Annotated in this window: 51 protein-coding genes, 1 tRNA gene and 1 pseudogene (2 of these 53 running past the window's edge); 27 read left to right on the top strand and 26 right to left on the bottom strand. The window is 62.2% G+C overall.

Annotation, left to right across the window (positions count from 1 at the left end; genetic code table 11):
- The 3 genes from DMX11_RS12015 to gloB all read right to left on the bottom strand — a co-directional run.
- Positions 1-75, bottom strand: the start of a protein-coding gene (locus DMX11_RS12015; protein ID WP_110744726.1) for an extracellular solute-binding protein. 1698 nt of this gene lie to the left of the window's left edge; the window shows 75 of its 1773 coding nt (coding positions 1-75); the start codon lies at positions 73-75; its stop codon lies beyond the left edge, outside the window.
- Positions 76-399: 324 nt separating this feature from the next.
- On the bottom strand, positions 400-1830 hold the full coding sequence (locus DMX11_RS12010) for a lytic transglycosylase domain-containing protein (protein WP_110744725.1): 1431 nt from the start codon (positions 1828-1830) through the stop codon (positions 400-402).
- 100 nt (positions 1831-1930) lie between these two features.
- Positions 1931-2710 carry a hydroxyacylglutathione hydrolase gene (gene gloB, locus DMX11_RS12005; protein ID WP_110744724.1) on the bottom strand — a complete coding sequence of 260 codons (780 nt, stop codon included), beginning with the start codon at positions 2708-2710 and terminating at the stop codon, positions 1931-1933.
- A gap of 85 nt (positions 2711-2795) precedes the next feature.
- Between gloB and DMX11_RS12000 the strand changes: the two genes are divergently transcribed.
- The 4 genes from DMX11_RS12000 to DMX11_RS11985 all read left to right on the top strand — a co-directional run bounded on the left by DMX11_RS12000 (position 2796) and on the right by DMX11_RS11985 (position 7429).
- The gene (locus tag DMX11_RS12000) at positions 2796-3569 is read left to right on the top strand and encodes a class I SAM-dependent methyltransferase (protein ID WP_110744723.1); all 774 of its coding nucleotides are present in this window, start codon (positions 2796-2798) and stop codon (positions 3567-3569) included.
- Positions 3570-3584: 15 nt separating this feature from the next.
- The gene (gene rnhA / locus DMX11_RS11995) at positions 3585-4031 is read left to right on the top strand and encodes a ribonuclease HI (protein ID WP_110744722.1); all 447 of its coding nucleotides are present in this window, start codon (positions 3585-3587) and stop codon (positions 4029-4031) included.
- A gap of 51 nt (positions 4032-4082) precedes the next feature.
- Positions 4083-4841, top strand: coding sequence for a DNA polymerase III subunit epsilon (dnaQ, locus tag DMX11_RS11990; RefSeq protein ID WP_110744721.1), 759 nt, complete (start codon positions 4083-4085; stop codon positions 4839-4841).
- Between the two features lie 338 nt (positions 4842-5179).
- Positions 5180-7429 carry an Orn/Lys/Arg decarboxylase N-terminal domain-containing protein gene (locus tag DMX11_RS11985; protein WP_110744720.1) on the top strand — a complete coding sequence of 750 codons (2250 nt, stop codon included), beginning with the start codon at positions 5180-5182 and terminating at the stop codon, positions 7427-7429.
- On the opposite strand, the gene DMX11_RS11980 is transcribed toward DMX11_RS11985, so the two are convergent.
- Positions 7413-7631: a hypothetical protein gene (locus DMX11_RS11980; protein ID WP_010954911.1), complete on the bottom strand. Its 219-nt coding sequence runs from the start codon at positions 7629-7631 to the stop codon at positions 7413-7415. The two genes, DMX11_RS11985 and DMX11_RS11980, sit on opposite strands and share 17 nt — an antisense overlap.
- A 157-nt stretch (positions 7632-7788) precedes the next feature.
- On the opposite strand from DMX11_RS11980, the gene chrR reads away from it, so the two are divergent.
- Positions 7789-8349 carry a class I chromate reductase ChrR gene (gene chrR, locus DMX11_RS11975; protein ID WP_110744719.1) on the top strand — a complete coding sequence of 187 codons (561 nt, stop codon included), beginning with the start codon at positions 7789-7791 and terminating at the stop codon, positions 8347-8349.
- A 41-nt stretch (positions 8350-8390) separates the two neighbouring features.
- Here the strand turns inward: chrR and DMX11_RS11970 are convergent, their stop codons facing one another.
- Positions 8391-10463 carry a TonB-dependent receptor domain-containing protein gene (locus DMX11_RS11970; protein ID WP_110744718.1) on the bottom strand — a complete coding sequence of 691 codons (2073 nt, stop codon included), beginning with the start codon at positions 10461-10463 and terminating at the stop codon, positions 8391-8393.
- Between the two features lie 220 nt (positions 10464-10683).
- On the opposite strand from DMX11_RS11970, the gene DMX11_RS11965 reads away from it, so the two are divergent.
- The 3 genes from DMX11_RS11965 to DMX11_RS11955 are packed head-to-tail and all read left to right on the top strand — an operon-like array spanning position 10684 to position 11646.
- Positions 10684-10932 (top strand): helix-turn-helix transcriptional regulator, encoded by a 249-nt coding sequence (locus DMX11_RS11965; RefSeq protein ID WP_110744717.1) that lies wholly within the window; start codon positions 10684-10686, stop codon positions 10930-10932.
- Positions 10933-10943: 11 nt separating this feature from the next.
- Positions 10944-11291, top strand: coding sequence for a head completion/stabilization protein (locus tag DMX11_RS11960; RefSeq protein ID WP_110744716.1), 348 nt, complete (start codon positions 10944-10946; stop codon positions 11289-11291).
- Complete coding sequence (locus DMX11_RS11955) at positions 11284-11646, top strand: hypothetical protein (protein ID WP_110744715.1); 363 nt, start codon at positions 11284-11286, stop codon at positions 11644-11646. The genes DMX11_RS11960 and DMX11_RS11955 overlap by 8 nt, the downstream gene beginning before the upstream one ends.
- On the opposite strand, the gene DMX11_RS11950 is transcribed toward DMX11_RS11955, so the two are convergent.
- A complete protein-coding gene (locus DMX11_RS11950) occupies positions 11643-12011 on the bottom strand; it encodes a helix-turn-helix domain-containing protein (protein ID WP_110744714.1) in 369 nt (122 codons plus the stop codon). The two genes, DMX11_RS11955 and DMX11_RS11950, sit on opposite strands and share 4 nt — an antisense overlap.
- A 200-nt stretch (positions 12012-12211) precedes the next feature.
- Between DMX11_RS11950 and DMX11_RS11945 the strand changes: the two genes are divergently transcribed.
- Entirely contained in the window at positions 12212-12475 is a 264-nt protein-coding gene (locus tag DMX11_RS11945) for an ogr/Delta-like zinc finger family protein (protein WP_110744713.1), read from the top strand.
- A gap of 63 nt (positions 12476-12538) precedes the next feature.
- On the opposite strand, the gene nuoN is transcribed toward DMX11_RS11945, so the two are convergent.
- From nuoN to DMX11_RS11870, 15 genes are all read right to left on the bottom strand, one after another.
- Positions 12539-14008, bottom strand: a complete 1470-nt coding sequence (gene nuoN, locus DMX11_RS11940; protein WP_110744712.1) for an NADH-quinone oxidoreductase subunit NuoN — start codon at positions 14006-14008, stop codon at positions 12539-12541.
- A 7-nt stretch (positions 14009-14015) separates the two neighbouring features.
- Positions 14016-15548 carry an NADH-quinone oxidoreductase subunit M gene (gene nuoM / locus DMX11_RS11935; RefSeq protein ID WP_110744711.1) on the bottom strand — a complete coding sequence of 511 codons (1533 nt, stop codon included), beginning with the start codon at positions 15546-15548 and terminating at the stop codon, positions 14016-14018.
- Between the two features lie 40 nt (positions 15549-15588).
- Positions 15589-17442, bottom strand: a complete 1854-nt coding sequence (gene nuoL / locus DMX11_RS11930; protein ID WP_110744710.1) for an NADH-quinone oxidoreductase subunit L — start codon at positions 17440-17442, stop codon at positions 15589-15591.
- Positions 17439-17747 (bottom strand): NADH-quinone oxidoreductase subunit NuoK, encoded by a 309-nt coding sequence (nuoK, locus tag DMX11_RS11925; RefSeq protein WP_003251446.1) that lies wholly within the window; start codon positions 17745-17747, stop codon positions 17439-17441. The genes nuoL and nuoK overlap by 4 nt, the downstream gene beginning before the upstream one ends.
- Positions 17748-17750: 3 nt before the next feature.
- Positions 17751-18251 carry an NADH-quinone oxidoreductase subunit J gene (nuoJ, locus tag DMX11_RS11920; protein WP_085625351.1) on the bottom strand — a complete coding sequence of 167 codons (501 nt, stop codon included), beginning with the start codon at positions 18249-18251 and terminating at the stop codon, positions 17751-17753.
- A gap of 10 nt (positions 18252-18261) precedes the next feature.
- The gene (gene nuoI, locus DMX11_RS11915) at positions 18262-18810 is read right to left on the bottom strand and encodes an NADH-quinone oxidoreductase subunit NuoI (RefSeq protein WP_003251442.1); all 549 of its coding nucleotides are present in this window, start codon (positions 18808-18810) and stop codon (positions 18262-18264) included.
- Positions 18811-18821: 11 nt separating this feature from the next.
- Positions 18822-19829, bottom strand: a complete 1008-nt coding sequence (nuoH, locus tag DMX11_RS11910) for an NADH-quinone oxidoreductase subunit NuoH (RefSeq protein ID WP_029886631.1) — start codon at positions 19827-19829, stop codon at positions 18822-18824.
- The gene (gene nuoG, locus DMX11_RS11905; RefSeq protein WP_110744709.1) at positions 19826-22540 is read right to left on the bottom strand and encodes an NADH-quinone oxidoreductase subunit NuoG; all 2715 of its coding nucleotides are present in this window, start codon (positions 22538-22540) and stop codon (positions 19826-19828) included. Before nuoG ends, nuoH begins: the two co-directional genes overlap by 4 nt.
- Positions 22541-22672: 132 nt before the next feature.
- Positions 22673-24034, bottom strand: a complete 1362-nt coding sequence (nuoF, locus tag DMX11_RS11900) for an NADH-quinone oxidoreductase subunit NuoF (RefSeq protein ID WP_110744708.1) — start codon at positions 24032-24034, stop codon at positions 22673-22675.
- Positions 24031-24528 carry an NADH-quinone oxidoreductase subunit NuoE gene (nuoE, locus tag DMX11_RS11895; RefSeq protein ID WP_003251433.1) on the bottom strand — a complete coding sequence of 166 codons (498 nt, stop codon included), beginning with the start codon at positions 24526-24528 and terminating at the stop codon, positions 24031-24033. Before nuoE ends, nuoF begins: the two co-directional genes overlap by 4 nt.
- A gap of 2 nt (positions 24529-24530) precedes the next feature.
- Positions 24531-26312 carry an NADH-quinone oxidoreductase subunit C/D gene (nuoC, locus tag DMX11_RS11890; protein ID WP_110744707.1) on the bottom strand — a complete coding sequence of 594 codons (1782 nt, stop codon included), beginning with the start codon at positions 26310-26312 and terminating at the stop codon, positions 24531-24533.
- Between the two features lie 79 nt (positions 26313-26391).
- Complete coding sequence (locus DMX11_RS11885) at positions 26392-27069, bottom strand: NADH-quinone oxidoreductase subunit B family protein (RefSeq protein ID WP_003251429.1); 678 nt, start codon at positions 27067-27069, stop codon at positions 26392-26394.
- Between the two features lie 9 nt (positions 27070-27078).
- Positions 27079-27492, bottom strand: a complete 414-nt coding sequence (locus DMX11_RS11880; protein WP_003251427.1) for an NADH-quinone oxidoreductase subunit A — start codon at positions 27490-27492, stop codon at positions 27079-27081.
- Positions 27493-28386: 894 nt separating this feature from the next.
- On the bottom strand, positions 28387-29712 hold the full coding sequence (aceA, locus tag DMX11_RS11875) for an isocitrate lyase (RefSeq protein WP_110744706.1): 1326 nt from the start codon (positions 29710-29712) through the stop codon (positions 28387-28389).
- 489 nt (positions 29713-30201) lie between these two features.
- Positions 30202-30966: a secretin N-terminal domain-containing protein gene (locus DMX11_RS11870; protein ID WP_177410739.1), complete on the bottom strand. Its 765-nt coding sequence runs from the start codon at positions 30964-30966 to the stop codon at positions 30202-30204.
- Positions 30967-31090: 124 nt separating this feature from the next.
- Between DMX11_RS11870 and DMX11_RS11865 the strand changes: the two genes are divergently transcribed.
- The 3 genes from DMX11_RS11865 (at position 31091) to DMX11_RS11855 (ending at position 35535) form a co-directional block, all read left to right on the top strand.
- Positions 31091-32245 carry a hypothetical protein gene (locus tag DMX11_RS11865; RefSeq protein WP_110744705.1) on the top strand — a complete coding sequence of 385 codons (1155 nt, stop codon included), beginning with the start codon at positions 31091-31093 and terminating at the stop codon, positions 32243-32245.
- A gap of 53 nt (positions 32246-32298) precedes the next feature.
- Entirely contained in the window at positions 32299-34008 is a 1710-nt protein-coding gene (locus DMX11_RS11860; RefSeq protein ID WP_110744704.1) for a S8/S53 family peptidase, read from the top strand.
- 84 nt (positions 34009-34092) lie between these two features.
- Positions 34093-35535, top strand: coding sequence for a SulP family inorganic anion transporter (locus DMX11_RS11855; protein WP_110744703.1), 1443 nt, complete (start codon positions 34093-34095; stop codon positions 35533-35535).
- A 111-nt stretch (positions 35536-35646) separates the two neighbouring features.
- Here the strand turns inward: DMX11_RS11855 and fusA are convergent, their stop codons facing one another.
- Together fusA and DMX11_RS11845 are read right to left on the bottom strand one after the other, a co-directional pair.
- A complete protein-coding gene (fusA, locus tag DMX11_RS11850) occupies positions 35647-37758 on the bottom strand; it encodes an elongation factor G (protein WP_110744702.1) in 2112 nt (703 codons plus the stop codon).
- A 73-nt stretch (positions 37759-37831) separates the two neighbouring features.
- A complete protein-coding gene (locus DMX11_RS11845) occupies positions 37832-38257 on the bottom strand; it encodes a hypothetical protein (protein ID WP_110744701.1) in 426 nt (141 codons plus the stop codon).
- Between the two features lie 163 nt (positions 38258-38420).
- Between DMX11_RS11845 and DMX11_RS11840 the strand changes: the two genes are divergently transcribed.
- On the top strand, positions 38421-38723 hold the full coding sequence (locus tag DMX11_RS11840; RefSeq protein WP_110744700.1) for a hypothetical protein: 303 nt from the start codon (positions 38421-38423) through the stop codon (positions 38721-38723).
- 3 nt (positions 38724-38726) lie between these two features.
- On the opposite strand, the gene DMX11_RS11835 is transcribed toward DMX11_RS11840, so the two are convergent.
- Both DMX11_RS11835 and gcvA read right to left on the bottom strand, forming a co-directional pair.
- Positions 38727-39977 carry an aspartate aminotransferase family protein gene (locus tag DMX11_RS11835; protein WP_110744699.1) on the bottom strand — a complete coding sequence of 417 codons (1251 nt, stop codon included), beginning with the start codon at positions 39975-39977 and terminating at the stop codon, positions 38727-38729.
- Between the two features lie 121 nt (positions 39978-40098).
- Positions 40099-40995, bottom strand: a complete 897-nt coding sequence (gcvA, locus tag DMX11_RS11830) for a transcriptional regulator GcvA (RefSeq protein ID WP_110744698.1) — start codon at positions 40993-40995, stop codon at positions 40099-40101.
- A gap of 255 nt (positions 40996-41250) precedes the next feature.
- On the opposite strand from gcvA, the gene DMX11_RS11825 reads away from it, so the two are divergent.
- The 3 genes from DMX11_RS11825 (at position 41251) to DMX11_RS11815 (ending at position 43971) form a co-directional block, all read left to right on the top strand.
- Positions 41251-42633: an amino acid permease gene (locus DMX11_RS11825; RefSeq protein WP_110744697.1), complete on the top strand. Its 1383-nt coding sequence runs from the start codon at positions 41251-41253 to the stop codon at positions 42631-42633.
- 57 nt (positions 42634-42690) lie between these two features.
- A complete protein-coding gene (locus DMX11_RS11820) occupies positions 42691-43188 on the top strand; it encodes a PaaI family thioesterase (protein ID WP_110744696.1) in 498 nt (165 codons plus the stop codon).
- Positions 43189-43275: 87 nt separating this feature from the next.
- A complete protein-coding gene (locus DMX11_RS11815; RefSeq protein ID WP_110744695.1) occupies positions 43276-43971 on the top strand; it encodes a glutathione S-transferase N-terminal domain-containing protein in 696 nt (231 codons plus the stop codon).
- An 18-nt stretch (positions 43972-43989) separates the two neighbouring features.
- Here the strand turns inward: DMX11_RS11815 and DMX11_RS11810 are convergent, their stop codons facing one another.
- On the bottom strand, positions 43990-45606 hold the full coding sequence (locus tag DMX11_RS11810; protein ID WP_110744694.1) for an inorganic phosphate transporter: 1617 nt from the start codon (positions 45604-45606) through the stop codon (positions 43990-43992).
- A 127-nt stretch (positions 45607-45733) separates the two neighbouring features.
- Between DMX11_RS11810 and DMX11_RS11805 the strand changes: the two are divergent.
- The 11 genes and pseudogenes from DMX11_RS11805 to DMX11_RS11750 all read left to right on the top strand — a co-directional run.
- Positions 45734-45877, top strand: a pseudogene (locus DMX11_RS11805) (DUF488 family protein); the annotation flags it as partial.
- A 26-nt stretch (positions 45878-45903) separates the two neighbouring features.
- Positions 45904-46341, top strand: a complete 438-nt coding sequence (locus tag DMX11_RS11800; RefSeq protein WP_110744693.1) for a GNAT family N-acetyltransferase — start codon at positions 45904-45906, stop codon at positions 46339-46341.
- Positions 46342-46452: 111 nt separating this feature from the next.
- A complete protein-coding gene (locus DMX11_RS11795) occupies positions 46453-46842 on the top strand; it encodes a helix-turn-helix domain-containing protein (protein ID WP_110744692.1) in 390 nt (129 codons plus the stop codon).
- A gap of 63 nt (positions 46843-46905) precedes the next feature.
- On the top strand, positions 46906-47544 hold the full coding sequence (uvrY, locus tag DMX11_RS11790) for a UvrY/SirA/GacA family response regulator transcription factor (RefSeq protein WP_003251380.1): 639 nt from the start codon (positions 46906-46908) through the stop codon (positions 47542-47544).
- Positions 47545-47550: 6 nt separating this feature from the next.
- The gene (gene uvrC / locus DMX11_RS11785) at positions 47551-49374 is read left to right on the top strand and encodes an excinuclease ABC subunit UvrC (protein ID WP_110744691.1); all 1824 of its coding nucleotides are present in this window, start codon (positions 47551-47553) and stop codon (positions 49372-49374) included.
- Positions 49375-49407: 33 nt separating this feature from the next.
- Positions 49408-49968, top strand: coding sequence for a CDP-diacylglycerol--glycerol-3-phosphate 3-phosphatidyltransferase (pgsA, locus tag DMX11_RS11780; protein WP_016488197.1), 561 nt, complete (start codon positions 49408-49410; stop codon positions 49966-49968).
- A gap of 63 nt (positions 49969-50031) precedes the next feature.
- A tRNA-Gly gene (locus tag DMX11_RS11775) sits at positions 50032-50107 on the top strand.
- Between the two features lie 228 nt (positions 50108-50335).
- A complete protein-coding gene (locus DMX11_RS11765; RefSeq protein ID WP_110744689.1) occupies positions 50336-50674 on the top strand; it encodes an Arm DNA-binding domain-containing protein in 339 nt (112 codons plus the stop codon).
- 383 nt (positions 50675-51057) lie between these two features.
- Positions 51058-53010, top strand: coding sequence for a type VI secretion system tip protein VgrG (locus DMX11_RS11760; protein ID WP_110744688.1), 1953 nt, complete (start codon positions 51058-51060; stop codon positions 53008-53010).
- A 35-nt stretch (positions 53011-53045) separates the two neighbouring features.
- Positions 53046-53495 carry a DcrB-related protein gene (locus DMX11_RS11755; protein WP_110744687.1) on the top strand — a complete coding sequence of 150 codons (450 nt, stop codon included), beginning with the start codon at positions 53046-53048 and terminating at the stop codon, positions 53493-53495.
- 47 nt (positions 53496-53542) lie between these two features.
- Positions 53543-56832: the 5' portion of an RHS repeat-associated core domain-containing protein gene (locus tag DMX11_RS11750; RefSeq protein WP_110744686.1), read on the top strand. It continues 904 nt past the right edge of the window; 3290 of the gene's 4194 nt are visible here — the first part of the coding sequence; its start codon is at positions 53543-53545; its stop codon lies off the right edge, out of view.

Raw genomic sequence — 56832 nt, 5'->3', positions numbered from 1 at the left:
CCAGTCGAAGTGGGTGAAGGTGGCTGGGTACTTGAGCGTGCCGAACTGCGCGTATCCGTGGCTTTCGCTCACCATCGCGGCTGCGGGGAAGCTCAAGGCCAGGCTGAGTGACAGCAGGAGGGGACGTATCAAGTCGGCATCCGATCCAGAGGCGTTGGGCTTTGATCGGCTACAGTAACAGCTTGGTGGGGTTGGAAAAAGAGAGGCTTTGAAGGTGCGGGCCCCAAGCCGGGGGCAACAGGTGCCACGGTACCTGTGGGAGCGGCCTTGTGTCGCGAAAGGGCTGCGCAGCAGCCCCGGCAGTTTATGCTGAAAAGTTGAAATACTGGGGCCGCTCCGCGCCCCTATCGCGACACTAGTCCGCTCCCACAAGGCCGCGTGAGGGCCCTGGTTGCGGGATCAATGCCCGAGGTAGACGGTCAGGGTCTGGCCTGGCTTCAGAGCATGGCCACTGCGTGGGTTCCAGCGCTTGAGGTGTTTCATTTCCACGTTGAAGCGCTTGGCCACCAGGTACAGCGAATCACCCTTGCGCACCTTGTACTGGGTGGAGCGCTGCGCCGATGCCGCTACCCGATTGCCGGCAGCACTCGAGGCGTTGCCGCCGCGCAGGGCCAGGACCTGGCCGGCGCGCAGGCTGTTGCCGGAAAGGCGGTTCCAGCGCTTGATGTCCTTGACCGACACCCGATTGGCCTTGGCGATGGCGCCCAGGTTGTCGCCACGCTTGACCCGGTAGCTGCGTGTGGCCACCGGGGCCTTGGCTTCGGCCACAGCGCGGGCGAACGCGGCCTTGGGCGGCTGCAGGCTGACCAGTTGCTCCGGGTTGAGGTTGGACAGGCTGGCACTGAGCAGCTGTGCCTTGGCGGTCGGTACCAGCAGTTGTTTAGGGCCGTCGACGGTCATGCGCTTCTTGAACGCCGGGTTAAGCTGGATCAGCTCGTCCTCGTCGATGTTGGCGAAGGCTGCAACGCGGGTCAGGTCCAGGCGTTCATTGATCGCCACCGCTTCGAAATACGGTTCGTTGGCGATCGGGGTCAGATTGACGCCATAGGCTTCTGGCGTGGAGACCACCTGCGACAGCGCCAGCAACTTGGGTACGTAGTCGCGGGTTTCCTGTGGCAGGGGCAGGTTCCAGTAGTCGGTCGGCAGGCCGAGCTTTTCGTTGCGCTCGATGGCCCGGCTGACGGTACCTTCGCCGGCATTGTAGGCCGCCAGGGCAAGCAGCCAGTCACCGTTGAACATGTCGTGCAGGCGGGTCAGGTAGTCCAGTGCCGCGTTGGTCGATGCGGTGACGTCGCGGCGGCCGTCATAGAAGTTGGTCTGGCGCAGGTTGAAGTGGCGACCGGTGGCCGGCATGAACTGCCACATGCCGGCGGCGCTTGCACGCGAGTAGGCCATCGGGTTGTAGGCGCTTTCGATGGCTGGCAGCAAGGCCAGTTCCAGCGGCATGTCACGTTCTTCAAGGCGTTCGACGATATAGTGCAGGTACAGGCTGCCACGCTCGCCAGCGCTTTCGATGAAGGTGGGATTGCTGGCGAACCACAGGCGCTGCTGCTCGATGCGCGGGTTGACGTCGATGCTGTCCTGCAGGGCGAAGCCCTGGCGCATGCGCTCCCATACATCCTGCGGCGCCTGCTCGGCCGGCTTGACCAGTAGCGGCGAAGGCTTGTGCTTGATCCGCGCCTGGTAGTTGTGCGCGCGAACGCTATCGGATTCGTCGAGCTGACGGGTGCTCTGGCAGCCCACCAAGGTGGCGGCCAGAGCCAGCGCACTGATTTGGGCCAGACGCGTCAGGGCGACGGAATGAGAGGTTCTGCGGCTACGGGAAGACATCGGCTGATACAGGTATCCGGGCGAAAAAGTTCGGCGATTCTAGAAACCGCTCCGGGCCTGGTCAACCTTTGACCATCACTTGCGATATATCTTGCGGTTATCAGAAGGTGTCCTTCCAAGACCTCAAGGCAGCAAAAACAGCGACATGCGAGGTGTTCGAATGTCCCTTCCATTCGTCTGCTTTTTGTTTAACTAATGTTTCAGAGGTACGCAAAAAGGGGTTGGTCAGGCGTTCCAGGCCAATCGTCGATGGCAAGCTGATGCGATTTTCCGCGCGCAACCGGCTAACGTCTTCGAACCGTTGCTGAACATGCGGATTGCTGGGCTCCACGGCCTTGGCGAAGCGCAGGTTGCTGAGGGTGTATTCGTGGGCGCAGTACACCTCGGTTCGCGCTGGCAGCGCCGCCAGGCGGGCGAGGGCAGGCTGCATCTGTTCGGGTGTACCCTCGAACATGCGCCCGCAGCCGGCGGCGAACAGGGTGTCGCCACTGAACAGGAGGGGCGTTGCCGGCTGGTCGCTGAAGAAAGCGATATGCCCCAGCGTGTGACCGGGCACTGCCAGCACCTGGAAACCCACGCCCAGCACCTCCAGCAGGTCGCCGTCGTTCAATGCCAGGTCGCGGCCGGGGATGCGCTCGTTGGCCGGGCCGCAGACCCGCGCCCCGCTCAACTGCTTGAGCCGTTCAACGCCGCCGACATGATCGTTGTGGTGGTGAGTGATCAGGATGTCGCTCAGCGTCCATCCGGGGTTTGCCGCCAGCCAGCGTTCCACCGGGCCGGCATCACCCGGGTCAACCACCGCGCAACGGCGTTTGGCAGTATCCTGTAACAACCAGATGTAGTTGTCGGAGAAAGCGGGGAGAGCATCGATCTGTATCATGGTGCGGATCCGATTCGCCTAGCGTGGCACATGAGGGCATCTTAGCCGCGATGGCGCGGTGGGAGAACCTTCGAAGGAGAGCGCAATGACCGACCAAGCCTTTGCCCAGGCCGACCCGGACTGGGTCGAGCTGATCAGCCTGGCCCGTGAGTGGTTCAACGGCCCACTCGGGCAACTGATGCTCAAGGAGGAGGACAAACTGCTGGAAGAAGAGCTAGGGCGCTTCTTCGGGGGTTACCTTGTGCATTATGGGCCATGCGCCGAGGCCCCCCCCAGCGCCCCGCAGGTGCAGCGCAACGTGCGCCTTGGTGCGCCATTGCCTGGGGTGGAGATCGTCTGCGAAGAGCAGGCGTGGCCGCTGAGCGAGCATGCCGCCGACGTGGTGGTGCTGCAGCACGGCCTGGACTTCTGCCTTTCACCGCATGGTCTGCTGCGCGAGGCGGCCAGTGCAGTGCGCCCGGGCGGTCATCTGCTGATCGTCGGCATCAACCCGTGGAGCAGTTGGGGCATGCGCCATTTCTTCAGCCATGGCGCCCTGCGCAAAGCGCGGTGCATCTCGCCTTCGCGGGTGGGGGACTGGCTCAACCTGCTGGGCTTCGCGCTGGAGAAACGCCGCTTCGGGTGCTATCGTCCGCCGCTTGCCTCACCTGCATGGCAGCAACGCCTGGAGGGCTGGGAACGACTGGCCGGCGGCTGGCAGGGCTCTGGGGGCGGGGTATACCTGCTGGTGGCGCGCAAGATGGTGGTAGGCCTGCGGCCTCTGCGGCCGGAACGCCGCGAGCCAATGGGCAAGCTGCTGCCGCTGCCACTGGCGAAGGTCAACCGCACCGCAGCCAATCCCGAAACTGACAAGCACTGAATTCAAGAGTGGTACATGAGCGATAGCGTCGAGATGTTTACTGATGGTGCCTGCAAGGGCAACCCTGGCCCGGGTGGCTGGGGCGTGCTGATGATCTACAAGGGCGTCGAAAAGGAACTGTGGGGCGGCGAACGTGAGACCACCAACAATCGCATGGAGCTGATGGCCGCGATCCAGGGCCTGATGTCGCTCAAGCGTGAATGCGAGGTGGTGCTGACCACCGACTCGCAGTACGTGATGAAGGGCATCAACGAATGGATGGTCAACTGGAAGAAGCGCGGCTGGAAGACCGCCGCCAAGGAGCCGGTGAAGAACGCCGACCTGTGGCAGCTGCTGGATGAGCAGGTCAACCGCCACAAGGTGATCTGGAAGTGGGTGCGCGGCCATATCGGCCACCCCGGCAACGAACGCGCCGACCAGCTGGCCAACCGTGGGGTCGATGAGGTGCGCGCCCAGCGTTGAGCTGGGTTACAATCGCCGCTTTTGTAACTGATGCAAGTTGGAGCGCCCCGCGTGGAGCAGCAGCAAGATAAACGGTTCGTCATTCTCGATACCGAAACCACGGGTATGCCGGTTGGCGAAGGCCACCGGATCATCGAGATCGGCTGCGTCGAGGTCATCGGCCGGCGCCTGACCGGGCGGCACTTCCACGTCTACCTGCAGCCCGACCGCGAGAGTGACGAGGGCGCCATCAACGTCCACGGCATCACCGATGCGTTCCTGGTCGGCAAGCCGCGTTTTGCAGATGTAGCCGAAGAGTTCTTCGCGTTCATCCAAGGTGCCACGCTGGTCATCCACAACGCCGCGTTCGACGTTGGTTTCATCAACAACGAATTCGCCTTGCTCGGCCAGCAGGATCGTGCGGACGCTGCGCAATATTGCACCATCCTCGATACCTTGCTGCTGGCACGCTCGCGTCACCCGGGGCAACGCAACAGCCTGGATGCGCTGTGCAAACGTTACGACATCGACAACTCGGGCCGTGAGCTGCACGGCGCACTGCTCGACTCGGAGCTCCTGGCAGACGTCTACCTGGCGATGACCGGTGGCCAGACCAGCCTGTCGCTGGCTGGCCATGGGGCAGACGCCGATGATGATGGGCAGGGCGCTGGCGGTAGCGAGATCCGCCGGATTGTCGGGCGTGGGCCTGGGCGGGTGATCGTGGCCAGTGCTGAAGAGCTGGAGGCGCATGCCGAGCGGCTGGCGGCCATCGCCAAGTCGGCGGGTGGGCCTTCGATGTGGCAGGCCCTGACCGAGACGCCGGCGGGCTGAGACGCTTGGCTTGCCGTGGGTTGTGCGGTGGTGTTGAGATCGAGCGCCGCCCGCGCGGCGCATCGCGAGCTGCGCTCGCTCCTACGTTTTTTTTGGCCAGTAACGCCTGTTACAGGCGCGCGCGATCGCCTGGTTTGTACTGCGCGACATCGAGCCATGCACCCAGGCGTTCGCGCGCGAACCCCACAGGAATAATTGGCCCGAAACAAACGTAGGAGCGAGCGCAGCTCGCGATGCGCCGCGCGGGCGGCGCTCGATTTACGCCCCACCCCAACCCTCAAGACAGGCACGTCAACTACCCTGAAATGGACCCCATGTCCTTCGGAGGTAGCCACCTGATGTACAAGGACCTCAAGTTTCCGATCCTCATCGTCCACCGCGCCATCAAGGCCGACAGCGTTGCCGGCGAACGGGTGCGCGGAATTGCCGATGAGCTGACCCAGGACGGTTTCACCGTCATCAAGGCCGCTGACCACGCCGAAGCACGCCTGGTCGCCGCCACCCACCACGGCCTGGCCTGCATGCTGATCGCGGCCGAAGGCGCCGGCGAGAACACCCACCTGCTGCAGAACATGGCCGAGCTGATCGGCCTGGCCCGCCTGCGTGCACCCAACCTGCCGATCTTCGCCCTGGGCGAGCAGGTCACCCTGGAAAACGCCCCCGCCGAGGCCATGAGCGAGCTCAACCAGCTGAGGGGCATCCTCTACCTCTTCGAAGACACCGTGCCATTCCTCGCCCGCCAGGTGGCGCGAGCTGCACACGCATACCTCGACGGCCTGCTGCCGCCTTTCTTCAAGGCGCTGGTGCAACACACCGCGCAGTCCAACTATTCCTGGCACACCCCGGGGCACGGCGGCGGCGTGGCTTATCACAAAAGCCCGGTTGGCCAGGCCTTTCACCAGTTCTTCGGGGAGAACACCCTGCGCTCGGACTTGTCCGTTTCGGTCCCTGAACTGGGCTCGCTGCTCGACCATACCGGCCCGCTGGCCGCAGCCGAGGCCAGAGCAGCACGCAACTTCGGCGCTGACCACACCTTCTTCGTCATCAATGGCACCTCGACAGCCAACAAGATCGTCTGGCACGCCATGGTCGGTCGTGACGACCTGGTATTGGTGGACCGCAACTGTCACAAGTCGGTGGTGCACGCGATCATCATGACCGGCGCCATCCCTCTGTACCTGTGCCCCGAGCGCAATGAATTGGGCATCATCGGGCCGATCCCGCTCAGCGAGTTCAGCGCCGAGGCAATTGCGGCGAAGATCCAGGCCAACCCCTTGGCTCGCGACCGTGGGCAGCGAATCAAGCTAGCGGTGGTGACCAACTCGACCTACGACGGGCTGTGTTATCACGCGGGCATGATCAAGCAAGCCTTGGGTAGCAGTGTCGAGGTCCTGCACTTTGACGAGGCCTGGTTTGCCTACGCGGCGTTCCATGACTTTTTTGCCGGGCGTTACGCCATGGGCACCACCTGCTTGGCAGAAAGCCCGCTGGTGTTCAGCACCCATTCCACCCACAAGCTGCTGGCCGCATTCAGCCAGGCTTCGATGATTCACGTGCAGGACGGCGCCAGGCGTCAGTTGGACCGGGACCGTTTCAACGAAGCGTTCATGATGCACATCTCGACTTCGCCACAGTACAGCATCCTCGCGTCGCTGGACGTGGCCTCGACCATGATGGAGGGGCCGGCCGGGCGCTCGCTGCTGCAGGAAATGTTCGACGAGGCGCTGAGCTTTCGGCGTGCCCTGGCCAACCTGCGCGAGCACATCGCGGCTGACGACTGGTGGTTCAGTATCTGGCAACCGCCGACTGCCGAAGGCATCCATCGGCTGGCGGCACAGGACTGGCTGCTGCAGCCCGGAGCTGACTGGCATGGTTTTGGTGAGGTGGCAGACGACTACGTGTTGCTCGACCCGCTGAAGGTCACCCTGGTGATGCCTGGCCTGAATGCCGGCGGGGCGCTGGGCGCGCATGGTATCCCGGCCGCCGTGGTCAGCAAGTTCCTCTGGGAGCGCGGATTGGTAGTGGAAAAAACCGGTCTGTACAGCTTTCTGGTGCTGTTTTCCATGGGGATCACCAAAGGCAAGTGGAGCACCTTGCTCACCGAGTTGCTGGACTTCAAGCGCCACTATGACGGCAACACTCCGCTTAGCAGCTGCCTGCCAAGCGTGATGGCTGCTGATACGTCACGCTACCAGGGCATGGGCCTGCGTGACCTGTGCGACCAACTGCATGACTGTTACCGCGGCAACGCCACGGCCAAGCAGCTGAAGCGCCTGTTCACGCGCTTGCCGGAAGTCGCCGTGAGCCCGGCCCGAGCATATGACCAGATGGTCCGCGGCGAAGTGGAGGCGGTGCCGATCGAGGCACTGCCAGGGCGTGTGGCGGCGGTGATGCTGGTACCGTACCCACCCGGCATTCCATTGATCATGCCGGGGGAGCGGTTTACCGAGGCAACCCGTTCGATCCTTGATTACCTGGCGTTCGCCCGGGCGTTCAACCAGGGCTTCCCCGGTTTTGTCGCCGACGTGCACGGCCTGCAGAATGAAAACGGCTGCTACACGGTAGATTGCATCACGGAATGCGGGTGATCTCGACGCCGCTGCGGGCCAGTTCGAAACGGTTTTCACCCAGGTGGTTGACCTTGTCGCCGATGGCCAGGCGGTAGGTGGTGATGGGGGCGCCCAGCGTGCTGCCGTCAAGTTGCAGGGTCGACTCCTGGAACTCGTGCACAGGGTAGATACGGCCTTCGGCGTCACGGGCGTGGAATTGGCCGACCATTACTGCTGCCATTTGGGTGGAAACCTCTGAAATACGTAGGAAATGTCTGCAGGCATAGACCGTGGAACAGCGCCGGAAGTTTTCGGTTTTGTGAAAAAAAACCAAAGCGGCGAGAAACGGTCATCTATAACTACAACGTCCTTTTACCCCGCAAAGGTTGGAAATTGCCATGAGCCAGGTGTATTCGGTAGCGGTTGTCGTCGGTAGCTTGCGCAAGGAGTCCTACAACCGCAAGGTAGCCCGCGCACTTTCGGAGCTGGCACCGTCCAGCCTTGCCCTGAAGATCGTCGAGATTGGCGATTTGCCGTTGTACAACGAAGATGTCGAAGCCGAAGGTGCGCCAGAAGCCTGGAAGCGCTTTCGCGAGGAGATCCGCCGCAGTGATGCGGTGCTTTTCGTCACCCCGGAATACAACCGTTCGGTGCCGGGCTGCCTGAAGAATGCCATTGATGTGGGCTCACGGCCTTATGGCCAGAGTGCCTGGGGCGGCAAGCCGACAGCGGTGGTGAGCGTGTCGCCGGGGGCTATTGGCGGGTTTGGAGCCAACCATGCCGTGCGTCAGTCGCTGGTGTTTCTGGACATGCCCTGCATGCAAATGCCCGAGGCCTACATAGGTGGCGCAGCGAGTCTGTTCGACGACGCCGGCAAGCTCAGCGACAAGACCCGGCCGTTCTTGCAGGCGTTTGTCGACAAGTTCGCTTCGTGGGTGAAGTTGAACCGGGCGGTTTGAGGCCTGTTCGTTTATGGGGGCCGCACAACGGCCCCGTCTGTTTAGCGGAAGCTGTAGGAAACCCCGGCATACACACCAAAGCCTTCGCCCGGTGTAGAGCGAGCGTTGTCGTTGCCGGCATCGTTGTAGGCCGGTGTCACCGTCGCTGCATAGCGCTTGTTGGTCAGGTTGCGCAGGTCCAGCCAGGTCTGCCAGTCCTGTTTCGGCGAATCCCAGCCAACGCGTGCCCCAAGCAAGGCATATTCGTCAGCGTGGTAGCTGTTGGCATAGTCCACCTGCACCTTCGAGGCCATCTGCGTATTCAACCCGGCATAAAAACCGCTCGGCCAGTCGTAGCGCAGTTCAGCCTGATAATAGTGCATGGGGATACCGGGCAGGCGGTTGTCGCCGAAGGTGTCGTCATCCCGGTAATGGAAGTCGCTGAAGGTGTAGGCCTGGCGCAAGCTCAGCTTGCCCGTGCCGGCGCGCTCCCACAGGGTGCTGTCGAGGCCAGCTTCGACGCCTTGGTGCACGGTGGCGCTGGCGTTGAACTCCGAGGTGAAGTTCGGCACCACCTCCACCGCCAGCAGCTCGTGGCGCACCTGCGAGTAGTACCAGGCCAGGTCCCAGCGGCCGATCGCCGAGTCGCCACGGGCGCCAAGTTCCAGGGTGGTGGCAGTCTGGTTCTGCATTTCGATCGGCTGAATCTGCTTGCCGCCAGTGCTTGGCGCGCTCCAGATCAGTGACCATGGGTGTGGCGGTTCGACCGAGCGGCTGAGGTTGCCGTACACCTGCAGATCCGGGCGGATGTCGTAGCGCAGCCCAACCCGTGGCGCGTAGTCCCAGTCATGCATGCTCACTTTGCCCCCTTCGGCGGGGTAGGTGACGTCACTTTCGCGGCGTGTGTAGATCATCGCCAGGCCGGTGGTCAGCCACAGGTTGGGCGCCAGCTCCAGGTCGTTGCCGGCATGCAGAACGGTATCTGAACCCTGGTAAGTGAAGTCGCGGGTACGTGCACCGAACACGTCGCCATTGCGCGCGAACTGCGAGGCGCCGCTGTTGGGCAGGTGCTTGGTGGTGCGCCAGCCGATGGTGGTCTTGCTTTCATGGCCGAACACCGTGTCGCGGCGGAAATAATTCAGCGTGCCGCTGACATCGGTGTAGGCCACTTTCAGGCGCATTGGGCCTTCGCGCAGGTCCATCGGGTAGTCGTGGTAGACCAGGCCAGCCTCAAGGCGTGCATCATCGTCGAGGTAGAAAGTGGTCTTGTTGCCGACCCAGGTGCTGCCAGGCTGTGGGCGGCTGTCGTCCCGGGCCAGATAGGCTGGGTTGGCCGCACGCGGGTGGTGCTTGATCTGGTCCTTGGTCAGGCGCCCGGCCAGTTCGTTTTCGGTCTCCCGGTAGCGCAGGTAAAAGCGCGTTTCCAGGTTCGGGTTGAAGCGGTAACCGACGTTGGCGGCAACGCCTTTGGCACTGCCGCTGCTGTGGTTCTGGTAGCCGTCATATTCCGAGTCGGTCAGGGCCACGTAATAGTCGAGGTTGCCCAGTACCTGGCCGGAGCTGATGTGGCGGTGCTGGTAGCCGCGGCTGCCGATTTCGTAGCGCACCTGCAGGGGGGCTGCGTCGTAGCCGGTGTGGGTGACATAGTTGATCGCGCCGCCCAAGGCCAGCGAGCCCTGGTCAAAGCCATTGGCGCCGCGCAGTATCTCTGCACGGCTCAGCCACAAGGGTTCGAACAGCTCGTAGGGGGTACCCCCAGGGCCGGTCAGCGGCAGGCCGTCGAACATCGTGTAAACGCCGGAGCCGTGAGCGCCTGGTGCACGGTTGATGCCCGAGCCGCGGATCGACAGCTTGATGCCATCATTGCCTGCCGATTGCGCGAATACCCCGGGCTGATAGGCCAGCACGTCCTGGTTGCTGGCCACCCGGCCTTGCCCGACGCGCTGCATGTCCACCAGGTTACTGGCGCCTGGCACTTCACGCAGGCGCTCACTGGCTGCCGTCAGCTCGTCCTGCTCTTCATCGGTGATCAACACCTGGCCCAGCTCGACCGAAGGTGCCGCCACGGCGGGCTGCGTGGCGCCAAAGGCAGCCAGCAGGCCAAGGCAGGAAGACAGGGGAAAAACGCAACGCATTGTACGACTCCAGGCGAAAGGCGAATGGACAACGGCGTTGAGACGAGCGAAATGCCGCTTGAAGCACGAAGGAATTCAGCAAATTTCGTGCAGCCTTCGTCAGACGGTTTTGTACGAAACTTCTTTACAAGCGGCTGCGCTGGAAGGCCCTGGCCTGTGCTTCGTAAGGTGACTGCAGATCGGCAGCGATGCCTCGCTCAACCACCTGCGGAGTTCAATCATGACTGACAATGCTCGACACTCGCTGCAACACCCGGCGGACGCTCCGGTTCGCTTGACGCCACGTGAACAGCAGGTGCTGTTGTGGTGTGCCTATGGCAAAAGCTCGTGGGAGATAGGCCAGATCCTGGCGTGCAAGGAGTCGACCGTGAACTTTCATGTGTCCAACATCCTGCGCAAGTTCGATGTGCCTACGCGGGTGGCGGCAGTGATCAAAGCCATCCGCTACGGCATGCTGGCAGAGCAGTGAGGGGGTGATGCATGGGTAACGATCCTCGGCTGCCACGCTTTGCCGATAGCCACGACCCGTTCTGGCCGCGGGTGGACCTCGGCAGGCTACGTGAACGCCTGCAACTGCAAGAGTCTGTCAGTGAGGTTGCACTGGAAGTGGCGGCCCGCTGTGCGGCCATCGACGCAGCACGCGAATTCGCTCGCTGGCGGTCAGTTTTGCGAGATCGGGGCTACAAGCGCCTCGAAGATGTCGCCGGGCACGAGCATGGGCGTGCCTTGCGGGTGTGCTACATCCGGTTTGTCGAAGGAGCGGTGATGTACAGCTTGCGTTCGGCGGCCTGCCAGCCGGTTCCAAGAGGAGGAAAGCCCAATGCCTGAGCAGTCGCTTCTGGATGAACTGGCCGCGGCCGTGATGGCGCTGCTGGGTGTGGATGGCAATGTACTGTTCGCTGCGCTGCTGGGGGCATTGCTGGTCAGTGCGGCGCGCGATCGATTGATCACCAATACAGACAAGCGCCTGACGCTGAGCAAGAAATTGCTGTTGGTGTTCGTCACCGTGGGTGTGGGGCACCTGTTCGAGCCACTGGTTTCGTCACTGTTGCCACTGTTGACCCGTGGCATGGCGGCATTCGTGGCTGCCGTGGTGGTGATCCCCATCAGCCTGAAGGTCATGGTGCTAGTGGACACGCTCGACCCGCGTGAACTGCTTCAGCGCTGGCGGCGGCGGGGTTAGCCGCCAAGCTCACTCAACTGCTGTTCCAGTTGCTGGATACGCTGCTTGTCCTTAATGAACAGCAGGATGGCCTGTCGATCACTGGGCGATAGCGTACGCAGACGCTCAAGCATGTCGCATTCCCAACCTGTTTCATCAGGGCCTGCGGGGTGCTGCTCAGGCTGCCCCAGCAACAGCCAGTCCAGTGAACAATCATGTTGCTTGGCAATATCGATGCAAAGTGAGTACGGAATGCTGTCGCGCACCTTCCAGCTGCTCAAGGTTTGCGGGCTCACCGACAGTGCACGGGACAGCTCGGCATCAGACTGCGAGCCGGTCAGCAACTTAAGGCGCGTGAGCACCGCAGCAAGTACGTGAGTACTCATAACAAATATCCATGACTGGTTTATTGATATTCCATGGGCTTAAACTACTCGTTATGAATACAGCCCTGCGTTTTAAGGAGCATATCTGCAATGAGAAACATCAAACTGAAGAATAGACTTAGCTTTGCAGCTAATACTGACACAGCCAAGCGAGCATTCTCACAGAAGATGAAGCTGAACAGTGCTTGCAGGTACTTGCCGTGAGTACTTACAAGCTGGTTTGCCCGCATTGCCATAGCCGGATGCGCATACGCACCAGCGAAGGGCGACATATTTTCCTGCGCATCGCTTATTTGCAATGCACAACCGAGGCATGTGGCTGGTCGGTGCGTGCCGAGTTCGAAATGACCCATGAGCTCTCTCCCAGTGGCATGCCCAACCCGGAAGTCTACCTGCCTTCGGCCAATGGTGATTTGCGCAAGGCCGCGTTGCCGGGAGCAGGGCAAGGTAGCCCTGGTGAATGAGCCAGCAACTGGCGCAAAAAAAAACACCCCGCATAAGCGGGGTGTCTTGTATTGCCGGGGCAATCAGCCGATCAGTTGCAGGCCTGCCTGCTGGACCAGTTCCAGCAGTGGTTGTGGGTAGACACCGAGCACGAAGGCAAGAATGGCGATGGCCAGCAGCATGACGCCACCGGTGCGCTGTTCCCACTTCAGTGGGGCGTCGTGGCGACGCAGGTTCGGTTCGACCAGGTACAGGGTGACCATGACGCGCAGGTAGTAGTACACGCCGATGGCGCTGCCGATCACCAGGGCACCGACCAGCCACCACAAGTGCGACTCGACGCCGGTGGCGATGATGTAGAACTTGCCGATGAAGCCGGCAGTCAGCGGGATGCCCGCCAGCGACAGCATCATCACGGTCAGTACGGCAGTCAGGTACGGACGGCGCCAGAACAGGCCGCGGTACTCGTACAGCGCATCGGCGTCACGGCCGGCGTAAGGCGAGGACATCAAGGTGATGACACCGAAGGCGCCCAGGCTGGTGATCACGTAGGTGACCAGGTACACGCCCATGGCTTCCAGGGCCAGGCCCTTGCTGGCTACCAGGGCGATGAGCAGGTAGCCAAAGTGGGCGATCGACGAGTAACCGAGCAGGCGCTTGAGGTTGCTCTGGGTCAGTGCCAGCAGGTTACCGACCAGGATCGAGGCGACCGCAATGACTGCCAGTACGGTGCTCAGCACGCCGCTGCTGGCGGCAGGGGAGAGCATGAACAGGCGCACGACCACAGCGAACACCGCGACCTTGCTGGCGGTGGCCAGGAACGCGGCGACCGGTGCTGGAGCGCCTTCGTACACGTCCGGGGTCCACAGGTGGAAGGGTACCAGCGACAGCTTGAAGGCCAGGCCGACCAGCATCATGCCCAGGCCCAGCTGGGCCACCAGGCTTGGCATGCTGGTGGCGGCCAGGGCCTTGCCGATCTGGTCAAAGCTCAGGCTGCCAGCGTCGGCGTACAGCAGGGCCATGCCGAACAGCAGGAAGGCCGAGCCTGCGGCCGACAACACCATGTACTTGATGCCGGCTTCCAGCGAACGCTTGTTGAAGAACGCATACGCCACCAGGCCGTAGACTGGCACCGACAGCAGCTCCAGGCCGATGAACAGGCCAGCCAGGTGGTTGGCGCTGACCAGCACCAGCCCACCAAGGGCCGACATCAGCAGCAGCAGGTAGAGTTCTTCACGGTTGCCCGGGAAACCCTTGGAGCCTTCGCCAAGGTAGGCGTGGGCGAGGGTGACGCAGGCCAGCGTTGCCACCAGGACAATCGCCATGTACAGGCAGGCGAACTTGTCGATGGTGAGCAGCGGGGTGACCGCCAGCGGCGCGACCTTCAGCGCCGGCAGGATCGACAGCAGGGCCAGGTTCAGGCCCACGGTGGACAGCAGGAAGGTTTGCGAGTGGTTGCGCTTCCAGGCGATCGCCAGCATCACTACCACCGTGGTGATGGTGGTGATCAGCATCGGCGCCAATGCGATGAAGTGTTGAGTGGTGAATTCCATAGCGCTCTTACCGGGCCGAAGCGAGTTGAGTGAAAGCGGAACCGAGCCACTGCTGCACACCACTCATGGTGGCGGCAGAGGTGTCGAGGAACGGCTGCGGATACACGCCCAGCAGGATCAGCAATACCGCCAGGCCCAGCACCATGATCAGTTCGCGACCGTCCATGCCGGCCAGCACGGTGTCGGTCTTGGCCGGGCCGAAGTAGGCGCGGTGGATCATGATCAGCGAGTACACCGAACCGAACACCAGGCCGGTGGTGGCAATCACGGTGATCCACGGTACATGCACGAAGCTGCCGAGCAGGATCAGGAACTCGCCGACGAAGTTGCCGGTGCCTGGCAGGCCCAGCGATGCAGCGGCGAAGAACAGGCTGATGGCGGGCAGGTAGGCGATGCGGTGCCACAGGCCACCCATCTGGCGCATGTCACGGGTGTGCAGGCGTTCGTACAACTGGCCGGACAGGATGAACAGCGCGGCAGCCGACAGGCCGTGGGCCAGCATCTGAATCACCGCGCCTTGCAGAGCCTGCTGGCTGCCGGAGTAAATACCGATCAGCACGAAGCCCATGTGCGAGACGCTGGAGAAGGCGATCAGGCGCTTGATGTCGGTTTGCGCGAAGGCCAGGAAGGCACCATAGAAGATACCGATCAGGCCCAGGGTCATGGCAATTGGCGCGAACTCGGCCGAGGCGTTCGGGAACAGCGGCAGGGCGAAGCGCAGCAGGCCGTAGGCTGCAGTCTTCAGCAAGATACCGGCCAGGTCCACGGAGCCTGCGGTGGGTGCCTGGGCATGAGCGTCAGGCAGCCAGGAGTGGAACGGCACTACCGGCAGCTTCACCGCGAAGGCGATGAAGAAGCCCAGCATCAGCACGTATTCCACGCCCGCTGGCAGCTCGGCCTTGAGCAGGTCGCTGTAGTTGAAGGTGAGCACGCCGGTGGTGTTGTAGTTGACCAGTACCAGGCCCAGGATCGCCACCAGCATGATCAGGCCGCTGGCCTGGGTGAAGATGAAGAACTTGGTCGCCGCGTAGATCCGGGTCTTCTTGCCGTCTGCCGAGCTGTGACCCCAGAGCGCGATGAGGAAGTACATCGGCACCAGCATCATTTCCCAGAAGAAGAAGAACAGGAACAGGTCCAGGGCCAGGAACACACCGACCACGCCGCCGAGGATCCACATCAGGTTGAGGTGGAAGAAGCCGACGTGACGCTGGATTTCTTTCCAGGAACACAGTACCGACAGCACACCGAGCAGGCCGGTGAGCAGGATCATCAGCAGCGACAGGCCGTCGAGGGCCAGGTGGATGCTGATGCCGAAGCGCTGGATCCACTGGACTTTGTATTCCACGGCCCAGGCCGGTTCGGCGCCCGGAGCGGGAGCGAGCGTGTAGTCGCCGGTGCCCCAGAGGTACAGGCCAATGCCGAGCAGCAGGGACATGGTCAGCAGCGCGATCCAGCGCGGCAGGGTGGCGCCGAAGCGCTCACCCAGCCAGCACAGGAAGCCGCCGATGAAGGGGATCAGGATCAGCCAAGGCAAAATCATGACGGGTTGGTTTCCTTTGGCAAAGTCGCAAGATTCATAGTCATACCGCAGCCACTACCACGGCACCGAGTACCAGCACGGCACCCACGGCGATAGAGGCGGTGTACCAGCGCAGCTGGCCAGTCTCGGTCTTGCTCATGGCGACATGGCCGCCACGCGCCATCCGCGGAATCAGGCCGATGGTGCGGTCAACCGGGTCCTTGCGCAGGATGTGGCTGATCAGCAGGTACGGTTTGACGAAGAGCTTGTCGTAGATCCAGTCGAAGCCCCAGGCAGCGAACCACCAGGCCGACAGGACACGACCGATGCCGCTGTTGGCAACGGCGCTGACGAAGCTGCGCTTGCCCAGGAACAGCAGGGCCGACAGCAGGATGCCGGCGATGGCGATGGCACCCGAGGTGATCTCCAGCGCATGTTTGGCTTCGCCACCGGCATGGCCGGCGCTTTCAGGCAGCACGCCTGCCAGCGGCGGGGTGATCCAGGCACCGACGAAGGTCGACAGCACGATCAGCACGCCCAGCGGCAGCCAGTGGCTGATGCCGTGGCCGGCGTGGGCTTCGGTCTTGGCTTCGCCGTGGAAGGCGATGAAGATCAGGCGGAAGGTGTACAGCGAGGTCATGAATGCACCGACCAGGCCGGCGTACAGCAGGCCGGTGTTGCCACTGGCGAACGCTTCCCAGAGGATCTCGTCCTTGGAGTAGAAGCCCACGGTCACGATCGGCAGGGCGGCCAGGGCGGCACCACCGACCACGAAGCTGGCGTAGGCCAGCGGCAGTTTCTTCCACAGGCCGCCCATCTTGAAGATGTTCTGCTCGTGGTGGCAGGCAACGATCACCGCACCCGACGCGAGGAACAGCAGGGCCTTGAAGAAGGCGTGGGTCATCAGGTGGAAGATCGCCGCGTCCCAGGCACCTACGCCCAGGGCCAGGAACATGTAGCCGATCTGGCTCATGGTCGAGTAGGCGAGGATACGCTTGATGTCGGTCTGCACCAGCGCGGCGAAGCCGGCCAGTACCAGGGTCACGCCACCCACCACGCCTACCAGGTGCAGGATGTCCGGCGCCAGCAGGAACAGGCCGTTGGTACGGGCAATCAGGTACACGCCCGCAGTCACCATGGTGGCGGCGTGGATCAGTGCCGAAACCGGTGTCGGGCCCGCCATCGCGTCGGCCAGCCAGGTCTGCAGTGGCAGCTGCGCCGATTTACCGACGGCACCACCCAGCAGCATCAGTGTGGCCAGGACCATCCAGGTGTCACCCGCCTGGAACTTCTGCGGTGCCAGCACCAGCAGCTCCTGCACGTTCAGGGTGCCCAGCTGGGCGAACAGGATGAACAGGCCGATGGCCATGAACACGTCGCCGATACGGGTGACGATGAACGCCTTGAGTGCGGCGTTACCGTTGTTGCGGTTGCTGTAGTAGAAACCGATCAACAGGTACGAGCACAGGCCCACGCCTTCCCAGCCGAAGTAGATGAACAGCAGGTTATCGCCCAGGATCAGGAACAGCATGCTGGCGATGAACAGGTTGGTGTACGAGAAGAAGCGCGAGTAGCCGGCTTCGCCACGCATGTACCAGGAAGCGAACAGGTGGATCAGGAAGCCGACACCGGTCACCACGCCAAGCATGGTCACCGACAGGCCGTCCAGGTACAGGGTGAAGTTCGGCGCGAAGCCGTCTACCGACATCCACTGCCACAGCAGCTGGCTGTACGCGCCGCCTTCAGGCGGGGCGACGTTGAATTGCCAGATGAGGTACGCGGCCGTTGCCGCCGACAGGCCTACCGAGCCGACGCCGATCAGGGCGGACAGGTTCTCCGAGAACCGTCCGCGCGAGAACGACAGCAGCAGGAAGCCGATGAGGGGAAAGACGAAAGTCAGGAAGAGAAGGTTCATCCGCGCATCTCACTGGCAGCATCGATGTCGAGAGTGTGGAAGCGGCGATACAGCTGCAGCAGGATGGCCAGGCCAATGCTGGCCTCGGCCGCTGCCAGGCTGATCACCAGAATGAACATCACCTGGCCGTCGGGCTGGACCCAGCGGGCACCGGCGACGACGAACGCCAGGGCAGAGGCGTTCATCATGACTTCCAGGCTCATGAGCACGAAGAGGATGTTGCGGCGGACCATCAGGCCAACCAGACCTAAGCAGAACAGGATGCCGGCGACTGCCAGACCATGCTCGAGAGGGATAGCACCCATGATTTACTCCTTCGCCTCGTTGCGGCCCAGGTGGAAGGCAGTGACGGCTGCAGCCAGCAGCAGCATCGACGCCAGTTCGACCACCAGCAGGTACGGGCCGAACAGGCTGATACCGACTGCTTTCGGGCCCACGGTGGTACCGCTGATGCCGGCGCCACTCGGGGTGACGAACAGCACGTACAGCAGCTCAGCCAGCAGCAGGGCGCCGAGGATTACCGGCCCGGCCCAGATGCCGGGCTTGAGCCAGCCGCGTTCCTGGGCGACCGAGGCCGGCCCGAGGTTGAGCATCATCACCACGAACACGAACAGCACCATGATGGCGCCGGCGTAGGCGATCACTTCCAGGGCGCCGGCGAACGGCGCACCCAGGGAGAAGAAGATCATGGCCACGGAAATCAGCGAAATGATCAGGTAAAGCAAGGCGTGCACGGGGTTGGTGCCGGTCACCACCCGAAGGGTGGAGACCACGGCGATCCCGGATGCGAAGTAGAAAGCGAATTCCATCTTTCTGTCCTTATGGGAGCAAGCTCTTCACGTTGATCGGCTCGGCTTCGTTCTGTGCAGAGCCCTTTGGCTTGCCAGCGATTGCCATACCCGCAACACGGTAGAAGTTGTAGTCAGGGTTTTTGCCGGGGCCGGAGATCAGCAGATCTTCTTTCTCGTACACCAGGTCCTGACGCTTGAACTCGGCCATTTCGAAATCCGGAGTCAGCTGGATCGCGGTGGTCGGGCACGCTTCTTCACACAGGCCGCAGAAGATGCAGCGCGAGAAGTTGATGCGGAAGAACTCCGGGTACCAGCGACCGTCCTCGGTCTCGGCCTTCTGCAGCGAGATGCAGCCAACCGGGCAGGCCACCGCGCAGAGGTTGCACGCTACGCAGCGCTCCTCGCCATCGGGGTCGCGGGTGAGGACGATGCGGCCGCGGTAGCGCGGCGGCAGGTACACGGGTTCTTCTGGGTACTGCAGGGTATCGCGCTTGCGGAACCCGTGGGAGAACACCATGGCCAGGCTGCGCAGCTGAGTGCCGGTGCCCTTAACGATGTCGCCGATATACTTGAACATGGGTCAAATCCTCACTGGGCCGCGACGGCTGGCGTGTTGTAGAGCACGAGCGCAGCGGTCACCAGCAAATTGATCAGGGTCAGCGGCAGGCAGAACTTCCAGCTGAAGTCCATCACCTGGTCATAGCGTGGGCGCGGGATCGAGGCGCGCAGCAGGATGAACAGCATGATGAAGAACGCGGTCTTCAGGGCGAACCACAGGAACGGCAGTTGCGGCAGGATGCCGAACGGGCCGTGCCAGCCGCCGAAGAACAAGGTCACCAGCAGCGCCGAGATGAGGATGATGCCGATGTATTCACCGACGAAGAACATGCCCCACTTCATGCCGGCATACTCGATGTGGTAGCCGTCGGCCAGTTCCTGTTCCGCTTCTGGCTGGTCGAACGGGTGACGGTGAGTCACGGCGACGCCAGCGATGAAGAAGGTACAGAAGCCGAAGAACTGCGGAATGATGAACCACAGGTTCTGGGCCTGATACTCAACGATGTCGCGCATGTTGAACGAGCCCACCTGGACCACCACGCCCATCAGCGCCAGGCCCAGGAACACTTCGTACGACACAGTCTGTGCCGAAGCACGCAAGCTGCCCAGCAGGGCGTACTTGTTGTTCGACGACCAGCCGGCGAACAGCACCGCGTAGACCGACAGACCGGCCATGGCGAAGAAGAACAGCAGGCCGATGTTCAGGTCGGCAACGCCCCAGCCCGGTGTGATCGGGATGATCGAGAAGCCGATCAGCAGGGCGCTCATGGCCACGACCGGTGCCAGGGTGAAGATCATCTTGTCGACGAAGGGCGGGTTCCAGTCTTCCTTGAAGAACATCTTCAGCATGTCGGCGGCGATCTGGAACATGCCGAACGGGCCGACACGGTTCGGACCGTAGCGGTCCTGCCACCAGCCCAGCAGGCGGCGCTCGACGAAGCTGAGCAGGGCGCCGCAGACCACCACGGCCAGCAGGACCACGATGGCCTTGACGACCTGGATGATCACGTCGATCACTTCGGGGGTGAACCAGCTCATTGTGCTGCCTCCTGCAGACCTTCGACGGATGCACCGAAGATGGCAGGCGGGATGCCGGCCAGGCCTTTCGGCAACGCGACCAGGCCAGCGCCCAGCTCTTCATTGATACGCAGCGGCAGGCGCAGGGCCACACCGGCGACGTTCAGGCTCAGCAGGGCGCCCTCGTTGACGCCCAGGCGGTCGGCTTCGGACTTGGCCAGGGCCACGTAGGCAGCCGGGATGCGCTGTTGCACCGGGGCGGCGCGCGAGGAGCTTTCTTCGCTGCCGAACAGGTGGAAGAACGGCACGGCAGTCCAGGTGCCACGGGCCGGGTTGAACGCGCCCGGAATGGCGTTGAACCAGTTCAGGCGGTCGCCTTGCGACTCGATCAGGCGCACGCCTGGGTCACCGGCACGCAGGTGACCACCGACCTCGTCCTGAAACTTGTTCCAGGCTTGTGGCGAGTTCCAGCCCGGCGACCAGGCGAACGGCACCTGCTGGCGCGGTTCGGCCGAGCCCGAGTAGCCTTCCATGGAGAAGGCGAACGCGGTGTCCTTGTCTTGCGGGGTGCGTGGCTCGTGCACGCTGATGTTGGCGCGCATGGCGGTACGGCCGGAGTAGCGCAGCGGCTCACGGGCCAGTTTCATGCCCTTGATGCGGAACGCAGCGCTCGGCGCGGCGTTGACGATGCCGGCCAGTTGCGGAGCGGCTTCGGCGCAGGCGCTGGTGACGTGGTCCAGCTGGGTCCAGTCGACCGGCTTGTTCAGCAGGGTGGCACGCAGGGCGTGCATCCAGCGCCAGCCTTCGTGGATCTGGATGCTGCTGTCCAGGTACTGCGGGTCGAACACCTGGAAGAAGCGCTGGGCACGGCCTTCCTGGCTGACCAAGGTACCGTCGCCTTCGGCGAACGAGGCGGCTGGCAGCACCAGGTGGGCGCGGTCGACCGTCGGGGTTTTCGAGTGGTCGGCAACGATCACTACCTTGGCCGCTGCCAGGGCTGCGTCGACCTTGGCCGCCGGTACGCGGGCGTACAGGTCGTTTTCCAGCACCACGATGGCGTCGGCCTTGCCGCTGATGACGGCGTCCAGCGCGGCGTCGACGGACTCGCCGCCGAGCATGGCCAGGCCAATACTATTGGCCTCAGGCACCACCAGGCTCAGCGAACCGTCCTTCTCGCGCAGCTTCAGGGCTTTGGCGATGTTGGCGGCGGCTTCGATCAGCGCTGGGTCGGCCAGCGACGTACCGGCAACGACCAGTGGACGCTTGGCGGCGACCAGGGCGTCGGCGATGCGCTGGGCCAGGGCCTTGGCTTCGTCGTCCAGGCCGGCGACGGCAGGGGCGCTCGGGTCGATGGCGTGGGCCACGGCGAAACCGATGCGGGCCAGGTCCGCCGGGGCGGCGTGCACGCATTCTTCGGCGACGTCGTCCAGCTTGGTTTCAGCCAGGGAGGCGATGAACAGCGGGTACAGCGCGTGCTGGCCGATGTTCTTCACGGCAGCGTCGAGCCAAGGCTGCACCTTCATCGCTTCGGCCATGGCCTCGGCCTTGCCCTTGGTGGCCTGGCGGACGGCCAGGGCGACGCGGGCAGCGGTCTGGGTCAGGTCTTCGCCGAGGACGAACACGGCGTCGTGGTCTTCGATGTCGCGCAGGGTCGGTACTGGCAGCGGGCTGTTGTTCAGCACGTTCAGCGCCAAGCGTACGCGGGCCAGTTCGCCAGCTTCCATGCCCGAGTAGAAGTACTCGGCACCGACCAGCTCACGCAGGCCGTAGTTGCTTTCGAGGCTGGCGCGTGGCGAGCCGATACCGACGATGGTACGACCGCGCAGCAGGTCGGCTGCCTTGTCCAGGGCGGCGTCCAGGCCCAGCTTGGTGCCGTCGGCCAGCTGTGGCTGGCGTGGGCGGTCCTTGCGGTTGACGTAGCCGTAGCCGAAGCGGCCGCGGTCGCACAGGAAGTACTGGTTGACCGAACCGTTGAAGCGGTTTTCGATGCGGCGCAGCTCGCCGTAACGCTCACCCGGGCTGATGTTGCAGCCGCTTGAGCAGCCGTGGCAGATGCTTGGGGCGAACTGCATGTCCCACTTGCGGTTGTAGCGCTCGGAGTGGGTCTTGTCGGTGAACACGCCGGTCGGGCAGACCTCGGTCAGGTTGCCGGAGAACTCGCTTTCCAGCACGCCGTCTTCGACGCGGCCGAAGTACACGTTGTCGTGGGCGCCGTAGACGCCCAGGTCGGTACCACCGGCGTAGTCCTTGTAGTAGCGCACGCAACGGTAGCAGGCGATGCAGCGGTTCATCTCATGGGCGATGAACGGGCCGAGGTCCTGGTTCTGGTGGGTACGCTTGGTGAAACGGTAGCGGCGCTCATTGTGGCCGGTCATTACCGTCATGTCCTGCAGGTGGCAGTGACCGCCTTCCTCGCAGACCGGGCAGTCGTGCGGGTGGTTCGTCATCAGCCATTCGACGACGCTGGCGCGGAACGCCTTGGACTCGTCATCGTCGATGGAGATCCAGGTGCCGTCGGAGGCGGGGGTCATGCAGGACATGACGATACGACCACGGGTGTCGTTCTCGTCGGTGTACTGCTTGACCGCACATTGCCGGCAGGCGCCGACGCTACCGAGCGCCGGGTGCCAGCAGAAATAAGGGATATCGAGGCCGAGCGACAGACACGCCTGTAACAGGTTGTCCGCACCGTTGACTTCGAGCGCTTTGCCGTCTACGTGGATAGTGGCCATTGTTCAAAGTTCTTCGTTGGCCCGCGTGAGCGGGCGTGGCTAATGGAAATCTGTGAGCCTGCGGCACGCCACACTTCATGCGGGCCGGCCGACAGGCTGGCGGGTGGCACGGACCACCCGCGTTCTATCTTGTTATGCGCCTACCACAATGGGCTTCGCCAGGTTCGGGCGCAGGGTGCCAGCGCTTTCCGGTGCTACACCGGCCTCGAACTCCGAGCGGAAGTATTTGATGGCGCTGCCCAACGGCTCCACCGCCCCCGGTGCGTGAGCACAGAAGGTACGGCCCGGGCCGAGGAAGTTGACCAGCCCCAGCAGCGTCTCGATGTCTTCGGCGCGGCCTTGGCCGTTTTCCAGTGCGCGCAGCATCTTCACGCTCCACGGCAGGCCGTCACGGCATGGGGTGCACCAGCCGCACGATTCGCGGGCAAAGAACTCTTCCATGTTGCGCAGCAGCGACACCATGTTGACGCTGTCGTCGACCGCCATGGCCAGGCCGGTGCCCATACGGGTGCCGACCTTGGCGATCCCGCCGGCGTACATCTGCGCGTCGAGGTGCTCGGGCAGCAGGAAGCCGGTACCGGCGCCGCCTGGCTGCCAGCACTTGAGCTTGAAGCCATCACGCATGCCACCGGCATAGTCTTCGAACAGCTCGCGGGCGGTAACGCCGAATGGCAGTTCCCACAGGCCTGGGTTCTTCACCTTGCCGGAGAAGCCCATCAGTTTGGTGCCATGGTCCTCGCTGCCTTCACGGGCCAGCGACTTGTACCAGTCGTTGCCGTTGGCGACGATGGCCGGCACGTTGCACAGGGTTTCGACGTTGTTCACGCACGTCGGCTTGCCCCACACGCCAACCGCGGCAGGGAAGGGCGGCTTGGAGCGCGGGTTGGCGCGGCGGCCTTCCAGGGAATTGATCAGTGCGGTTTCTTCACCGCAGATGTAGCGGCCGGCACCGGTATGCACGAACAGCTCGAAATCGAAACCGCTGCCGAGGATGTTCTTGCCCAGCAGGCCCGCGGCCTTGGCTTCATCGATGGCACGGTTGAGGTTTTTCGCCGCGGTGGTGTATTCGCCACGCAGGAAGATGTAGCCACGGTAGGCCTTCAGGGCGCGGGCGCTGATCAGCATGCCCTCGACCAGCAGATGGGGCTGTTGCTCCATCAGCATGCGGTCCTTCCAGGTGTTCGGCTCCATTTCGTCCGCGTTGCACAGCAGGTAGCGGATGTTCATGGATTCGTCTTTGGGCATCAGGCCCCACTTCACGCCAGTGGGGAAGCCCGCGCCGCCACGGCCCTTGAGGCCCGAGTCCTTGACGCTTTGCACGATGTCGTCGGCGGACATTTGCGCCAACGCCTTGCGGGCAGCGGCGTAGCCGTTCTTCGATTCATACTCGGCCAGCCATACCGGCTCGCCGTCGTCGCGCAGGCGCCAGGTCAGCGGGTGGGTTTCGGCCGTGCGCGCAATGCGGTTGGCCGGGCCGAAGGAAGTAATGGTCATACGTAACCCTCCAGCAATTTGGAAACGCCAGCCGGCTGCACGTCACCGAAGGTGTCGTCGTCGATCATCAGCGCCGGGGCCTTGTCGCAGTTGCCCAGGCAGCACACCGGCAGCAGGGTGAAGCGGCCGTCGGCGGTGGTCTGGCCGAGGCCGATGCCCAGCTCGCTCTGAATCTGGCTGACCACCGACTCGTGGCCGCCGATGTAGCAGACCATGCTGTCGCACACGCGGATGATGTGGCGGCCGACAGGCTGACGGAAGATCTGGCTGTAGAAGGTGGCCACACCCTCGACATCGCTGGCCGGGATGCCCAGCACTTCGCCGATGGCGTGGATGGCGCCGTCCGGCACCCAGCCACGTTCCTTCTGGACGATCTTCAGGGCTTCGATGGACGCCGCGCGCGGGTCTTCGTAGTGATGCATCTCGTGCTCGATGGCCGAGCGCTCGGTTTCGCTCAGGGCGAAACGGTCTGTCTGGATAAGCGTGCTGTTCATGCTTAGCGGTCCACGTCAGCCATAACGAAGTCGATACTGCCCAGGTACGCAATGAGGTCCGCGACCATGCTGCCTTTGATCACCGAAGGGATCTGCTGCAGGTGCGGGTAGCTCGGGGTACGGATCCGGGTGCGGTAGCTCATGGTGCCGCCATCGCTCGTCAGGTAGTAACTGTTGATGCCCTTGGTCGCCTCGATCATCTGGAACGACTCGTTGGCCGGCATGACCGGGCCCCACGAGACTTGCAGGAAGTGCGTGATCAGGGTTTCGATGTGCTGCAGGGTGCGCTCTTTCGGCGGCGGCGTGGTCAGCGGGTGATCCGCTTTGTACGGGCCTTCCGGCATGTTGCGCAGGCACTGGTCGATGATGCGGATACTCTGGCGCATCTCCTCGACACGGACCATGCAGCGATCGTAGGCATCGCCGTTGTGGGCCAGCGGTACTTCGAACTCGAAGTTCTCGTAGCCGGAGTAAGGGCGCGCCTTGCGCAGGTCGAAGTCGCAACCGGTGGAGCGCAGGCCGGCACCGGTGGTGCCCCAGGCCAGGGCGTCCTTGGTGTTGTACGCGGCAACGCCGATGGTACGGCCCTTGAGGATACTGTTCTGCAGGGCAGCCTTGGTGTATTCGTCAAGGCGCTTGGGCAGCCATTCGACGAAGTCCTTGACCAGCTTGTCCCAGCCGCGTGGCAGGTCGTGGGCGACGCCACCGATGCGGTACCAGGCCGGGTGCAGGCGGAAACCGGTGATGGCCTCGATCACGGTGTAGGCGCGCTGGCGGTCGGTGAAGGTGAAGAACACCGGGGTCATGGCGCCAACGTCCTGGATATACGTACCCAGGAACAGCAGGTGGCTGGTGATGCGGAAGAACTCGGCCAGCATGATGCGGATCACGTCGACCTTCTGCGGCACCTTGATGCCCGCCAGCTTCTCGACCGCGAGCACGTACGGCAGGTTGTTCATTACCCCGCCGAGGTAGTCGATACGGTCGGTGTAGGGGATGAAGCTGTGCCAGGACTGGCGCTCGGCCATTTTCTCGGCACCACGGTGGTGGTAGCCGATGTCCGGTACGCAGTCGACGATCTCTTCACCATCCAACTGCAGGACGATCCGGAACGCACCGTGCGCCGACGGGTGGTTGGGGCCGAGGTTGAGGAACATGTAGTCCTCGTTCGCGCCCTGGCGTTTCATGCCCCAGGCTTCCGGGTTGAACCGCGCCGACTCTTCTTCAAGCTGCTGCTTGGCCAGGGTCAGGCTGTAGGGGTCGAACTCGGTGGCACGGGCTGGGTAGTCCTTGCGCAGAGGGTGACCTTCCCAGGTCGGCGGCATCATGATGCGGCTGAGGTGCGGGTGGCCGGCAAAGTCGATGCCGAACATGTCCCAGACTTCGCGCTCATACCAGTTGGCGTTCGGCCAGATACCGGTCACCGATGGCAGGTTCAGGTCGCCTTCGCTGAGGGAGACCTTGATCATCACGTCACTGTTACGCTCGACCGACAGCAGGTGGTAGAACACGCTGAAGTCGGCGGCAGGCAGGCCGCGGCGCTGGGTGCGCAGGCGTTCGTCGACGCCGTGCAGGTCGTACAGCATGCTGTATGGCTTGGCCACGCCGCGCAGGAAGCTGAGCACCTCTTTCAGCTGGGCGCGCTTGACCCACAGCACGGGCATGCCGGTGCGGGTTTCCTGGGCGACGAATGCTTCGGCGCCAAAACGGTTATGCAGTTCGACGACCACATCCTGGTCGTCAGCCTTGTAGGGCGGAATGAAAATAGCGTTGTCCGCTGTCATGGTCTCGGTCGCTTTGGGTCAACGTTAAGAATGAAGCCAGGCCGCCAGCTCCCAGGGGAGCGGGCGGCAGGTCGCTGGATCAGACTTCGTCGGGGCTGCGCAGGTTGGTTACGGCAATGCGCTGCTCACGACGCAGGTCTTTCTGGGCTGGCATCTCGGCACGGTAAATACCTTGATCACCAACAACCCAGGAAAGCGGGCGTCGTTCTTGGCCGATCGACTCCTGCAGCAGCATCAAGCCTTGCAGGAAAGCCTCAGGGCGTGGCGGGCAGCCAGGCACATAGACGTCCACGGGGAGGAACTTGTCGACCCCCTGAACGACCGAGTAGATGTCGTACATGCCACCGGAGTTGGCGCACGAACCCATGGAGATAACCCATTTTGGTTCGAGCATCTGCTCGTACAGGCGCTGGATGATCGGCGCCATTTTCACGAAGCAGGTACCGGCAATGACCATGAAGTCGGCCTGACGCGGCGAGGCCCGGATGACTTCGGCGCCGAAGCGGGCGATGTCGTGGGGTGCCGTGAATGCCGTGGTCATTTCCACGTAGCAGCAGGACAGGCCGAAGTTGTACGGCCAGAGGGAGTTCTTGCGACCCCAGTTGACCGCGCCACGCAGCACATCTTCGAGCTTGCCCATGAAGATGTTCTTGTGGACCTGGTCCTCTAGCAGCTGATCGGTGACGGTTTCCCGTTCACCGACCGGGTACTGCTCGTTGGGCGCATCCGGATCGATTCTGGTGAGATTGTATTGCATGCCAAAGCCTCATTGTTTCAGCTTCGCTTGCCGCTTGCGGCGACCTTCGGGAGCCCAATCAAGTGCCCCGACGCGCCATAGGTAGACAAGACCTGCCAACAGAATTGCTATGAAAACGAGTGCTTCGACGAACCCGGTCCAGCCGCTTTCGCGGACGGACACAGACCATGCAAAGAGAAAGAGGGCTTCGATATCGAAGATCACGAACAGCATCGCGACCAGATAGAATTTGGCGGACAGGCGCAGGCGGGCGCTGCCGACGGGCAGCATGCCGGATTCGAAGGGTTCGTTCTTGGCGCGGCCCCAGGCCTTGCTACCGAGCAGGCTGGACAGGCCGAGCATGAAGGCACACAGGCCGACGACACCCAGGAGGAAGATGGCAAAGCCCCAGTTGTGGGCGATGAGTCCTGCCGAATCGGACATGCTAGAAATCCTTATACAGAGACCCAGCTCTGCAGTCTGAAATAAGTGTAGAGCGGCGACGTGGTGTCGCAGGTGCAGTGACCAAATGTCGCAGCTGAATCAATCGCGCTGATTTTATGGGTAAACCTGGTGCAAGTAAAATTTCTGTAGCAAATTTATTCGTAGGATTAAGTACAAAAGCCGCTTCTAACTGCCTGAAAGCCTTGATATTCGGGCATTGCGTGCGCTTTTGTTAATTATGTTTCTTGCAAGTGGTAACGAATCATGGTTGTCGTAATGATAATTAATATCATTTGACCTGACGTCTATTAATTGGGCTGTTCTGCGACTTGTAAAGTTCATCTGGCGATTCCCCCTACTTGCAAATGCGAAAGGCTCGTGTTCTAGCAGCTTTCAGCGCCGCTTGCACCGCTCTGGATCAATACTTTGAAGCATGGGCGGTGCTAGCGGCTGTGGCCTCAAGCATAGACGTGATTGAGGGTTTTGCTGGTGATGCCGGTGGACAGCGTGAGGGGGCATGGGTATGGCGGAAGGAATGCAGCGCCTATGAGATCGAGCGCCGCCCGCGCGGCGCATCGCGAGCTGCGCTCGCTCCTACGTTTTTTTTTGGCCAGTAACGCCTGTGGCAGGCGCACGCGACCGTCTTGTTTGTACGGCACGATATCGAGTCATGCCCCAAGGCGTTCGCGCGCAAATCCCATAGGAATAATTGGCCCGAAACGAACGTAGGAGCGAGCGCAGCTCGCGATGCGCCGCGCGGGCGGCGCTCGGTCTCACGGGCGCTGAAGATGCTGTGGCGAACACCTCTCAGCCCAGGCGCATTTCAAAGGCACGTCAAAAAGAAAGCCCGGAGCTTTCACAAGCCCCAGGCCTTCGTTCAACAGCACCCCCCTATCAGTGGAACTGCTCTTCCTCGGTCGAACCGGTCAGTGCAGTCACGGACGATGCGCCACCCTGGATCACAGTGGTCATGTCGTCGAAGTAACCGGTACCCACTTCCTGCTGGTGCGCGACGAAGGTGTAGCCCTTGTTCGCGTCAGCGAACTCCTGCTCCTGCAGCTTCACGTAGGCAGTCATGTCGTTGCGGGCATAGTCGTGTGCCAGGTTGAACATGCCGTGCCACATGTTGTGAATACCGGCCAGGGTGATGAACTGGTGCTTGTAGCCCATGGCCGACAGTTCGCGCTGGAACTTGGCGATGGTGGCGTCGTCCAGGTTCTTCTTCCAGTTGAAGGAAGGCGAGCAGTTGTACGACAGGATCTGGTCCGGGTACTCCTTCTTGATCGCTTCGGCGAAGCGGCGGGCTTCGTCCAGGTCCGGCTTGGCGGTTTCGCACCAGATCAGGTCGGCGTAAGGGGCATACGCCAGGCCGCGGGCAATGGCCTGGTCGAGGCCGGCGCGAACTTTGTAGAAGCCTTCACGGGTGCGCTCGCCAATCACGAACGGTTGGTCGTACGGGTCGCAGTCGCTGGTCAGCAGGTCGGCGGCGTTGGCATCGGTACGGGCCAGGATGATGGTCGGTACACCCGACACGTCAGCTGCCAGGCGCGCTGCTACCAGCTTCTGTACGGCTTCCTGAGTCGGCACCAGCACCTTGCCGCCCATGTGGCCGCATTTTTTCACCGAGGCCAGCTGGTCTTCGAAGTGCACGCCAGCGGCGCCCGCCTCGATCATGTTCTTCATCAGCTCGTAGGCGTTCAGCACGCCGCCGAAACCGGCTTCGGCGTCAGCCACAATGGGCGCGAAGTAGTCGATGTAGCCGTCGTCGCCCGGGTTCTTGCCGGCTTTCCACTGGATCTGGTCGGCGCGGCGGAAGGCGTTGTTGATGCGTTTGACCACGGTGGGTACCGAGTCGACCGGGTACAGCGACTGGTCAGGGTACATGGACTCGGCCGAGTTGTTGTCGGCGGCAACCTGCCAGCCGGACAAGTAAATGGCCTGGATGCCCGCTTTTACCTGCTGCACTGCCTGGCCGCCGGTCAGGGCGCCCATGCAGTTGACGAAATCTTTTTCTGGGCGGAAGGATGGGTGGGCACCCTCGGTGACCAGCTTCCACAGTTTTTCTGCACCCTGGCGGGCAAAGGTGTGCTCAGGTTGCACGGAGCCACGCAGGCGAACGACATCAGCGGCGGTGTAGGTACGGGTCACGCCTTTCCAGCGCGGGTTCTCGGCCCAGTCTTTCTCGAGGGCTGCAATTTGCTGTTCGCGTGTCAGTGCCATGGAAATAAACCTCGTCGCATCGATCTTGGGTTAATTGTGCTGATGCTCGGAGCAGATCAGGTGCCTGGCGGCTGTCCTGTTCGCAGGAATGCGGCGGCGAACGCGAAGGCTCGAAGGGGAAGGGGGGCAGGCCAGGCGAAGGTGTGCTCCGGCAGGTCGGCTCGTGGTTGCCTTGCTGCGGTGCTACGCGATTGCCAGTACTGCGGTGATGCGCTTCCGTCCCTCGGGACAACTTCTTCGTTGCAGTCGCAATCCCGTCGAACCGCCTTGTGGGCCGTATAGACACGAGGCGCCTCCAGGGGTGGGAGGAGTGCGCCTCGAAGGCCCTTGCCAGGGCCCCTGATTAGCGGGAGCGAGGCCATCATGCCCTTGGGAAAAAGACCCTGTCAAATGTTTTGTAGTGGATTTTTGTGCTTACTACATCTTTGGTCTAATGCGACCTGTCAGTCAGTTTCAAGGCCTTTGGTCGAGGCCTTGAATTGCCTGGGATCAGTCGAGGAGGTCGACTTTTACACGCAAAGTCATGTTTTCACCGCGCTGAGTGCTGTAAGTACGGCTTGACGTGCTGCCTTCGGCTTGGCTCTGCTGGTTGTAGCCTGCCAAAGTGATCCATTCGCCGAGCTTGCCGGTGACTGTTGTGTCGGTGCTTTGCACTTTCACTACATCCGCACGTTCCGGGCTGATGCGGTCATTATTGGTGCTGATTTGCAGACGAACCCTGTCACCGCTCAAACTTGGCGTGACGTAGAAACCCTGGGTTACATTGCGGTATTCGGTGTTGCTCTGTATGCGCCCATAGCCGTCGGTACTGGTGCTGGTAATCGGGATGCTCTGGCCAACCTGAATGAGCGCAGGCTGGCCCTCGCTGGCCTGAACCTGCTGCATGCCGCCGTCACGGTTGCTGGTGCCGTAGCGGATGACGCGTGCGTTGCCGCGGTTGTCCTGGAAGTTGCTGTCGTTATTGTCAACGCTGATCAGCAGGCGCTTGGGTGCGGTGTCCAGCTGTTGCAGCAAGGCGCGCAGGTCGCCGATGCGCTCGGGGCTGGCGTTGACGATCAGTTTGTTCTCGAAGGCGCTGACCGTGCCGTCCTTGCCGATGAAGGCCTGTGCGGCGGGGAGTAATTCGGCGCTGGCGCGGTGCTGCAGCGGCAACACCTCGGTGGCGGCCTGGGCGGCGAGGCTGGCAACCAGCAGCAGGGAAGTGAAAAGGGGGCGTAGCGGCATGTCCATGATCTCCGCAGGTGGAATGAACATGATGGCAAATTTGCCGGCTTCCTGCCGGGTCTGGATCGCGCCGGCGGTGTTCAGGGGATCGTATTATCCGGATTTATCCTTTAGGCTATAAATTATAGTATGCAAGATAATTCAGGATAATAAGATGGCTCCCGTTCGCCCGCTTCTTCGCCGTGATCAACTGGCCAACGCGCTAGCCCAGGACCTGGCAGGCGAGTCGCTGATCGATTACAGCGCTGGCATGTTCCTGGCCGCGCCCCGGCGCACGGGCAAGAGCACCTTCCTCAACAACGACTTGATACCGGAATGCATACGGCGCGGCTGGCGACCGGTTTACGTGGATCTGTGGTCGGACCGCGACGCCGCCCCGGCGCAGCTCATCAGCGGCGCCATCGGCACTGCGCTGGCCAGGACTGCGAAAAAGGCCGGTATCGAAAAAATAAACCTGCTGCGCACCCTGAGCTGGGATTTCACCCGCCCGCATCTGCCCGCGGGTACTACCTTGGCGCAGGCACTTTCCGTGTTGCATCAAGTGTCAGGGCAGATGGTAGTGCTGATCATCGACGAGGCTCAGCACGCCCTTAACAGCGAAGATGGCCTCAATGCGATGTTCGCGCTGAAAGCAGCGCGTGACCATCTCAACCGTGGCGACGGTCCGGACGGCTTGCGCCTGGTGTTCACAGGCTCCAGCCGCGACAAGCTGGCCAACCTGGTACTCAAGAGCAAGCAGCCGTTTTTTGGTGCCACCATCACGCCCTTCCCGTTACTGGGGCGTGAATATGTCGAATTTATCACGGGCTTGTGGAACCAGCGCCTGGCCGATAGCAATCAGTTCAAGGTCGAGGACCTGGCGTATGCTTTCGATCTGGTCGGCCGTCGCCCGGAAATGCTCAACAAGCTGTTGGCCGAAGTCAGCGTCGGCCTGGGTGAGGCGGGCAACTTGGGCGATCTGCTGCGCACTGGCGCACTCAACCATCAGGCTGGTGTGTGGAGTGACTACGAAAGTGCCTGGAACGAGCTTTCGCCGTTGCAGCAGGCGGTGCTTGAGGTCATGGCCGAGCGCACGCTGGGCCGACATCCGTTTTCGCCGTTCACAGAGCAGACCTTGATCGACATCAGACGCAAGCTGGAGCAGGCCCAGGCAGAAGTCAACGCCAATACGCCTAACGTGCAGAAGGCCCTCGATGCCCTGCGCGACAAGGAGCTGGTGTGGAAGGCCAATCGTGGTGAGTACGCGCTGGAGGATGCTTCCATGGCTGAATGGCTTGCCCGCGACAAGGCAGTTGCTGGCCGTAGATGAACCTTTGAGTTGTGCCGCCAGTCGCACTCACAGGGAACGCGTGGGGTGATTGCATGAAGGGTGGTCTGATCCTGCTGTTATGGGTTTGCAGCCTTGGTGCACAGGCTGCAGCGGATACGCTGCGCATCAAGCAACTGCAGCGTTGTGGCGATCTGCTCGGCGAAGGTGGGCAGCAATGGTGCCTGCGTGCCGAGGGGCTGGGGGCAGGTGTGCCAAAGGTCTGGCTGGGCGGTGTGCAGCTGCCAACAGGCGATATCGAGCGCCAGGGTGACCGCCTCACGCTGAAACTGGCGAAGCAAGCCCAGCGCAGCGCGCCGCTTTGGCTGGAATATGGTGGGAGTACCAGTAACCCTGTATGGCTGACCCGTCAGGGCAGTCATGTGGTCGCCGCAAGGCCTGATGAAGTGGCGAAGAACATGGATGGCCTGACCACCTACGTCGACCTGGTCAGCGTGTTGATCGAAGAGAAATACGACGGCCGTGGCGAGGCCCGGCGCATCGCCGATAAATACGGCGCCAAGGTTGTGGGTGCCATACCGCCGCTGAATGTCTACCAGCTGCGCCTGCCGGTAGCCGACCTGGTGCAGCGTGACGCGATGATCCTGCGCATGGGCAGTGAAGTCAGCGTGGATGCCGTGGTTGTCGAGGAGTCCGCCCCGGAGCGTGGGGAGGAGGGCAGTGGCCGCGACACCGGGGCGATCGACCAGGCGGACGAATGGGCCGCCAATCGTTTCATGGACGCGCTGTATTTCTACCAGCGACGGATTGCCGCTTCGCACTTGCCGGTGCAGCCGGTTCGGGTTGGGGTAATCGAGCGCGAAGTGGATTTCGATGCCCCAGGGCTCAGTCAATACCGGGGCGGCTGCGAGGCGGGCCAGACGTGCCTGTACGCTCGTGACGGCGATCGCCCGTCAAGCCACGGCAGCCATGTCGCCGGCATTCTCGCGGCGCAGGGTGAGGGATTTTTACCGGGGCTGGGCAAGCATAGCCCTGGCTTCGATGTGATTGTGGAGCGCAACTCGGATGCGGGTATCACCGCCAACATCGCTGCATCGGTGAACCTGGTCGAGGATGGCGTGCGGGTGCTGAACTGGAGCTGGGGCATCCACCGGGTCGGCGCGCGTGATGTCAACGGTGATGAGGTCGATTCGCTGGTGCGTTCCGGGCTGGCGATGAGTGGCTACGAGGAGTTGCTCGAGGAGTTTTTCCTCTGGCTGCGCCAAGCGCACCCTGATGTGGTGGTGGTGAATTCGGCGGGTAACGGTGCGTCCTGGTCAGGCACCGATGAATATCGCCTGCCGTCGTCGTTCATTACCGAGCAACTGCTGGTGGTGGGCGGGCACCAGCGCAGCGACAAGGTGACGGCGGTCGAAGCCCCCGATCATGTGCGCAAGCGCCACAGTTCCAACATCGACATGCGGGTGGATGTGAGTGCCGCTGCCTGCATACGCCCAGCGGCTGCCGCTGCTGCACATTGTGGCACATCGTACGCCACCCCCCTGGTGGCCGCCACCGTGGCAGCGATGCTGTCGATCAACCCGGCCCTTACCCCGGAGCAGGTGCGCATGCTGTTACGGCGCAGTGCCTTGACCATGGGCACCGAGCAGGATTTCGAGGCGATGGATGCCGAGGATCTGACGGCGCCGATCCTGCCATCGGAGCGTGGTGGGCGCCTTGACCACCCCGACCTGGGGCGTTCGGCGCGCCTGGACATGCAGCGCGCGCTGGACCTGGCAGTGCAAAGCCGGGAGCGGGTGCGCTGAACGGTGGCCGCTGCCAGACAAATTCCGTAACATCGCGCCCCTCGTTTTTTGTAACGTCCGCCTGGACTGCACCACAGGAAGCCCATGAAGCCCGCCCGACTACGCGCCGACCTGCTCGCCGGCCTGACCACCTCGTTCGCCCTGGTGCCCGAGTGCATCGCCTTTGCCCTGGTCGCTCACCTCAACCCGCTGATGGGCCTGTATGGCGCTTTCATCATTTGTACCCTTACCGCACTGTTTGGTGGTCGGCCGGGGATGATTTCCGGCGCTGCCGGCTCGATGGCGGTGGTGATCGTCGCGCTGGTGGTACAGCACGGCGCGCAGTATCTGCTGGCCACGGTGCTGCTGGGTGGCGTGGTCATGATCCTGTTCGGCCTCTTGCGCCTGGGCAAGCTGGTGCGCCTGGTGCCGTACCCGGTCATGCTCGGCTTCGTCAACGGCCTGGCTATCGTCATCGCCATGGCGCAGCTCGAGCACTTCAAGGCGGGTGAGCAATGGCTCAGCGGTGCGCCGCTGTACCTGATGATCGGCCTGGTGGCGCTGACCATGGCGGTGGTCTACGTACTGCCCAAACTGACCCGGGCGGTTCCGCCGGCGCTGGTGGCGATCCTGGGCGTTGGCCTGCTGGTGTACCTGCTCGGCCTGCCCACTCGCACCTTGGGCGACATGGCGCACATCGCCGGCGGCCTGCCGGTGCTGGCGCTGCCGGATGTACCCTGGAACCTGGAAACCCTGAAGATCATTGCCCCCTACGCGGTGCTGATGGCCATGGTCGGCCTGCTGGAAACCTTGCTCACCCTCAACCTGACCGATGAAGTCACCGAGAGCCGTGGCTTCCCGGACCGCGAGTGCGTGGCGCTGGGTGCGGCGAACATGGTGTCGGGCCTGTGTGGGGGGATGGGCGGTTGCGCGATGATCGGCCAGACAGTGATCAACCTCAGCTCCAATGGCCGCGGCCGGCTGTCCGGGGTGGTGGCTGGGGTGATGATCCTGCTGTTCGTGTTGTTCCTGTCGCCGCTGATCGAACGGATACCGCTGGCGGCGCTGGTCGGGGTGATGTTCGTGGTGGCCCAGCAGACCTTCGCCTGGGCGTCGCTGCGGGTGCTGCACAAGGTGCCGGTGAACGATGTGCTGGCGATCATTGCGGTGACCGTTGTAACGGTGTTTACCGACCTGGCCATGGCGGTGCTGTTCGGCATCATCATCGCGGCGCTCAACTTTGCCTGGCAGCATGCGCGGGAGCTGTATGCCGACAGCCAGGAGGACGCCGGAGGTGGCAAGCGTTACCAGGTTCATGGCACGCTGTTCTTTGCCTCGACCGCCTCGTTCCTCAATCAGTTCGACCCGGCCCACGACCCGGCAGAGGTCACGCTGGATTGCCAGCATTTGAGCTTTGTGGATTATTCGGCAATTGCAGCGCTCAAGACCCTGCGCGAGCGGTATGCCAAGGCGGGCAAGCATTTGCGCGTGGTGCATTTGTCAGAACGGTGCAAGAAGCTGTTGAAGCGGGCGGGTGAGCAGCATTGAACATTGTGGCGGCCTGTACCGGCCGCTTCGCGGCTACAGCCGCTCCCACAGGGGTATGCGATCCCTTGTGGGAGTGGCTGTAGCCGGGAAGGGCTGGTACGAGTCAGGCGCTTACTCTCCCCGGTTCTTCTTGACGATGCCATCGGCAATGCTCGCCGGGGCCTCGGCATAGCGGGTGAACTCCATCGAGAAGCTGGCCCGGCCCTGGGTCATCGACCGCATCGAGGTGGCGTAGCCGAACATCTCACCCAACGGCACCTCGGCACGGATCACCTTGCCGGCGGGCGTTTCGTCACCGTCCTGGATCATCCCACGGCGCCGGCTGAGGTCGCCCAGAATGTCACCCTGATATTCCTCCGGCGTCACCACCTCTACCTTCATCACCGGTTCCAGCAACACTGCACCGCCTTTCTGCGACAGCTGCTTGGTGGCCATTGAAGCCGCGATCTTGTAGGCCATCTCATTGGAGTCGACATCGTGGTACGAACCGTCGAACACGGCGGCCTTGAGGTTGATCAGTGGGTAGCCGGCAAGCACGCCGTTCTTCATCTGCTCCTCGATACCTTTCTGGATTGCCGGGATGTACTCGCGGGGTACCACGCCGCCGACGATCTCGTTGATGAACTCCAGGCCTTCCTTGCCTTCATCGCCGGGGGCGAAACGGATCCAGCAATGGCCGTATTGGCCACGGCCGCCGGACTGGCGTACGAAACGCCCCTCGATCTCGCAGGTATTGCGGATTTTTTCCCGGTAGGCCACCTGCGGCTTGCCAATGTTGGCCTCGACGTTGAACTCGCGGCGCATGCGGTCGACGATGATGTCCAGGTGCAACTCGCCCATACCCGAGATGATGGTCTGCCCGGTCTCCTCGTCGGTACGCACGCGGAATGACGGGTCCTCCTGGGCCAGCTTGCCAAGAGCGATACCCATTTTTTCCTGGTCGGCTTTGGTCTTCGGCTCCACGGCCACGGAAATCACCGGGTCAGGGAAGTCCATGCGTTCGAGGATGATCGGTTTGTCCATGTCGCACAGGGTATCGCCGGTGGTCACGTCCTTCATGCCGATCAGTGCGGCGATGTCGCCTGCGCACACGTCCTTGATTTCGGCACGCTGGTTGGCATGCATCTGCACCATGCGGCCGATGCGTTCCTTCTTGCCTTTGACCGAGTTGAGTACCGCATTGCCTGAACTGAGCACGCCAGAATAAACGCGGGCGAAGGTGAGGGTGCCGACGAACGGGTCGGTGGCGATCTTGAACGCCAGTGCCGAGAACGGCTCTTTGTCGTCGGCGCGCCGTTCCAGGTGCTTGTCTTCATCGTCCGGGTCGGTGCCGCGGATGGCAGGGATTTCCGAGGGGGCGGGCAGGTAATCGATTACCGCATCGAGCATCAGCGGTACGCCCTTGTTCTTGAAAGAGGAGCCGAGGATGGTCGGCACGATTTCGTTAGCGATGGTGCGTTTGCGCAGTCCGGCCTTGACCTCTTCGACGCTCAGCTCTTCGCCTTCGAGAAACTTGTTGAGCAGTTCGTCATTGGCCTCGGCGGCTGCTTCTATCATGTGCGCGCGCCATTCGTCGGCAAGCTCCTGCAGCTCGGCGGGTATGTCTTCTTCGCGGTAGCTGGTGCCTTGGTCGGCGTCGTTCCAATAGATGGCCTTCATCTTCACCAGATCGATCTGGCCGATGAAGTGCTCTTCGCTGCCGATGGCCAGCTGAATCGGCACCGGGTGGTGCCCCAGGCGCTGGTCGATCTGCTTGACCACACGCAGGAAGTCGGCACCCTGGCGGTCCATCTTGTTGATGTAGGCCAGGCGTGGCACATGGTACTTGTTGGCCTGGCGCCAGACCGTCTCGGACTGCGGTTCTACCCCGTCAGCACCGCTGAACACCACCACCGCGCCATCGAGCACGCGCAGCGAACGCTCCACCTCGATGGTGAAATCGACGTGGCCCGGGGTGTCGATGATGTTGAAGCGGTATTTGTGCGCGAACTGTTTGGTCGAGCCTTGCCAGAATGCCGTGGTCGCCGCCGACGTAATGGTAATGCCGCGTTCCTGCTCCTGGGCCATCCAGTCCATGGTCGCGGCGCCGTCGTGAACCTCGCCCATTTTGTGATTCACCCCGGTGTAGAACAGGATCCGCTCGGTAGTGGTCGTCTTGCCGGCGTCCACGTGGGCGACGATGCCGATATTGCGGTATAGCTCGATGGGGGTTGTACGGGCCATGGCGGACTACCTGCGGATGGACGGATTCCACCACGTTAGCAGACCGGTAGAATCCTGCCCTGCCGCCGGGCCGTCAGTCGGCCTGGGCTTGCAGCATCCATTGGCCATCCACTTCACGGGCCAGACCACTGGCCGCCAGCAGGGCCAGCAGGCGCGGGTGCAGGTCGGCTTCGGTGAAGGTCTTGGCAGTGGCCAGGTCCAGTGCGCCGATCAGGTTCAGGTCGGCCTTGGTGTACGACAGCCACGCTTTCTTCAGCACCTGTGCGACATCGCTGCCGGCGGTGCTGGCGAAGCGGCGGTGCCACTCGCGGCCCTCGAAGGTGAAGTTGTGTGCGTGGCTGTAGCTGCTTTGCTCGGCGCCTTCGGCACAGCGGTGGCAGCGGCACGGGCCTTCGCCGAAGGCGTTGCGCAGGTAGCTGTTGAAGTCCACGACGGGCTTGAGGGACAGGCGTTTGTCGACATCGAACAGGTCGGCGATCAGGGGTTCTTCGGCGCTCACTCGGGATCCTCGTGTGGTGTGGCGTGCATCGGCGGGCACCCTAACAGATCGGGGCATTCAGATCACCTGTTGCAGGCCCGCGAAGAGGCCAGTAGAGACAACTGAGACGGCCTGCCGTACTCTACGCGCCCGTACGCCCATACACCCACCGAGGTAACCCCGTTTGAGCAACAAGTACCCGTACACCGCCACCGTGACCATCAGCGCTGAAGACCGCGGCGGAGATACCGAGGCTTCGGAAAACCCCAGCATGCGCGTGGGGCTGGAAGCGGTGACCGAAACCCTGAAGAAGGTGCATTTCGTCGGTACGCTCGCGGCGCCTGAAAAACCGGCCACGCACATTTGCGTGACCCTGGAGAACGGCCTGACCTATTACGGCCCGATCGTCAACGGCCATGCCGAACTGGAAGGCGGCTGGATCGCCTTCGAGTCCGACATGCTTACCCCGGAAGAACTCGGCCTGTAAGCCTCAGTTCAGTTCAGCCAGGCACTGCTCGAGGATATCCAGCCCTTCCTCGAGCACCTCGGCCTCGATGGTCAACGGAGCCAGCAGGCGAATGATGTGCCGCGCCTTGCCACTGGGCATCAGCAGCAACCCCTTGGCCCGTGCCGTCTCCATCACCTTGGCCAACTGCGCCGGTGCCGGGCTGCCGTCGTCATTGACGAATTCGATCCCGCGCATGGCACCCACGCCAGTCAGGCGGCCGATGTACGGGCTCAGGCCAGAAGCCTTCCAGCGCTCGTAGCGGCTGACGATTGCCTGTTCCTGGCGCTCGCCCCAGGTGGCGACGTTCTGGTCGGTCATTTGCGCCAGGCTGGCCAAAGCCGCCGCACAGGCAATCGGGTTGCCCGAATAGGTGCCACCCAAGCCGCCCTTGGGCAGCGCTGCCATCAATGCCTTGCGCCCTACCACCGCCCCCAGCGGCATGCCGCCAGCGATGCTCTTGGCCAGCAGCAGCAGGTCGGGCTCGATGCCAAGGCGCGGGAAAGCAAAGCGCTGGCCCGTACGGCCGAAGCCGGACTGGATCTCGTCGATGATGATCAGGATCCCGTGTTCGTCGCAGAAGCGGCGCAGGGCTTGGGCGAACACCGGGTCGAGGGCAAGGAAGCCGCCTTCGCCCTGCAACGGTTCAAGGATGAAGGCCGCCACATCTTCCACGGCCAGTTCCACGCTGAACAGGCGCTCCATGGCCTTGAGCGCCTGCTCGCAGGTAACCCCGGTATCCACGCTAGGGTAGGGCAGGTGATACACCGGCCCGGGCAACTCGCCGACCCGTTGCTTGTAAGGGGCCACTTTGCCGTTCAGGTTCAGGGTGGCCAGCGTGCGGCCGTGGAAGGCCCCATCGAAGGCGATGATGGCGCGCTTGCCTGTCGCACCGCGGGCTACTTTAAGGGCGTTTTCTGCCGCTTCTGCGCCGCTGTTGGTGAGCATGCCGGCCAACGGGTAACTGACCGGTACGAACTGGCTCAACTGGTCCATCAGCGCCATGTACGGGCCGTGGGGCGCGGCGTTGAAGGCATAGTGGGTCAAACGGGTGGCTTGAGCCTGTATCGCTTCGACCACCGCGGGGTTGCAGTGGCCCAGGTTGAGCACGCCGATACCGCCGACAAAGTCGATGTAACGTTTGCCGTCGGTGTCCCAGACTTCGGCATTACGGCCATGGGAAAGTGTGATCGGGTGAACGATGGCAATGGATTGGCTGATACTTTCCTGGTTCATGGGCACGCGGGACCTTGTTCAAGTTTCTTATTATCCAAGCGTGTTGGGGGGTTATTCCGCAAACGAATTATTCGATTGCGGTCATTCCCTGAATTCGTGATCTTGGCCGGTTTAGGCCAAATCAGTCCCCCTCAGCCACCCGCTCCCGAATCCACTGCACGAAGGCCCTGATCTTGGGCACTTCGGCCGCATGCTCGGCATGCGCAATGAAGTGCTTGCCATTGCTCGCCACCGGGTGGTCCCAGGCCACCACCAGCTTGCCTTCGCTCAGCTCCTCGGCCACCAGGTAGCGCGGAATCAGGGCAATACCGCAGCCGGCGATGGCTGCTCGAATGCACAGGTAGAACGTGTCGAAACGCGGCCCGTGGTAGCTGTTCTGGCTGTGCAGCCCCAGCCCCAGGAACCATTCATGCCAGGCCTCCGGCCGCGACACGCACTGCAGCAGGCGGTGCTCGGTCAGCGCCTGGGCGCTGTGGAAAGGGTGGTTGGCCAGCAACTGCGGGCTGCACACCGGTACCACTTCTTCGCTGAACAGCTCGATGCAGGTTGCCCCAGGCCATGTGCCCTGGCCGAAGAAAAAGGCCACGTCGGCCTTGGCCTGCACCAGGTCGAATGGCTCCAGTTCGTTGCGCACGTCCAGGTGAATGCGTGGGTAACGGTCGCCGAAACCCTTGAGTTTCGGCACTAGCCAGCGCGCGCCGAAGGTCGGCTGGGTGGCGATGCGCAGCACTTCGGTTTCGTCGCCGTAACTGAGGATGTAGCGGCTGGAAATGTCGATCTGGGTAAGGATCTTGTTCACTTCGGTGAGGTACAGCGCGCCGGCCGGGGTCAGGTGCAGGCGCCGACGAATACGCTGGAACAGCGAGTGCGAAAGCATGTCTTCGAGCTGCGCCACCTGCTTGCTGACGGCGCTCTGGGTCAGGTGCAGTTCCTGTGCCGCGCGGGTGAAGCTGAGGTGGCGGGCGGCCGCTTCGAAGCACTGAAGGGCGGTGGTCGAAGGCATCAGGCGTTTGGACATGACGGGCGAATACCGAGCAAAAAAAGATGAAGTTCATTCCAAAGTGGAATCATGTGGTTCGAAAAGGTCGTTTGTTGACCCCCGCCTATAGATTAATACTGACCTGGATCAACGATTACAACCGGTCATGTGAAGAGGAGGTCAGTAGCCGCTTCCAGCATCTGCAAAACAACAACAACGACTATCAGAAATTTACAAGAATTCTGCTCCGACCTTCAGCCGCCTCAAAGCGGCCGACCCATTCGAGGGTTATTCATGGCTTCCCAAGACAACAAGAAACAGCGTTCCCTGCAGCACGGCCTGACCTCCCGTCAGGTTTCGATGATCTCCATTGCCGGCATCATAGGCGCGGGCTTGTTCATCGGTTCGTCAAACGCCATCGCCACCGCCGGCCCGGCCATTCTCATTTCCTACGCCATGACCGGCCTGCTGGTATTGCTGGTGATGCGCATGTTAGGCGAAATGGCCATCGCCAACCCTAACAGCGGCTCGTTCTCCACCTATGCCTCCGAGGCCATCGGCCCGTGGGCGGGCTTCACCATCGGCTGGTTGTACTGGTGGTTCTGGGTGCTGATCATTCCGGTCGAGGCCATCGCTGGCGCCGACATCCTGCATGCTTACTTCCCTGGGATACCGTCCTGGTTGTTCGCCTTCCTGATCATGCTGGTGCTGTCGGGTACCAACCTGATCAGCGTGAAGAACTTTGGCGCCTTCGAGTACTGGTTCGCACTGGTCAAGGTGGTGGCGATCATTGCCTTCATCGTGGTCTGCAGCCTGGCGGTATTCGGCTTCTGGCCGCTGGCCGAAGTGTCCGGGGTCACCCGGCTGTGGGACAGCGGCGGCTTCATGCCCAACGGTTTTGGCACTGTGCTCGGTGGCGTGCTGATCACGATCTTCTCGTTCTTCGGCGCCGAAATCGTCACCATTGCCGCTGACGAAACTGCAAACCCGAAAGACAAGATTCGCCGTGCGACCAACCTCGTGGTGTACCGCATCGCCATCTTCTACCTGGCGTCGATCTTCCTGGTGGTATCGCTGGTGGCCTGGAACGACCCCGGGCTGAAAGCCGTCGGTTCGTTCCAGCGCGTGCTGGAAGTACTGAACGTGCCAGGCGCCAAGTTGCTGGTCGACCTGGTGGTACTGGTGGCAGTGACCAGTTGCATGAACTCGGGCCTGTATACCGCGTCGCGCATGCTCTACTCGCTGGGCGCTCGCGGCCAGGCCCTGAGCGTGACCAAGCGTATCTCCGGCTCGGGTGTGCCGACTGTGGCGGTCATTTTCTCGACGCTGGCCGGTTTTGCCGGGTGTCTGGTCAACTATGCGTTCCCGGGCAAGGTCTTCGGCTTCTTGCTGTCTACCACCGGCGCCATTGCCTTGCTGGTGTATCTGGTGATCGCCGTGTCCCAGCTGCGCATGCGGGCCCGCGCCGAACGTGAAGGGCGGCCGCTGGAGCTGAAGATGTGGCTGTTCCCGTGGCTCACCTGGCTGGTCATCGGCACCATCGTCATGGTCCTGGGCTACATGCTGTTCAGCGATGCCTACCGCTATGAAACCCTTATGACCGCTGGGGTGACCACGTTCATCCTGCTGGTTTCGCTGACCCAGCGCCGTGCCAAGGCAGTTGCCCAGCCGGCCTGACGTATCTGCTTTAATGGGGGCGTTGCGCGCCCCCATTTCAACAAGTACAGGAAGCGTATGACTGATCACCCACTTTCGCTTCAGGCCCTCGCGGCGCCTGAAGGCACCTGCTACGGCTGCGGCTGCTCCCATCCCAGTGGCCTGCACCTGCAAAGTCACTGGGACACCGACGGCATCCACCTGGTATGCCGACACGACCCCGACGCCACCTTCATCGGCTGGCCGGGCCTGGTCTACGGCGGCCTGCTGGCGATGTTGGTGGACTGCCATTCCAATTGGACGGCCATGGCCTACCACTACCGCAACGAAGGGCGCGAGCCGGGCAGCCTGCCGCGTATCGACTGCGTGACCGGCACACTCAACCTGACCTACCTCAAACCTACGCCAATGGGTGTCGAGCTTTTGCTCAAAGCCCGCGTGGAAGGGGACGTGGGGCGCAAGAGTCGGGTGATTTGCGAAGTCTGGGCCGAGGATGTGCTGACCGTGACCGCCGACTCCGTGTTCGTCCGTGTCGATACCGAAAAGCTCAAGCTCAAGGCCCACGGCCAGGTTTGAGTTGCCAGCGCTGATAAGTGGTCGGTGATGGTCAGCGGCCGGGGATGTCTCTAGAGTGACAGGTTCATTCCCCAGGCAAGGTTGATCATGACCGATCTCAGCGCTTTCCCTGTTACCCGCAAGTGGCCCGCCAAACACCCTGAACGCCTGCAACTGTATTCGTTGCCCACGCCCAACGGCGTCAAGGTGTCGATCATGCTCGAAGAAATCGGCCTGGCCTACGAGGCACACAAGGTCAGCTTCGACAACGATGACCAGTTGAGCCCCGAGTTCATTTCGCTCAGCGCCAACAACAAGATCCCCGCGATCCTCGACCCAGACGGCCCGGGCGGCCAGCCGTTGCCGCTGTTCGAATCAGGGGCGATCTTGCAGTACCTGGCCGAAAAAAGTGGACAGCTGCTCAGCCAGGACCCTGCCCAGCGTTACCAGACGCTGCAGTGGCTGATGTTCCAGATGGGCGGCATCGGGCCGATGTTCGGCCAGGTCGGGTTTTTCCATTTCTTTGCTGGCAAGGAATATGAAGACAAGCGCCCGCGCGACCGCTATGTCAACGAGTCCAAACGGCTGCTGGGTGTGCTGGATCGGCATTTGAAAGGTCGGCAGTGGATGGCAGAGGAATACAGCATCGCCGACATCGCCATCTTCCCGTGGGTGCGTAACCTGGTCGAGCGCTACAACGCCCGTGAACTGGTGGGCTTCGACCAGTTCAAGGAAGTGCAGCGGGTTTTGGCGAACTTTCTCGAGCGGCCAGCCGTGCAGCGTGGCCTGAAAATCCCGGGCTGATCAAGACGGGGTACGGGTTCAGAAGATGTGGTTCAGCAACCAGTACAGGCTGCCGGCCAACAGCATCGCTGCCGGCAAGGTCAGCACCCAGGCCATCAGCAGGTTGAACAAAGTACGCGTCTGAATACCCGAGCCATTGGCCACCATGGCCCCGGCCACCCCCGAACTCAGCACGTGGGTGGTCGAGACGGGCAGCCCGAACATATCCGCCGCGCCGATGGTGCACATCGCCACCACTTCGGCCGATGCGCCCTGTGCATAGCTGAGGTGGGTCTTGCCGATCTTCTCGCCAACGGTGACCACAATACGCCGCCAGCCAACCATGGTCCCCAGCCCGAGCGCGATGGCTACCGCCACCTTCACCCACAGCGGAATATAGCGGGTGGCGTCGTCCAGCTGCGCCTTGAACAGCTGCACATGGCTGCGGGTGTCGGCATCGAATGCCACCAAGCGGTGCTTCTCGATCAGGCGAATGGCTTCGCTGGTCAGGTACATGTCATTGCGCACGTTGGCCATGGCTTCTGCCGGTATGCGCTTGAGCGAGCCGTAGCCTTTGACCTCTGCACCGATCATCCCGGTCAGCGCCGCCAGCGCCGGTACCAATTGCGGGCCGGCCTTGGGCTCGCCAATGAACGCAGTCAGGGTCTGGCGCGGATCGGCCGGGGCCGCTTGCGGGTCGCTGCGCACCAGTGCCTGGCGGGTCACTTCGGCGACGGCGGAAAACTGCAAAGCTTGCTCATTGGGCATGGTCTTGTTCAGCGCATACGCCATTGGCAAGGTGCCGACCAGAATCAACATGATCAGGCCCATGCCTTTCTGGCCATCGTTGGAGCCGTGGGCGAACGACACCCCGGTACACGTGAGGATCAGTACGCCACGAATCCACCAAGGCGGCGGTGTCTGGCCTTGTGGCGCCTGATACAAAGCCTGACGCTTGACCAGCGCACGCAAGGCGAGCAGCAACAGGGCGGCGCAGGCAAAGCCGATCAGCGGGGAAAGCAACAGGGCGTAACCTACCTTGCTGGCCTGGGCCCAGTCCACGCCGCTGGTGCCGTCACGGCCATGCATCAGGGCATTGGCCACACCCACACCGATGATCGAACCGATCAGGGTGTGCGAGGATGACGCCGGCAGCCCCAGCCACCAGGTGCCGAGGTTCCAGATGATCGCCGCCAACAGCAGGGCAAAAACCATCGCGAAGCCGGCCGAGGAACCTACCTGTAGAATCAGTTCCACCGGCAGCAGGGCGATGATGCCGAACGCCACTGCGCCACTGGAAAGCAGCACACCCAGGAAGTTGCACAGCCCGGACCACACCACCGCGACCGGTGCCGGCAGCGCATGGGTGTAGATCACGGTAGCTACCGCGTTGGCGGTGTCGTGGAAGCCATTGACGAATTCGAAGCCCAAGGCAATCACCAGTGCCACGCCCAGCAGCAGAAACGGCGTGATCGTGGTGATCACCGTGCCGCTGGCGCTGACATCCTGTTTCAGGCTCCAGGCGGTGTAGGCGATACCCGTCAGCAGCAGGCCGCAGAACAACACGAGGGTGGCCCACCCCGGCTTGTGGGCAAGCTGCGGTCGGGCGTCGCGTTGGGCCTGGTGCGGCTGACTGGCCAGTAACGGGGTTGCCATGATGGCTCCGGTGGGCATTGGGCAAGTTGCCGAAGGCCTTGAGCATAGGAACAATTCGGCGCCCGACCGTGACCTCGATCAATGAATTATCTAGGCTCAAGACGGACGGTAAATGCAGGAGAAAGCCATGATCCGCTGCAAGCGTGTCTACCTTACGGTCACCGGCGATGATGGGCAGCGTGTGCTGCTAGACCGCCTGTGGCCGCACAACCTGCACAACGAAAACTCGCAAGGGCAGTGGTTGCGCGAAGTGGCACCCTCGAATGACTTGTGCCGTCTGCAGTGGGTAGCGTGCTGATGCCCCTGCAACTGATTGCCGCCAACGACAGCCACTGTACGTTTGCCCGCGACCTCACCCGGCGCGCCATGCTGCCGTACTATCGGGAATATGATCTGCTCTGGATCGAAGAAGCATTCGACCAGGCCTGGGCGTGGCGCGAGCAGTGGTTGATCTGCGAAGGCGATAGCCTGCTGGGTTTCTGCAGCCTCAGCCAGGATCGTGAGGCGCTGTTTATCCGCGAGTTGCACCTGTTGCCCGAGCATCGCGGTCGCGGTGTCGGCAGTTGGGTATTGGAAACGTTGGCGGTGTGGGCGGGGCAGCGGCGGTTGCCGTTGCTGAGGCTGATGGTATTTCGCAGCAACCCGGCACGCCTGCTGTACCAGTGCCACGGCTTCGTCGAAATGGGCGAAGACGATTGCTTTGTGCGGATGCAGCGCGTGATCGATAATGGCTAAATAGTGGCTTGCCCCGGCTTTTGCGCATGGGCCTAGTGGATCCATATGCTCCGGCTGGCGGCATGGCGCCAACCCGTGCAGGAAGGCTATCAGGGTAGAGGAGAAACCCCCATGGATGGAATCGGTCCGCGGCTGCGGGAAGAGCGTGAGCGGCTGGGCATGACTCAGCGTGTGTTTGGCGATATCGGGGGTGTAGAACCCAACGCACAAGGTAAATACGAAAGTGGCGAGCGCACGCCGCGGGCTGATTACCTGGCAGCCCTGGCGGCCAAGGGGGTAGATGCGCTGTACGTGCTCAGCGGTATCCGCACCCCGGTACCGGTCGAAGGCTTGAATACGGATGAGTCCGGTTTGCTTGGGGCATTCCGGCAATTGTCGCCTGACGACCAGGCGGCGCTCTGGCACTTGCTGCGGCGCCTGGCTGGCCGTGATAACCACCGGCAAACAGTGCGGCCTCTCGCCGTGGAGCGTAAGACCTTTCTTACGGAAGTAATGCGTTAGGCCCACTGTGAAAAATTTTGTTAAGGTGGCGGGATCCAATCGCCCTGCTGACGAGGTGTGTGCTTGATTAGGGTCTTAGTGGTCGATGATCACGATCTGGTACGAACCGGTATTACCCGCATGCTGGCCGACATTGACGGCCTGCAGGTGGTGGGTGAGGGTGATTCAGGCGAGTCGGCCCTCAAGCTGGCCCGCGAGCTGAAGCCGGATGTGGTGCTGATGGATGTGAAAATGCCCGGCATCGGCGGCCTGGAGGCCACCCGCAAACTGCTGCGCAGCCATCCGGATATCAAGGTGGTCGCCGTGACTGTGTGCGAGGAAGACCCATTCCCCACCCGCTTGTTGCAGGCCGGCGCTGCCGGCTACCTGACCAAGGGCGCAGGCCTTGATGAAATGGTCCAGGCCATCCGCCTGGCGTTTGCCGGCCAGCGTTACATCAGCCCGCAGATTGCCCAGCAGCTGGCGCTGAAACCGTTCCAGCCACAGGGCTCGCCGTTCGACGCGCTGTCCGAGCGGGAAATCCAGATTGCCCTGATGATTGTCGGCTGCCAGAAAGTGCAGATCATCTCCGACAAGTTGTGCCTCTCGCCCAAGACCGTCAATACTTACCGTTATCGGATCTTTGAAAAACTCTCGGTCACCAGCGACGTTGAACTGACGTTGCTGGCCGTTCGCCACGGTATGGTTGACGCAAGCCTGTAAAACCTCATGTCCCAAGTCTTTGATGCCAGCGCATTCCTGGCGACCTGCAGCGGTCGCCCGGGCGTTTACCGGATGTTCGACGCCGAAGCCCGGCTGCTTTATGTGGGCAAGGCCAAGAACCTGAAGAAACGCCTGGCCAGTTATTTCCGCAAGACTGGCCTGGCGCCCAAGACCGCTGCGCTGGTAGCGCGTATCGCCCAGGTCGAAACCACCATCACCGCCAACGAAACCGAGGCGTTGCTGCTGGAGCAGAACCTGATCAAGGAATGGCGGCCACCCTACAACATCCTGCTGCGCGACGATAAATCGTACCCCTATGTGTTCCTGTCCGATGGCGAGTTCCCGCGGCTGGGCATTCACCGTGGGGCGAAGAAGGCCAAGGGCCGCTACTTTGGCCCTTACCCCAGCGCCGGGGCCATCCGCGAAAGCCTCAGCTTGCTGCAAAAGGCCTTCTCGGTGCGCCAGTGCGAAGACAGCTACTACGCCAACCGCACCCGGCCGTGCCTGCAGTACCAGATCAAACGCTGCAAAGGGCCGTGCACCGACCTGGTCACCGCAGAAGAATACGCCGACGACGTGCGCCACTCGGTCATGTTCCTCGAAGGCCGCAGCCAGCAATTGGGCAACGAGCTGAACGCCGAAATGGAGAAGGCCGCCATGGCCCTCAACTTCGAAAAGGCAGCCGAGTTGCGCGACCAGATCGCCTTGTTGCGCCGCGTGCAGGACCAGCAGTACATCGAGGGCGGCAGTGGTGAGGTCGATGTCATCGCCGCCTTCGTCAACCCGGGTGGTGCCTGCGTGCACCTGATCAGCGTGCGCGGCGGCCGGGTGCTGGGCAGCAAGAACTTCTTCCCGCAGGTGGGCATCGAGGAGGAGGTGGCCGAGGTGATGGCCGCATTCCTTTCCCAGTACTACCTGGGCAACGCAGAACGCGAACTGCCCGGCGAGTTGATCGTCAACGTCGTTCACGAAGACTTCGAAGCCATTACCGAAGCGCTGCACACGCTGCGTGGCCGCGAGCTGACCATCAGCCACCGGGTACGTGGTACACGCGCCCGCTGGCAGCAGTTGGCAGTGACCAATGCCGAGCAGGCGTTGAATGCGCGCCTGGCCAACCGCCAGCACATGGCCGCACGTTTCGAGGCTTTGGCCGAAGTGCTGGGCCTGGACGAGGTGCCGCAGCGGCTGGAATGCTATGACATCAGCCATTCCAGTGGCGAAGCCACCGTGGCCAGTTGCGTGGTATTCGGCCCTGAAGGCGCGCTGAAGTCCGACTATCGCCGCTTCAACATCGAAGGTGTCACAGCCGGCGATGACTACGCCGCCATGCACCAGGCCCTGACCCGCCGGTACGGGCGTATCAAGGACGGTGAGGGCAAGCTGCCCGACGTGTTGCTGGTGGACGGCGGCAAGGGGCAGCTGAACATGGCCCGCGATGTGATGCAGGAACTGGGCTTCACCGACCTGACCCTGCTTGGCGTGGCCAAGGGTGTGACCCGCAAGGCCGGCTTTGAAACCCTGTACCTGAATGACGTGCACCACGAGTTCACACTGAAAGGTGATTCACCGGCCCTGCACCTGATTCAGCAGATCCGCGACGAAGCCCACCGATTTGCCATTACCGGGCACCGCGCTCGTCGCGGCAAGGCCCGCCGGGTGTCCAGCCTGGAGGATGTGGCCGGGGTCGGGCCCAAGCGTCGGCGCGACCTGCTGAAACATTTCGGCGGCCTGCAGGAGCTCAACCGCGCCAGTATCGATGAAATCGCCAAAGCGCCCGGCATCAGTAAAAAGCTTGCCGAGTCGATTTATGCCAGCCTGCATAGCGAGTAGAATGCCGGGCTCAACTTGCAGCCAGTCGTACCGATGAATATTCCAAACCTGCTCACCGTTCTACGCGTCCTGCTCATTCCGTGCTTCATTCTGCTGTTCTATATGCCCTATCAGTGGAGCTACATGGCCGCCAGCAGCGTGTTTGCCGTTGCCGCCGCCACCGACTGGCTGGACGGCTACCTGGCGCGACGCCTGCAGCAGAGCACGCCGTTCGGCGCCTTCCTGGACCCGGTGGCCGACAAGCTGATGGTGGCGGTCGCCCTGGTGCTGCTGGTGCAGACCCACGCCAATTTCTGGCTGACCCTGCCGGCGGCGGTCATCATCGGCCGCGAAATCGTGGTGTCGGCGTTGCGCGAGTGGATGGCCGAGCTGGGCGCGCGGGCGCATGTGGCGGTGTCCAACCTCGGTAAGTGGAAGACTGCGGCGCAGATGCTGGCGCTGGTGATCCTGCTGGGCAACCCGCCGGCGGTGACTTTCTGGGTGATCCTGGGCTACGGGCTGCTGCTGGTGGCAGCGGGGCTGACGCTGTGGTCGATGGTGCACTACCTGTTGGCCGCCTGGCCGCACCTGCGCGAAGGCTCTGAACAGAAATAAACTTTTTTTGAATCAAGGGGTTGACGCTGTTTTAGAAATCGCTAGAATGGCACCCATCACGACGCGGGAATAGCTCAGTTGGTAGAGCACGACCTTGCCAAGGTCGGGGTCGCGAGTTCGAGTCTCGTTTCCCGCTCCAAATAAAGATCTACAGGTTTCCCTCGAAGTCTGTAAGTCGTTGAAAAAGGCCCTTCGGGGCCTTTTTTCGTTCCAGCGCAGTCTGCCTGGATCCACCGGCAGCCACGAAATTCAAGTACATTTTTAAATACAGCGATTCCGGGTAGTTGGCGTAGCGGGTTGATGGCTGAGCTGGGGCTTGGGCATCGATATACATCTCCTCGACCTTACGAGACCGGGAGATGTACACATGCCCTTGTCCGACACTGCCGTCCGCCAAGCAAAGCCGACCGGCAAAAACTTCACCCTCAAAGACACTGCTGGCCTTGCACTGTTCGTCGATGCCATGGGTGCCAAGCAGTGGCACTTCCGTTTCTATTGGTCGGGCAAGCAAGCCCGGATATCAATGGGCGTCTATCCAGCCTTCAGCCTCAAGGAGGCGAGGGAGGCGCAGGACCAAGCGCGTGCGCTGGTTTCCCAAGGTGTCGATCCTCGCGCCAACCCCGTGAGGCCCGCCTGGCTGCCTGTTCGGCGCCCGAGAACTCCGTTCGTTCTGTCTTCAACGACTGGGGGGCCTTCAGGGCATTGAGCCTCAAACGGGGGCGGCAAAGCACGCTGGAACCGATCGAACGGCTCTTGAACTCATCGGTGTAGTTGCGGCGAGTGGTCGGGTACATGGCAACCTCCAGGATAGCGATGGAAGTATCGCTTCTTGGCGTCCCTTGTCACGGGACAAGCCCAGTGAGTCAGACATGCGCAAAGGCCGCGCAGCGCTCAGACGTAACTGATCTTAATCAGTGGCAAAAGGTGTGTTTTCAATCAAACTGACGGCGCCGGCGGCTTCGAGATAAATTCTTACAATATGGCTCTACCCCTTACGGCGTAAGGCCTGTAGGGCGAGTGAGCAAATTTTTGCGCAGTAGAAATCGGGTTAGAGTCCGCGACCTCAAAGCTTCCGTCCGAGGACAGTGGATGTTCAAGCCTGCCAACGCCCCTCAGTTCACCTTGACTATTCCTGCTGCCAGCCATGACCTGCAGGTGCTGGCCTTCACCGGTGAGGAGGCAATCAGTACGCCGTACAGTTTCCACGTCGATTGCGTCAGCCGACGTGCAGATCTGGATTTGGAGGCCCTGCTCGATCAGCCGGCTTTCCTGAGCTTCGGGTTCGCTGGTGAAGGGATTCACGGATTGATTCATCAGGTAGGCCAGGGTGAATCCGGTAAGCGGCTGACGCGCTATTCATTGACCCTAGTGCCCTGTATTGCCTATCTGGATTTGCGCACTAATCACCGGATTTTCCAGGCGATGACGGTGCAGCAGATCATTGTGCAGGTGCTGAAGGAGCATGGCATTCTCGCTGATGTTTGCCATTTCCACTTTGGGCCGACCCCTTACCCTGAGCGGAATTACTGTGTGCAGTACGGAGAGTCCGATCTGCACTTCCTGCATCGCCTCTGCGAAGAGGAAGGCATCCATTACCATTTTCAGCACCATGCAGATGGCCATCATCTGATTTTCGGCGATGACCAGACCGTCTTCACCAAGCTCGGCCGGCCAACGGCTTACGCCCAGGACACCGGGTTGGTAGCCGACGAGCCAGTCATCAAACGCTTCGGGAAGCGCATAGCAGCACGCATCAGCCATGTGGCTCACAGGGATTACAACTTCGAGAAGCCGCGTTTACAGATGCAAGCGCAGACCGGCAGCGAAGCAGCTGCAGTTCTGGAGCGTTATGAGTACCCAGGACGGTTCGCTGATCGACTTCGCGGCAAGCACCTGTCCAAGCGCATCCTGGAACGAGACCGAGCCGATTACGCCTTGGCAGAAGGCGATGGCGATCAGCCGACCTTGCGCAGCGGCTATTTCTTGGAGCTGTCCGATCACCCTCGGCAGGAGTGGAACGATCTGTGGCTGCTTGGCAGCGTTCGCCATGAAGGGCGGCAGCCGCAAGTGCTCGAAGAGTCCATCAGCAGCCAGGTCGAGGTGGGTGACGGCTTCCAGCAGGGTTACCGCAACTGGTTCACTGCCACACCCTGGGATGTGTTCTATCGACCACCGGCTTGTCATCGCAAACCCTTGGCCCTGGCAACACAGACCGCCGTGGTCACTGGCCCGCCAGGGGAAGAAATCTATTGCGACCAGTATGGGCGGGTGAAGGTGCAGTTCTTCTGGGATCGCAGTGACCAGTACAACGACAACAGCAGTTGTTGGGTCCGTGTTGCCTCCTCCTGGGCCGGTAGCCGCTATGGGGCGATCGCTGTCCCCCGAGTGGGAATGGAAGTGGTCGTCAGCTTTCTCGAGGGCGATCCAGACCAGCCCATCATTAGCGGCTGCCTGCATCATGCCGAGCACCTCGTGCCCTATGACCTGCCTGCCAACAAGACCCGCACGGTGTTCAAGACCAGCAGCACGCCAGGCGGGGGCGGTTTCAACGAACTGCGCATCGAGGATCGCGCCGGCCAGGAGCAAATCTACATCCATGCCCAGCGCGATCAGGACTGTGTGGTCGAGAACAACGAGACTCACTGCGTTGGCGTGAACCGCCTGCACAACATAGGCCAGGACGAAACCATCATGATCGGCCAGAACCGCTCATGTGCGGTGAAGGTAGATGACACCTTGCGTGTTGGTGGCGCCAAGCTCGATAGCGTTGGTACCGGCTATCTCATGGAAGCCGGCGAGCAGATTAGGCTGGTTTGCGGGCAGAGCGTTCTGGAAATGCATGCTGACGGCCGCATCAATCTCTCTGGCGTTCAGTTCAACCTCACCGTCAGCGGCGATGGCGAGATCAATACCGGCGGTGATCTGAATCTCAACATGCCCGGCGGTGCCGCAGCCACCGCGCCGGGAGCAGACGGCATCAAGGGCACCATAGAGTCCAACGTCAACGCCATCTTCACCGATCCGCCCAAGCCGGCAACCTGACTAGAAACGTAAACACCCCAGGAAATGCATTTGTTATGGACTACCTACTCCAGGAAGGCCGGGTCACCCTGCCGGCCACTTTTCAAGACCGCAGCGTCAATATGTTCATCCCTGGTAGCACCGTGCCTGCCTCATTCAGCCTGACCGTTGCGCGTGACACGACCCTGCCAGGTGAAGTGCTGTCCGACTACATCGACCGCCAGGTCGGTCTGATCGCCGCCAAGTTGCGCAAGTTCAAGCGGCAAAGTACCCGCGACGCCCTGTTGGGTGCGCAATCAGCACTGCCCGGTCTGCAGGTTGATGCCCACTACCAGAGCGATGGCCAGACCATCTACCAACGCCAGGCAGTGTTCCTGATATCGACGGATCGGGCCCTGGTGTTTTCCGGTACCAGCAAAAGCCCGTTTGACGATCAACTGAACCAGCTTTGGGCAGATGTGTTGGCCAGCTTTCAGCCGCACTCGTCGGCACCGACCACACCCTAAAGGAAACTCAACTGTCCCGCGTGGCAGACGCACAGGGAGGCGTTCGCATGTTCGAAGCGGCGCGGCTGCACGATGAAATTGCTCACACCAGCGCCTTGGCGGGCTTTCTGGTAGGCGCGGCACTTGGGTTGGCACTGATCGTCGCGGTGGCATTCGCCACGGCCACCTGTGGCTTGGGCGTGGCGTTGATCGCAGGGCTGTTGGCCGGGGTAGGGGGGATGGTACTGACCTCCTTCGGCGAAGCCGCAGGCAAGATGTTCAGCACGCCCGCCGGTGGTATCGAGACAGGCTCACCCAACGTCTTCATCAATGGTTTTAAAGCCGCACAAGTCGAGGGCAGCGAGGCTGATTGCAAAAAGCACCCGAACCCCAGGCCGCTGGTGGCCGAAGGTTCGGCAAAGGTGTTCTATAACGGTCTGCCGGCTGCCCGTAAGGGCGACAAGCTGACCTGTGGCGGGGTCATCGACAGCGGTTCGGCAAACACCTTCATTGGCGCAGAGCGCGAGCAATATCTCGAGATCCAGGACGAGGTGCCGGAATGGCTGCGCACCACGGTGGACATCCTCATGGCGCTGGCGGGATCTGCCGTGGGAATAGCCAAGCTGGCATTGATGGCTGGTAAGTCCGGCCTCAAGGTGTTCACGCCCTGTGTCTTGAAGTTCGCTGCCGGGTTTGCCGCTGGCGAAGTGGCGGGTCGCTTTGTCGTCGGCCCAGCAATCAGTCGTGCCTTTGGCGGCTTGTTCGGCAACCCGGTCGATGCGGTGAGCGGGCGCAAGCTGCTGCTGGAAGAAAACGAAACCGACTTCACCCTGCCGGGGCTGATGCCGGTGGTGTGGTCGCGTTTCTACGCCAGCGACCTGAACCACGAAGGCCTACTCGGTCGCGGTTGGGTCTTGCCTTGGGAGCAAAGCCTGCGCCTGGAGGGTGAGCAACTGCTGCTGCGCGACAACCAGGGCCGCGAACTGCCGCTGCCAACCCTTGCGCCGGGCGAGCGCCTGTACCTCACCGATCAGCAGTTCTTCCTGGTGTGCACGGAGGGTGGCCATTTCCTGCTGCAAACCCTGGACAACCATTTCTTCTACTTTGGCGAAGTGCCTGTAGACGGCGACCCTGCGCCGTTGCGTCGGGTGGAAAACGCTCTAGGCCACTACCTCAATTTTTGTTACGACCGCCAACAGCGCTTGAATGACATCTGCGCCACGGGCGGCATTCGCCTGCACCTGTGCTACGACCACCGCGACGACCGTCTGAGCCGTGTCGAACGGGTGGTGGCCAACTCCCCGGTGGAGACCTTGGTGCATTATCGGTACGACGGCCATGGCCAACTGGCGCAGGTTACCGACCGCAATGGCGCACACATCCGGCGCTTCACCTACCAACAGGGGGTGATGACCGCTCATGAGAACGCCTTGGGCCTAACCTGCGAGTACCGCTGGGCGACGTTATCCGACGGTGTTCTGCGTGTGGCTGAGCACTGGACCAGCGACGGCGAGCGCTACCGCTTTTTCTATGATCTCGAAAAGCGCGAAACCACCATCGTCGATGCCCTCGGCCGGCGCGCGAAGGTTCATTACAACGACCAGCGTCGCGTTATCGCCAGTCAAGACTTCGGTGGCGAGCACTATCGGATCGAACTGGACGACGCGGGCAACACGACCGGGGTGACGTTGCCCGATGGCAACACACTCAAGCTGGTCTATGACGACCTGTCCCGCCTGGTGGATGAAACCGATCCGTTGGGCCGTTCCACACGCTACGCCTATCACCTTGATACCAGCCTGTTGACCGCCATCGAGCGCCCGGACGGCAGCCGCGAGCAATGGATCTTCGACCGTAGCGGCATTTTATTGGAAAGCATCGATCCGCTGGGCCAGACCACCCGCTACCTCAATACCGACGACGGCCTGCCGCACACCCGTTACGACCCCCAAGGCAACATCACGCACCTGACCTGGAGCGCGTTGGGCCAGGTGCTACAGCATCAGGATTGTTCCGGACAGCGCACCCGCTACGACTACGATGAGCGCCTGCACCTGGTCGGCATCACCGATGCCCTGGAGCAGACCCTGCGCCTGATTCGCCAGCCCGGCGGTGAGATTCTGCGCATCGAACAGCCCGATGGCAGCTGCGATGTCTATGGCTACAATGCCCTCGGCCAGGTCACCAGCCATACCAATGGCGATGGCCGCACCACGTACCTGGAGCGTACCGCCCGCGGCCTGCCGAAACGGCGCAAGGATGCACGCGGGCAGCAGGTGCACTACCAGTATGACGACGCCCAGCGCCTGATACGGCTGGTCAACGAGAACCAGGCTGCCTATCGCTTCAGCTACGACACCAGTGACCGCTTGCAGGAAGAAGTGCGCGTCGATGGCCTGCGCCTTCGTTACCGCTATAGCGTCAGCGGTACCCTGGTCGAACTGGAGGAAACCGCCGAGCAGGGCCTGCAAGCGCTCAGTCGAACCCAGCAGTTCGAGCATGACGCGGTCGGTCGCCTGTTGAGCCGCACCACGGCGGACAGCCATCTGGCGTATCACTACGACGAAGCCGATCGCCTCACGGCCATCGAGCGCCGGCCCAGCACGGCCGGCAAAGCTTTGGGCATCGAGCCCGAGCGCCTGGCGTTTGCTTATGACGCAAGCGGTCGCCTGACCGAAGAGCACAGTGCGCAAGGCATACTCGGCTACCAGTACGACGCGTTGGGCAAGCTGACCACCCTGACCTTGCCCGACGGCCGCCAGCTCAATCACCTGTACTACGGCAGCGGTCACCTGCACCAGATCAACCTGGATGGCCTGCTGGTCAGCGACTTCGAACGCGACGCGTTGCACCGGGAAACCCTGCGCAGCCAAGGTGCGCTCACCAGCCGCTTCGGTTATGACGCCATCGGTCGCAAGCAGTGGCAAGGGGCGGTCCGCTTGCCACACGAGGCGTTGGCTGAGTTGCAGGAGCAGGGCAGCCGGCTGCTGGGTTCGCCGGAGCATCCGTCCACCCTGATCCATCGGCGCTATCAGTACAGCCCCGGTGGTGAGCTCAAGCTCACCGCTGATAATCACCGGGGTATGACTGACTACGGTTACGACGCCGTGGGTCAGTTGCACAGCCGTGAGCCCCGCCATCCCCAGCTACAGGCCGAGGACTTCCGCTACGACGCTGCCGGCAACCTGTGCGGCACCGGCGCCTGGCAGTTCGAGGCGCAGCCCAGCAACCGCCTGAAAGCTTGGGGTGACCTGCGGTTCAGCTATGACGCTTGGGGTAACCTGAGTGAGAAGAGCCGCAGTAACGGCGCCTATCAGCGTTTTCACTACGATAGCGAGAACCGCCTGGTCCGTGCAGA

The organism is Pseudomonas sp. LB-090624, assembly GCF_003205205.1.
Lineage (GTDB): Bacteria > Pseudomonadota > Gammaproteobacteria > Pseudomonadales > Pseudomonadaceae > Aquipseudomonas.
The sequence above is the reverse complement of the archived record's forward strand: the minus strand, read 5'-3'. Positions and strand labels throughout refer to the sequence as shown.

What these genes read in the sequence shown, in the direction of transcription:
- gloB (WP_110744724.1), bottom strand. Translation starts at nt 2,710, where the DNA reads ATGATACAGATCGATGCTCTCCCCGCTTTCTCCGACAACTACATCTGG.
- nuoM (WP_110744711.1), bottom strand. Translation starts at nt 15,548, where the DNA reads ATGATTTTGCCTTGGCTGATCCTGATCCCCTTCATCGGCGGCTTCCTG.
- DMX11_RS11870 (WP_177410739.1), bottom strand. Translation starts at nt 30,966, where the DNA reads ATGTTCATTCCACCTGCGGAGATCATGGACATGCCGCTACGCCCCCTT.
- nuoI (WP_003251442.1), bottom strand. Translation starts at nt 18,810, where the DNA reads ATGTTCAAGTATATCGGCGACATCGTTAAGGGCACCGGCACTCAGCTG.
- nuoJ (WP_085625351.1), bottom strand. Translation starts at nt 18,251, where the DNA reads ATGGAATTCGCTTTCTACTTCGCATCCGGGATCGCCGTGGTCTCCACC.
- nuoK (WP_003251446.1), bottom strand. Translation starts at nt 17,747, where the DNA reads ATGGGTGCTATCCCTCTCGAGCATGGTCTGGCAGTCGCCGGCATCCTG.
- DMX11_RS11765 (WP_110744689.1), top strand. Translation starts at nt 50,336, where the DNA reads ATGCCCTTGTCCGACACTGCCGTCCGCCAAGCAAAGCCGACCGGCAAA.
- DMX11_RS11800 (WP_110744693.1), top strand. Translation starts at nt 45,904, where the DNA reads ATGCCCCTGCAACTGATTGCCGCCAACGACAGCCACTGTACGTTTGCC.
- DMX11_RS11980 (WP_010954911.1), bottom strand. Translation starts at nt 7,631, where the DNA reads ATGGCAGCAGTAATGGTCGGCCAATTCCACGCCCGTGACGCCGAAGGC.
- aceA (WP_110744706.1), bottom strand. Translation starts at nt 29,712, where the DNA reads ATGGCACTGACACGCGAACAGCAAATTGCAGCCCTCGAGAAAGACTGG.
- DMX11_RS11880 (WP_003251427.1), bottom strand. Translation starts at nt 27,492, where the DNA reads ATGTCCGATTCGGCAGGACTCATCGCCCACAACTGGGGCTTTGCCATC.
- nuoC (WP_110744707.1), bottom strand. Translation starts at nt 26,312, where the DNA reads ATGACAGCGGACAACGCTATTTTCATTCCGCCCTACAAGGCTGACGAC.
- DMX11_RS11825 (WP_110744697.1), top strand. Translation starts at nt 41,251, where the DNA reads ATGGCTTCCCAAGACAACAAGAAACAGCGTTCCCTGCAGCACGGCCTG.
- DMX11_RS11760 (WP_110744688.1), top strand. Translation starts at nt 51,058, where the DNA reads ATGTTCAAGCCTGCCAACGCCCCTCAGTTCACCTTGACTATTCCTGCT.
- nuoG (WP_110744709.1), bottom strand. Translation starts at nt 22,540, where the DNA reads ATGGCCACTATCCACGTAGACGGCAAAGCGCTCGAAGTCAACGGTGCG.
- nuoE (WP_003251433.1), bottom strand. Translation starts at nt 24,528, where the DNA reads ATGAACAGCACGCTTATCCAGACAGACCGTTTCGCCCTGAGCGAAACC.
- DMX11_RS11950 (WP_110744714.1), bottom strand. Translation starts at nt 12,011, where the DNA reads ATGAGTACTCACGTACTTGCTGCGGTGCTCACGCGCCTTAAGTTGCTG.
- nuoH (WP_029886631.1), bottom strand. Translation starts at nt 19,829, where the DNA reads ATGAGCTGGTTCACCCCCGAAGTGATCGACGTGATCATCCAGGTCGTC.
- uvrC (WP_110744691.1), top strand. Translation starts at nt 47,551, where the DNA reads ATGTCCCAAGTCTTTGATGCCAGCGCATTCCTGGCGACCTGCAGCGGT.
- rnhA (WP_110744722.1), top strand. Translation starts at nt 3,585, where the DNA reads ATGAGCGATAGCGTCGAGATGTTTACTGATGGTGCCTGCAAGGGCAAC.
- DMX11_RS11865 (WP_110744705.1), top strand. Translation starts at nt 31,091, where the DNA reads ATGGCTCCCGTTCGCCCGCTTCTTCGCCGTGATCAACTGGCCAACGCG.
- DMX11_RS12000 (WP_110744723.1), top strand. Translation starts at nt 2,796, where the DNA reads ATGACCGACCAAGCCTTTGCCCAGGCCGACCCGGACTGGGTCGAGCTG.
- DMX11_RS11755 (WP_110744687.1), top strand. Translation starts at nt 53,046, where the DNA reads ATGGACTACCTACTCCAGGAAGGCCGGGTCACCCTGCCGGCCACTTTT.
- DMX11_RS11955 (WP_110744715.1), top strand. Translation starts at nt 11,284, where the DNA reads ATGCCTGAGCAGTCGCTTCTGGATGAACTGGCCGCGGCCGTGATGGCG.
- nuoN (WP_110744712.1), bottom strand. Translation starts at nt 14,008, where the DNA reads ATGGAATTCACCACTCAACACTTCATCGCATTGGCGCCGATGCTGATC.
- chrR (WP_110744719.1), top strand. Translation starts at nt 7,789, where the DNA reads ATGAGCCAGGTGTATTCGGTAGCGGTTGTCGTCGGTAGCTTGCGCAAG.
- DMX11_RS12010 (WP_110744725.1), bottom strand. Translation starts at nt 1,830, where the DNA reads ATGTCTTCCCGTAGCCGCAGAACCTCTCATTCCGTCGCCCTGACGCGT.
- nuoL (WP_110744710.1), bottom strand. Translation starts at nt 17,442, where the DNA reads ATGAACCTTCTCTTCCTGACTTTCGTCTTTCCCCTCATCGGCTTCCTG.
- DMX11_RS11810 (WP_110744694.1), bottom strand. Translation starts at nt 45,606, where the DNA reads ATGGCAACCCCGTTACTGGCCAGTCAGCCGCACCAGGCCCAACGCGAC.
- DMX11_RS11835 (WP_110744699.1), bottom strand. Translation starts at nt 39,977, where the DNA reads ATGAACCAGGAAAGTATCAGCCAATCCATTGCCATCGTTCACCCGATC.
- pgsA (WP_016488197.1), top strand. Translation starts at nt 49,408, where the DNA reads ATGAATATTCCAAACCTGCTCACCGTTCTACGCGTCCTGCTCATTCCG.
- DMX11_RS11965 (WP_110744717.1), top strand. Translation starts at nt 10,684, where the DNA reads ATGACTGACAATGCTCGACACTCGCTGCAACACCCGGCGGACGCTCCG.
- DMX11_RS11815 (WP_110744695.1), top strand. Translation starts at nt 43,276, where the DNA reads ATGACCGATCTCAGCGCTTTCCCTGTTACCCGCAAGTGGCCCGCCAAA.
- DMX11_RS11885 (WP_003251429.1), bottom strand. Translation starts at nt 27,069, where the DNA reads ATGCAATACAATCTCACCAGAATCGATCCGGATGCGCCCAACGAGCAG.
- fusA (WP_110744702.1), bottom strand. Translation starts at nt 37,758, where the DNA reads ATGGCCCGTACAACCCCCATCGAGCTATACCGCAATATCGGCATCGTC.
- DMX11_RS11985 (WP_110744720.1), top strand. Translation starts at nt 5,180, where the DNA reads ATGTACAAGGACCTCAAGTTTCCGATCCTCATCGTCCACCGCGCCATC.
- DMX11_RS11960 (WP_110744716.1), top strand. Translation starts at nt 10,944, where the DNA reads ATGGGTAACGATCCTCGGCTGCCACGCTTTGCCGATAGCCACGACCCG.
- gcvA (WP_110744698.1), bottom strand. Translation starts at nt 40,995, where the DNA reads ATGTCCAAACGCCTGATGCCTTCGACCACCGCCCTTCAGTGCTTCGAA.
- DMX11_RS11855 (WP_110744703.1), top strand. Translation starts at nt 34,093, where the DNA reads ATGAAGCCCGCCCGACTACGCGCCGACCTGCTCGCCGGCCTGACCACC.
- DMX11_RS11970 (WP_110744718.1), bottom strand. Translation starts at nt 10,463, where the DNA reads ATGCGTTGCGTTTTTCCCCTGTCTTCCTGCCTTGGCCTGCTGGCTGCC.
- DMX11_RS11860 (WP_110744704.1), top strand. Translation starts at nt 32,299, where the DNA reads ATGAAGGGTGGTCTGATCCTGCTGTTATGGGTTTGCAGCCTTGGTGCA.
- DMX11_RS11820 (WP_110744696.1), top strand. Translation starts at nt 42,691, where the DNA reads ATGACTGATCACCCACTTTCGCTTCAGGCCCTCGCGGCGCCTGAAGGC.
- nuoF (WP_110744708.1), bottom strand. Translation starts at nt 24,034, where the DNA reads ATGACCATTACTTCCTTCGGCCCGGCCAACCGCATTGCGCGCACGGCC.
- DMX11_RS11795 (WP_110744692.1), top strand. Translation starts at nt 46,453, where the DNA reads ATGGATGGAATCGGTCCGCGGCTGCGGGAAGAGCGTGAGCGGCTGGGC.